The organism is Streptomyces sp. NPDC002817 (assembly GCF_053592055.1).
In genome coordinates this window covers 339,588-396,247 of sequence record NZ_JBSFUY010000001.1, presented here as the reverse complement: position 1 = coordinate 396,247, position 56,660 = coordinate 339,588, and the positions used below count along the sequence as shown (strand labels likewise).

The window sequence follows — 56,660 nt, the reverse complement described above, 5'->3', positions numbered from 1 at the left end:
AAGCAGGTCGCTCAGCCGGAGTCGGGCACGAGCAGCGACCGTGCCGTCACCGCCGCCCTCGTCGCGACCGTCCTCCTGTTCGCCCTGTGCAGGCAGTCCCAGACCCTCATCGAGCGCTACCTCGCCTCCACCCTCGACGTCGGCGCCATCTCGCACCTGAACTACGCGCAGAAGGTCGCCCAGATCCCGATGACCCTGTCGATGATGCTGTGCACGGTCACCTTCCCGGTGGTCGCGCGAGCCCTCGCCGACGGCGACATCGAGCGGGCCCGCACCCGTGTGGAACGGGACCTGGCGCTGGCCACCTGCATGGTGCTGCTCGGCGCCGCCACGGTGATCGCCTGCGCCCCGCAGATCATCGAACTCCTCTTCCAGCGAGGCGCGTTCACCGCCCGGGACACCGCGGCCACCGCGGACGTCATGCGCGTGTACGCCCTCGGTCTGCTCGGCCAGACCCTGACCGGCGTGCTCGTACGGTCGTACTTCTCCGCCGCCCGCCCCAGCTGGTACCCGGTCGCCGCGATGGCCGCGGGCATCGTCGCCACCTCCTGGATCGGCGCCTGGACGGTGGGCCCCTGGGGCGTCTGCGGCATCGCCGCCGCCAACGCCGTCGGCATCACCGTGACCGCCGTACTGCTGCTGGCCGGCATGGGTCCCAGAAGCGTCCCGATCCGCAAGCGGGGCGCGCTGCGCGAGCTGAGCAGGCCCGTACGCGCCGCGGTGGTCGCGACGATCGCCGGGACCTTCGTCGCCGAGCAGGTGCCGGCCGCCGTGCCCGGACTCGCCGCGGGCGGCGCGACCGTCGCCGCCGTCTTCGTCCTGCTCGCCTGGGCGCTGGACGCCCAGGGCGTCGTACCCGCACTGAGATCCCTACGCTCCGTCACACGAAGGCTCACGCATGGCCGCTGCCGTTGATTCCGCCCCCGTCCCGTGGATCGCGATGTACCACTCGGTCGGCGACTGCTCCGACGACCCGTACCGCATCACGGTCACACCCGACCGACTAGACCGCCAGCTGAACTGGCTCCGCCGCCGCGGCCTGCGGGGCGTGTCCATGGCCACGCTGCTGGCCGCCCCCGCCAGCAAGGACCTCGTCGGCCTCACCTTCGACGACGGGTACACCGACTTCCTCGACCACGCCCTGCCCGTACTGCGCAAGCACGACTTCGGGGCCACCCTCTTCGTCCTCCCCGGCCGTCTCGGCGGCGACAACGCCTGGGACCCGCTCGGCCCGCGCAAGCCGCTGCTCACCGCCGACGGCCTCCGCCGGGCCTGCGAGGCGGGCGTGGAGATCGGCTCGCACGGTCTCACCCACGTCGACCTGACCAAGGCCGACGACCTGCGGCTCAAGTCCGAGGTCGTCGAGAGCCGGACCGCGCTGGAGGAGCTGACCGGAGCGTCCGTGAAGGGCTTCTGCTACCCGTACGGGACGCTCGACGAGCGCGCGGTCGACGCCGTACGAGAAGCCGGATACGCGTACGCCTGCGCCATCGACCCCGGCCCCCTCACCGGCCCGTACGCGCTCCCCCGTCTGCACATCGGCCAGAACGACACCGCCGTACGCCTCTTCCTCAAGCACCGGCTGCACCGGCTGCGCCGCCGTCCCGTCGAGGGGATCTGAGATGAAGGCACTGCACGTCATCACCGGCCTCGGGGTCGGCGGCGCCGAGCAGCAACTGCGGCTGCTGTTGCGGCACCTGCCCGTCGACTGCGACGTCGTGACGCTCACCAACCCGGGCTCGGTCGCCGACGGGCTGATCGCCGACGGGGTGCGCGTCACCCATCTCGGGATGGCCGGCAACCGCGACCTGGCCGCCCTGCCCCGCCTGGTCCGCCAGATCAGGGCCGGCGGCTACGGCCTCGTGCACACCCACCTGTACCGCGCCTGCGTCTACGGCCGGCTCGCCGCGCGGCTCGCGGGCGTCCGCGCGGTCGTCGCCACCGAACACTCCCTCGGCGACTCGCAGATGGAGGGCCGCAGGCTCACCGCCGGGGTCCGCGGCCTCTACCTGGCCAGCGAACGCCTGGGCCGCGCCACGGTCGCCGTCTCCCCCACGGTCGCCGCCCGCCTGAAGCGCTGGGGCGTGCCCGCCCCCCGTATCGAGGTCGTCCCGAACGGCATCGACCTGCCCCGCTTCCGCTTCGACGCCCTCCGGCGTCTGCACACCCGCCGCCGCCTCGGCCTGCCCGAGGAGGCGTACGTCATCGGCGGCATCGGCCGGCTCACGGCAGGCAAACGCTTCGACACCGTCATCCGCGCGCTGGCCCAGCTGCCGGACAACTGCTGGCTGTTGCTGGTCGGCGGCGGCCCGGACGAGCACCGGCTGCGCCAGGTCGCGCGTGCGGCAGGGGTCGCCGACCGGGTCCTGTTCACCGGCGAACGCCCGTACGTGCCCGACGGCTCTCCCGGCCCCGATCTGCCGTCCCTCACCTCCGCGATGGACCTGCTCGTCTCCCCGTCGCCCGAGGAGGCCTTCGGGCTGGCGGTCGTCGAGGCGCTGGCGTCCGGGCTGCCGGTGCTCTACAGCTCCTGCCCGGCGGTCGAGGACCTGCCCTCACAGGCGGCCCCCGGCAGCCGCCAGGTCCTGGGCGGCCCCGACGAGTTCGCCCGCGCGATCGCGGCGGCCCGCACCGAGGGCCCCCGCCCGCGCACCGCCCCGGACGCCGCCCACCACTACTGCATCACCCGCAGCGCCGCACAGCTGATGGATGTCTACGCGGCCGCAGCCTCGTCGCCCACGTCACCCCAGGGAGTCAGTTCCTCATGACCGAGAACCCCACTGGACCGCGCCGCCCCGCCACGGTCCTCGCCCGCGCCAGGACGCTCCCGGCCTGGTCCCTGCTCGCGGCCGGTGCCGTCGCCGGCGGAATGCTGGGCGGGGCGTACAGCCTGGCCCAGGCACCGACGTACACGGCGACCAGCTATGTCGTCGCCGTCCCCACCGAGAAGTCCGACCCCGCCTCCGCACTCGGCTTCGCGCAGGCCTACGGCCGGGTCGCGACCCAGCTCGCGGTGCTCGGGGACGCGCAGGTGTGGGCGGGAGTCCCGGTCAGGACGCTGAAGTCGAGCGTGCAGACGGCGACCTCGCCGGACGCCCCGATGGTCGCGATCACGGCGACCTCCTCGCGCCCCGACCTCGCCGCCGACATGGCCAACGCGGTCGCCCGCGCCCTGACCCGGCACGCGGACACCGCCCAGAGCGCCACCAACGTCGAACTCCAGCAGTTCGCCCGCGCCACCAAGCCCACCGAGCCGTCCTCGGCCCCGCCCGCTCTGACGGGGCTGGTCGGGGCGAGCGCGGGCGGCCTCCTCGGCGGCCTGGTGCTGCTGGTGCGGCCGCGACGGACCGCCGGAGAGCCGGGGCGCCCGGCCCAGGTGCCCGGCCCGGCCGTCGCCGCCGACGCCCACGGCCACGGCCAGCTGTGACGTACACGACGGAACTCGTCACCGACGACACCGTCTTCGCCGCACTCGCCCCCGACTGGGCGCGCCTGTACGGCCGTTCCTCCAGCGCGACCCCGTTCCAGAGCCACGCCTGGCTGCACTCGTGGTGGCTGTCGTACGGCCGTCCCGGGCGACTCCGTGTTCTGGTGGTGCGCGACGGGGCCGACCTCGTCGCCGCCGCGCCCCTGATGCGCGTACTGCGTCCCGTGCCCTCCCTCGTGCCGCTCGGCGGGGCGATCTCCGACTACGGGGACGTCCTCCTCGACGACGAGCGGGGCGAGCAGCCGGTCGCCGCGCTCACCGAGGCGCTGGCCGCGGCGGCCCGCACCGCACTGGTCGACCTGCGTGAGGTGCGGCCGGGCGGAGCGGCGGAGCGGATCTACGACCACTGGCCCGGGCCGCGGCGCCGGGTCGGCGACTCGCTGTGCCTGGAGCTGCCCGCCGTGCCGATGGACGAGCTGGTGGCCCGGCTGCCGTCGGCCAAGGCCCAGCAGCGGGCGCGCGCCAAGCTGCGCAAGCTGTCCTCGCTCGGCATCGAACGGCATGTCGTGGAGCCCGAAGAGGTCGACAAGGCGCTGCGACGGCTGCTGGAGCTGCACCAACTCCAGTGGCAGGGGAGGAAGGTGACGGGCGAGCATCTGCGGCCGCGGTTCTGCGAGCACCTGGTGCGCTCGGTCGCTCCGATGGTGCGTTCCGGGGACGCGGTCGTCACCGAGTTCCGGCTGGACGACGACGTGGTGGCCGTCGATCTGACGCTGCTGTCGCGACGGCTCGCGGGCGGCTATCTGTACGGCGCCCATCCGTGTCTGCGTGAGCGCAAGGCGGATGTGGCGGTGATGCTGCTCGACGCGGTCGGCGACCACGCGCGGGGCACGCTGAGTCTGCTGCGCGGCAACGAGCCGTACAAGCACCACTGGAAGCCCGAACCGGTGGCCAACCAGCGGCTGCTGCTGGCCCGACGGCGCACCGCCCCGCTGCTGGCGGCGGCGCTGGGCGACGTCGCCGCCCGCAGCCGGGGCAAGGAGCTGGTGCGCAGGTGGAGGGAGCGTGGTGGCGGCGGGCCGTGACCGACCCGCCGCCACCCGGTCCTCACCGGCTGCGCGACCACCAGTCGAAGCGCATGCACAGCTTCCCGCCGATCCAGTACTCCACCCACTCGCCCAGGTCCAGCGGCGAGCAGTTGGGCGGGTTCGTCGGAGTGGGGTCGGGCGTGGGCTCGGGCGTCGGGTCGGGCGTGGGCTCGGTGGGCGCCGGTGTCGGTTCGTCGGTGCGTCCGAAGAGCACGGACCGGTAGATCTCCGACGCCTTCGGGTTGTCGTCGCACTGCCAGACGCCGTGCGGACAGTAGTCCGTGAGCGTGTTGTACAGCGGCTTGTGCTCGTCCATCCACGCGAGCATGCGCCGCATGTACTCGGCGTTGTCTCCGTTGCGGAAGAGTCCCCATTCAGGATAGGAAATTGCTTTGCCGTGGGATTTGGCGAATTCCACGTGTTCCTGAAGCCCGTACGGCTCTTTCACCTGCTGGTCGAATGAGATGCCTTCCGGCTGGTCGTACGAGTCCATGCCGATGATGTCCACGGTGTCGTCACCGGGATAGCACTTCGTCCAGCCGATGGCGTCCTGACCGCGGCTCGGCGTGAAATCGAAGCGGAATTTCTGGCCCGGCACCGAACGCATGGTGGTGACGATCCTGTTCCAGTACTTCTTCCAGGCCTCCGGGTCCGGCCCGCACCGATGGGTGTACGTGATGCCGTTCATCTCCCAGCCGAGCACGATGACCGTGTCCGGCACCTTCAGCGCGACCAGCCGTTCGGCGAGGCGGCGGAAGTGGTGATCGAAGTCGCCCCGCGCGCCCTGCTGGAGCAGCCGCCGGACCTCGTAGTCGGGGACACGGCCCTCGTTGCGCTCCAGCATCGGGACGTTGAGGACGAACATCCGGTCGTCGCGCTCGTTGCGCCAGTCGGCCCAGGAGTCGAGGAAGTTGGGGGCGCCCTCGATGTTGCTCCAGCGGTCGCCGGGCAGATAGGTGTGGCCGACGCGCAGCTCGGCGCCGCCCAGCCAGCGGCTGAGCTCCGAGATGCGGTTCACTCCGCGCGGGCCGTAGTCGAGGTAGGCGCCGAAGGCGGGGAGCTCCGGTACGGGCTTCGGCTCGGGCACGACCACCGGGTCGGCGGACGGGGTGGCCGCCGGCGGCTGAGCGGACGCGGACGGAACGGCCGGTACCGCGGGCACCGCCGGCGTGGGAGTGGGAGGGTCGCCGGCCCGTACCACCCCCGCTGCGAATCCGGGCCCCGAGGCCAGGGCGGCGGACGCGGCGACCGACGCCGCAATGAACGCCAGCCGTCTGGTCCGGGCCCGTCGCTGCTGTGAGTCCATGCCGGCTCCTTTCTCACTCTCGCGCTAATCCGATAACTGACACTCAGTCATGTGAAGACGAACTCCGCCACCGTGCTTGCGGCTTTCGAGTGGCCCTGTCGCCCGCACGGGTGAAACGACCGAAGGAATTGAGTCCGTGTCGCTGTTCGACACCCGCGTCCCCGCCGTACTGCTGCGGATCGACCGAAATCCCTTTCACCACGGAACGCTGGGCGCTGTGCGCTCGCTCGGCAGAGCCGGGGTGGAGGTGCATGTGATCGCGGATTCCGCCGGAAGTCCGGTGGCCCGGTCGCGTTTTGTACGTCGGATCCATCCCCCGCCGCCACCGCAGGCGTCGGCCCCCGACATCGCCGTGGCCCTGCGTCGTATCGCCGCCCGTGTCGCGCGCCCGGCGGTGCTGATCCCGATGGACGACGCGAGCGCGGTCGCCGTGGACCGGCTGCGCGAGGAGCTGGCGCCCGCCTATCTGCTGCCCGCGGCGCCGGGCCCGCTGGCCGAGCGCGTCGCCGACAAGGCGGAACTGGCCGCCCTGTGCGCCGCCGTGGACGTACCGCATCCGCTCACACTGATCCCGCAGAGCGCGGCCGAGGCCGCGGGCGCCGCCTGGCGGCTGGGCCTTCCGGTGATCGCGAAATGGAGCCGGCCCTGGCTGCTGCCGATGGAGAGCGGGCTGCGCAGCACGGTGGTGGTGCGGTCCCCGCAGGAGGCGCGGGAGCTGTATCTGCGCTCGGAGGAGGCGGGCAGCCGGCTGCTGCTCCAGGCGTGGCTGCCGCCCGGCACCGACCGCGACTGGTTCTTCCACGGGTACGTCGACCGCTCGGGTGCCGTGCGCGGCGGGGGCGTCGGCGTCAAGCTGCAGGCCTGGCCGCGCGGGGCGGGCCTGACGGCGGTGGGCCGCTGGACACCGGACCCGCGTGTGCAGGCGCTGGCCGAGCGGGTCACCGGCGAGCTGGGCTACCGCGGCATCCTCGACCTCGACTTCCGCTGCGACGCCGAGGGCCGCCACCACCTCCTCGACTTCAACCCGCGCCCCGGCGCCCAGTTCCGGCTCTTCAGCGACACCGCGGACCTGGACGTCGTACGCGCTCTGCACCTGGACCTGACGCACCGTCCGCTGCCGGACGGGACGCCGCGGGCAGGGCGGGAGTTCGTGGTGGAGAACTACTCCCCGCTGACCGCGTTGCGCCCGACGCGCGCCGGGCGCGAACGGGCCTGGGGTGCCCGGGACGACCGGGCGCCGGGCTGGGCGATGTGGTGGCTGTGGGGCCGGCATGTGTCCCGCCGCCTGCTGGAACGGTTGCGCAGGCTGTGCACCCCGGCCGACGACCGGGCCCGCGTGCGCCTGGTGCGCCAGGCGACCGCCTCGCCGCTGACGACCGACCTGACCGACCTGACCGACGACGAGAAAGCGAGCAGCCGCTGATGTACGACCTGCTGGTGGTGGGCGCGGGCCCGTACGGCCTGTCCATCGCGTCCCACGCCGCGGCCGCCGGACTGAACGTGCGCGTCTTCGGCCGGCCCATGGCGTCCTGGCGCGATCACATGCCGCGCGGGATGTTCCTCAAGTCGGAGCCGCGGGCCTCCAACCTCTCGGACCCGGAGCGTCGCTGGCGCCTCGACGTCTACTGCGAGGGGCAGGGTGTGGCGGCCCGTCACGGGGAGCCGATCCCGGTGCAGCTGTTCGCCGAGTACGGCCTGTGGTTCGCCCGCAACGCCGTTCGGAAGGTCGACGAGCGCACGGTGTCCCGGGTGGTGGCCCTGCGCCCCGGCGGCTTCGAGACGGTCACCGAGGACGGCGAGGTGCTGCCCTCCCGCACTGTCGCGCTGGCCGTGGGCGTGATGCCGTTCGTGGAGATCCCCTCGGCCTTCGACGGCCTCTCCCCCTCCCTCGTCTCGCACAGCAGCCACCACGGTGACCTCGACCGCTTCCGCGGCAAGGACGTCACGGTGATCGGCGGCGGCCAGGCGGCCCTGGAGACCGCGGCCCTCCTCGCGGAACAGGGCACCCGGGTCCGGGTCCTGGCGCGCGCCGACGAGCTGTGCTGGAACGATGTGCCGCCGCCGTGGCAGCGCCCCTGGTGGCAGTCGGCCCGCTCCCCGCACAGCGGCCTGGGCTGCGGCTGGCGCAACTGGTTCTACGCCGAGCGCGCCGGCCTCTTCCGCCGGCTCCCGGAGCCGACGCGGGCCCGGATCGCGGCGACGGCACTGGGTCCGGCGGGCGCCTGGTGGGTGCGGGACCGGGTGGAGCCGGCCGTGGAGGTGCTCCTCGCCCACGAGGTGGCGGCGGCCCGGGCGGTGCCGGGCGGGGTGCGGCTCGACGTGCTGGACCGGGCGGACGGGGCGGGGGTCCTGCGCACCCTGGAGACCGAACACGTCGTCGCGGCCACGGGATTCAGGGCGACCGGCGAGCGTCTCGGCCTGCTCTCCGACGGCCTGCGCTCGGCCCTGGCCACGGGCGCGGACGGCACCCCGGAGGCCGGCCGGGACTTCGAGTCCCCGTCGCATCCCGGCCTGTTCCTGGCGGGCCTGGTGACGGCCTCCGCCTTCGGTCCGGCGATGCGTTTCGTGCACGGCGCGACCTACACGGCGGGTGCGCTGGTACGAGGGGTGCGGCGCCGTCTGCACACCGGTCCGCGCGAGGGGGTCGTCCCGGCGCCGGGGCGGCACGACACGCCGGAGCGGGCACGGCGTTGAGGGGCGCGGGTGCCGGACCGAGGTGTCCGGCACCCGGCGCGCCTACTGGTGGGCCCCGGCCTGCCTACGGCCCCGCCGGTACAGCACGGCCCCGGCCGCGATCATCGCCGCACTGCCGACGGAAGCGGCCAGCATGGCCTCGTTGCTTCCGGTGTCGGGCAGCTGGGGCGGCGGACCGTGGGGGCCGGGGGGCGTGCTGTCTGTGTTGGTCGGCGGTGTGGGGGTGGGCGTCTCCTCACCGTGGCCGGGCGGCGTCGGCGTCGGAGTCGGCGTCTCCTCACCGTGACCGGGCGGCGACGGTGTCGGAGTGGGCGTCTCCTCACCGTGACCGGGCGGCGTCGGCGTCGGAGTGGGCGTCTCCTCACCGTGACCGGGCGGCGTCGGCGTCGGCGTGTCGCCGTACCCCGGGGTGTCCCCGTGGCCGCCGGAGCCGCAGTCGTCGCCGTATGCGGGGTTGAGCCCGCTGATGACGTCCGCCGTGTTCCCGCACGCGTTCACCGGTACCTCGACCGGCGCCTGCGTGTTGTTGCCCGACAGCACACCGGGCGAGCCCTCGGTGCGGCCGTGCGTCGCATGCCCGGAGGGGCCGTGGCCGCCCCCGCCGTAGCCGGACTCGTCGCCGTAGCCGGAGTCGTCGCCGTACGAGGCGCCGCCCCTGTGCGAACCCGATTCGTTCGCACAGGAGTTGCCGAACGCCGGGTTCAACAGGGCGATGACATCGACGGAGTTGCCGCAGGCGTTGACCGGTGCGTCGACCGGAACCTGGATGTCGTTGCCGGACAGGACGCCGGGCGAGCCCTTGGCGGCGCTGCTCGCGTCCGAGTCGGCGAGGGCGGGGCTGCTGCCGCACAGGGACAGGATGCTCGTCGCGGCGGCGGCCGCGACCATTCCCCTACTCAGGGTCTGTCGCAATCTCGTTGTCTTCCTGCTTGAAGAAGTGGGAAAAGCCGGCCTTGGAAGGCAACAGAGGCTGTTTCCAAGGCCGGCTCACACAGCCGGAGTGGCTGGGGACGTTACGGCGTCACTTGTTGATGCAGGTGTTGCCGAACGCCGGGTTCAGCAGCGCGATGACGTTGACGGTGTTGCCGCACACGTTGATCGGGATGTGGATGGGAACCTGGACCACGTTGCCGGAGAGGACGCCCGGCGAGTGGACAGCGGCAGCCTCGGCGCCCGCGTCGGCAAAAGCGGGGGCGGCCATGCCCAGGGCCATGATCGCGCCCGCGACGACAGCAGCGGTCTTCTTCATGAGCTTTCCCTTCTCTGCGGTCATGCCCCTATGACGTGACCTGCAGGCTGTAAACGAGGGATAGACAGACGAAGAAACTACGGAACGTGAGTCGCCCGGTAATTCACTCGAACGCCTTCACAGAATTGACACGAGAAGCCCAACCGAAGAGAAACGGTTCACCTGAGAGACGCAAAACGCTCGGACAGCCCGCGCGCATTCGCGGGCCGCCCGAGCGGATTCAAAACCGGCGGATCAGCCGTTGCCGTTGCCGTTGCCCGCGAGGGCGGAGACGTCGTTGAGAATGTGCGACAGCGGCTCGTCGCCCTTGGCCTGCGTCGAGTTGTCGGCGCACTGCTGGTTCTGCGCGGCCGACAGGACCGGAACGTCCTGGAGGACACCGACGGCGCCGACACCGGCGATACCCTGGGCGTTCGCCTTCACCGGCAGGCCGATGCACAGCTTGTTGGCCGTGCTCTGCACCAGGCTGGCCTGCGGGCTCATGTCGCCCTTGGTGACCGAGTTGCCGAACGCCGAGTGGGCACCGTTGCCGCTCGCGGACTTGGTGCCGTCGTCGTTCCCGATCGCCATGGCCGGCGACGCCGCACCTACGACGGAAGCGGCGACCGCCGCGGCGGCCATTGCCTTCTTCAGCATTTCTGTTCCTTTCCTGGGTGCATCTCCAAAGACGCACGCTCCTGCCCTCGCATCAACCAGCTCCACGGGGTTTGGTTTCGGCACTTCACCCGATCGGGCCGCGGCTGCCGCGAAATTCACGGAATCGACGGACTCCGGTATGCCCGGCGGTCGTTCCATTCACTGGGCCATCGGAGTGAAGAGGAGCAACCAAGCCGCCGCCGGGCAGTTGACCAGAACGCTCCGGTGGACGGGGTTTCTCCAGAAGGGACTAGCAAGTGATCAAGAAGGTTCTGGCTTCCGCCGCGGTCGCGGTTTCCGTTGTGGGTGCCGCCTCCCCCGCCATGGCGATCGGCAACGACGACGGCACCAAGTCCGCCAGCGGCAACGGTGCGCGCCAGTCGTTCGGCAACTCGGCCACCTACGGCAACATGAGCCCGCAGATGGCGCTCATCCAGGGCTCCCTCAACAAGCCCTGCATCGGCCTGCCCGCGAAGGCGAACCTGCAGGGAATCGTCGGCCTCGCCGCCGTCGGCGCCCTCCAGGACGTGCCGATCCTGTCGGCCCCGCAGAACCAGCAGTGTGTCGAGAACTCCACCCAGGCCAAGGGCGACGAGCCCCTGTCGCACATCCTGGACGACATCTCGGTCCTGGCGGGCAACGGCACGGGCAACCACTGAGCCACCCTCGGGGACTGAAGTCCCTGCGCCTTGGGGCTGCAATCTGAGCCCCCGTCAGCGGGCCGCCGGTTTCTCGGCGGCCCGCTGTCTTAGCGTTCGGCGCGTGACGATGAAGAGAACTCTTTCTTCCCTCGCGATCCCCGGACTCGTCCTCGCGACGACCGCGACACTCCTCGCCAGTTCCGCACTCCCCGAACGACAGGCGCCCAAGGCCCTGAACATCCTGCTCATGGGCACGGACGGCCGGGACACCATCACCGCCGCCGAGAAGCGCAAGTTCCACGCCGGCGGCCGCGCCTGCAACTGCACCGACGTCCTGATGCTCGTCCATGTCTCCGCGCGCCGGGACCGCGTCAGCGTGGTGAGCATGCCGCGGGACTCCTACGCGGACATCCCGCCGTACCGCGACGCATCGAGCGGCGAAGAACTCGCACCGCACCCCTCGAAGATCAACGGCGCCTACAACGAAGGCGGCCCCGCGCTCACCATCAGCACGGTCGAGTCGATGAGCGGAATGCGGATCGACCGGTATCTCCAGGTGGACTTCCGGCGTTTCATCGACGCCGTGAACGACGTCGGCGGGGTCGAGGTGTGCACCTCGCGGACCTTGAAGGACTCGGCCACCAAACTGAACCTCAAGCCCGGCAAGCATCGGCTGGACGGGGGTCCGTCGCTGCAGTACGTCCGCTCCCGGCATGTCGACACCAGCGCCGATCTCGGGCGGATCCAACGCCAGCACCGCTTCCTCGTGAACGCGCTGCGCGGGCTCCGGGCCGAGAAGGCGCTCACCGATCCGGTGGGCATGGCGCGCGTGACGGGCACGCTGCTCGGCAAGGGGCAGGTCGAGCAGGGCTTCGACGCCAAGGAAATGGTGCAGCTGGCTGCGGCGCTGCAGAAGGTGCCGACCAAGGCGATCGAGTTCACGACGGTGCCGATCGCCGGCTTCAACGAGACCCGGCCGGACATCGGTTCGACGCTGGCCTGGGACATGGAGCGGGCGGACGCGATGTTCGCCAAGCTGCGCGCGGACCGGCCGCTGCTGAAGGCCGACGCGAACCCCATGCCCAAGGACCCACCGGGCCTGAAGGGCTACGGACCGGTGCGGGGCAGCTCGCTGACCTGCAAATGAGCTCGTACGACCGGGGCGCCCGCGCGGTTCGCGAGTGCGCTGGGCCAATCGGGGCAAAGAACGCAACCCCGGACGGGGTGCGGCCGTTGTCGATCATGCAGCTCCTCACCGGAGTCCGCATTTCGAAAGGGAATGAACATGAAGAAGCTGTGGGCTACCGCGGCTATCGCCGCCTCCGTCGCCGGTGTCTCGGCTGCGGCCGCCCCCCAGGCTCTTGCTATCGGTGACGGCGACGGCACCAGCTCCGCCAGCGGCAACCACGCCTCGCAGGAGTTCGGCAACTCGGCCACGTTCGGCGACATGAGCCCGCAGCTCTCGCTGGTCCAGGGCTCGCTGAACAAGCCCTGTGTCGGCCTGCCGGCGAAGCTGAACCTCCAGGGAATCGTCGGCGCCGCCGCCGTCGGTGTCCTGCAGGACGTGCCGATCCTGTCGGCCCCGCAGAACCAGCAGTGTGTCGAGAACTCCACCCAGGCCAAGGGCGACGAGCCCCTGTCGCACATCCTGGACGACATCTCCGCCCTCTCCGGCAACGGCCAGGGCAACGGCTGATCCTCGGATCCCCGCCACGGCGGGCCACCGGTTCCCCCGGTGGCCCGCCGTTCGGCGTTTCACTTGCGGTAGATCGCCTCGATGTCCTGCGCGTACGCCGACAGCACCGCGTGCCGTTTGACCTTCAGGGACGGCGTGAGCATGCCGTTGTCCTCGGTGAACTCGCCCTCGACCAGGGTGAAGGAACGGATCGACTCGGCGCGGGAGACGGCCTCGTTGGCGTAGTCCACGGCCTTCTGTACGTCGGCGCGCAGCCTCGGGTCCTGGACGAGCTCGGACAGCGGGGTGTCGGCCGGCATTTTGCGGACCGACAGCCAGTGGGTGATCGCCTCGGGTTCGAGGGTGATGAGGGCGGCGACGAAGGGGCGGCTGTCGCCGACCACGAGGCACTGGCCGACCGGGGGGCGGCTGCGCAGCCGGTCCTCCAGGACGGCCGGGGAGACGTTCTTGCCGCCTGAGGTGACGATGATGTCCTTCTTGCGGCCGGTGATGGTGAGATAGCCGTCCTCGTCCAGGGAGCCGAGGTCGCCGGTGGCGAACCAGTCGTCGGTGAGTACGGCGTCGGTGGCGGCCGGGTTGTTCCAGTAGGCGCCGAAGACGATGCCGCCCTTGATGAGGACCTCCCCGTCGTCGGCGATGCGGACGGCGGTGCCGGGGACGGGCGGGCCGACCGTGCCGGGGCGGGGTTTCAGGGGCGGGACGATGGTGGCGGCGGCCGTGGTCTCGGTCAGTCCGTAGCCCTCGTAGACGATGATCCCGGCCGCGTAGAAGAACAGGTTGAGGTTCCGGTCGAGCGGGGAGCCGCCGCTGATGGCGTAGCGCATCCGGCCGCCGAGTTCCTTGCGGACCCGGCGGTAGACCAGCAGGTCGTACAGGGCCCAGGCGGCGTAGAGACCCGGGCCCGGGCCCTTGCCGCGGTCGAGGAACTTGTCCAGGTACTGCTCGCCGAAGCGGACCGCGATGCGGTCGGCGCGGTCGAAGGAGGCGCCGCGGCCGATCTTCTCGGCGGTGGCGCGCCCGGTGTCGTGGATCTTCTCGAAGAGGTACGGCACGCCGACGAGGAAGGTCGGGCGGAACTCCTTGAGCGCCGGGCGGAGTTCGTCGGGCTTGATGCTCGGACAGTGGCCGATCTCGATTCGGGCCATCAGACAGGCGATCTGGAGGGTGCGGCCGAGGATGTGGGCGAGGGGGAGGAAAAGGAGGGTGGAGGCGACCTGGCGGGTGACCTCCTTGAAGATCGGGTGGAGCAGCTCGACCGTGTTGGCGGCCTCGGCGTGGAGGTTGGCGTGGGTGAGGACGCAGCCCTTGGGTTTCCCGGTGGTGCCGGAGGTGTAGCAGATCGTCGCGACGGTGTCGGGGGTCAGGCTCGTGCGGCGCTTGGTGACCTCCTCGTCGGGGATGTCGGCGCCGAGGGTCTCGAGTTCGGTGAGCGCGTTCGCGTCCAACTGCCATATGCGCGGCCGGTCTTGGTGGCCGGCCGTGCCCGTCGTCACCGTGTCGGCGTTCTCCGCGGTCTCGGTGACGACGAAGCGGGCGCCGGAGTCCCGGATGATCCACTCCACCTGCTCGGCGGAGGAGGTGGCGTAGATCGGGACGGTCTGGCCGCCCGCCGCCCAGATAGCGAAGTCCAGGACCGTCCACTCGTAGCGGGTGCGGGACATCACCGCGACGCGGCCGCCCGGTTCGAGGCCTGCCGCGATCAACCCCTTGGCGGTGGCGGTCACTTCGCCGGCGAAGGCAGCGGCCGTGACGGGGTGCCAGGTCTCCCCCCGCCTGCGGCGCAGGACCACCGCGTCGGGGGCCTCGGCCGCGTTGCTGAAGGGCAGGTCCGCGGTGCTGCCGGTCGGTGGCAGGGGGGCGAGGGGTGCGGTGCGGGCCTCTCGCACCACGCCCTTCGCGTCCCTGGTGATCTCGACCTCGGTACGGCTTGCCAGGTCGGTGCGCTGCTTCGCCCGCTTCAAGTCCTTGCGTACGCCCATGACGGCCCCCAGTCTGCTCTGACTGAGGGGTCAACTTACTCGTGCGTAACAAAAGGTCAAGAGGGTCCGGCAGGAGCTCGTGTCAGCCGCCGTAGCGCCTCGCCTGGTCGATCGCCTCGGCGAGCTGTCGTACGTCCTCGTCCTCGGTGCTCTTGGCCAAGTCGTGGGCGCGCTCGCTCAGTTCACCGAGGGACGGGGTGCCGGGCAGGGGGCTGAACTCGGCGCCGTAGGAGCGCAGGGTGTCGGCGAAGTAGGCGGCGACGGCGGTGACCTGGAGGCGGGAGCCCGCTTCCCAGAGGTCGCCGTCGAGGTCCTCGCTCTCCAACTGGCCGGACTCCTCGTGCGGGGTGCGGGACTCGGGGTCGAGCCAGCGGACGCTCGCGGTGGCGAGGTGGCCGTCGGAGCCGGGCTTGTGGCGGACGGCGTAGAGGGCGGTGACGGTGTGGCCGGGGCCGATCTCGCCGCCGTCGACGCTGTCGTCGCGGAAGTCCTCGTCGTCGACCCGGCGGTTGTCGTAGCCGACGAGGCGGAACTCCAGGACCGTCTCGGGGTCGAAGGCGACCTGGGCCTTGGCGTCGCGGGCGGTCAGGTCGATGTTCCGCGGGAGTTGCTCGACGAAGACCTTGCGGGCGTCGTCCTCGTCGGAGACGTAGGCGGTGTGGCCGTCGCCCTTGTCGGCGAGCTGTTCCATCAGCTGGTCGCCGTAGTCGCTGCCGACTCCGACGCCGAAGAGGGTGATGCCGTGCTCGCGGCGTTCGCTCGCGATGCGTTCGAGGATGGTGTCGGCGTCGGTGTCGCCGGTGTTGGCGAGGGCGTCCGAGATGAGGACGACGCGGTTGGTGGCGCCTTCGCGCAGGCCGTCCTCGGCGGTCTCGTAGCCGGTGTCGACGCCGGCGCCGAGATTGGTGGAGTCGGTGGGTTCCAGGCCGTCGATCGCGTCGTGGACCTCGTCGCGGTTGCCGTCCAGGCGGGTCATCGGCAGGACCCGCTCGGCCTCGTCGCTGAAGGTGACGATGGCGACCGAGTCGTCGTCGCGGAGCTGGTCCGTCATCGTGCCCAGGGAGTCCTTGGCGAGGTCGAGGCGGCCCGGCTCGGCCATGGAGCCGGAGATGTCGATGACGAAGGTCAGGGCGGCCGGCGGGCGTTCCTCGCTGTCCTCGGCGGCGCGGGTGGCGAGGCCGACGCGGACCAGGGACCAGTCGTCCTCGTCGGTGCGGGCACCGTCGACGGTCACCGTGAAGCCGTTGCCGTCGGGACGGTCGTAGTCCTGGCGGAAGCTGTTGACGAACTCCTCCGGGCGGACCGTCGAGGGGTCGGGCATGCGGCCCTCGGCGAGGGTGCGGCGGGCGTAGCCGTAGGAGGCGGTGTCGACGTCGAGGGCGAAGGTGGAGAGGTAGTCGGGCTCGGGGGCGACGTCACGGGAGTCGCTGTCCGAGCTGTCCGGGCTGCTGCCCTGCTGCTCCCCCTCCGGCGCGGGTGCGTAGCCGCCGCCCTTGTTGCCACCGTCGTACGAGGATCCGTTCGCGCCGTCGCCGCTCGCGCTGCAGCCCGTCAGCAGCAGGCCGCCCGCCGCGGTGAGCGCGAGCAACGCGGCGCGCACACGTCGTATTCGATACTGCTCCATCTTCCGTGCCCCCTTGGTCCGTTGACGTCGACCTTTGTGACTGTGACGGGCCAGGGGGCCGGAACGTGCGCTACGGAGCGTTGCGGAAGCGTCTCGAAGAGGCCACGGAGCAGGGCCGTTGAGACCGGTAGGTGATCCTCCGGTGACCTAGGACACCACGTCCTTGCGGGCGAAACCGCGGAAGGCCAGCGCGAACAGCACGAGGGCGTACGTTATCGAGACCGCGGTGCCCTGGATCATGCCGGACCACTCGGGAGTGGGCTGTACGGCGTCCGCCCAGGCGAACTGCCAGTGCGCGGGCAGGAAGTGGCGCCAGTCGCCGAGCGCGGTCACGGCGTCCAGGACGTTGCCGACGATGGTCAGGCCGACGGCGCCGCCGACCGCGCCGAGGGGGGCGTCGGTCTTGGTCGAGAGCCAGAACGCGAGCCCCGCGGTGACCAGTTGGGAGACGAAGATGAATCCCACGACGACGACGAGCCTCTGTGCCGCCGTTCCCGGGTCGAGTGAACCTCCCGTGGGCAGTTCCAGCGAGCCCCAGCCGTAGGCCGCCGTGCCGACGGCCAGCGCGACGATGGGCAGCAGGATCATCGCGGCCAGGCTGAGGCCGAGGCCGACGACGAGCTTGGACCACAGAAGGCGGGCCCGGGGCACGGGGGCCGCGAGGAGATAGCGCAGGGAGGACCAGCCGGCCTCCGAGGCCACCGTGTCCCCGCAGAACAGGGCGACCGGGATGACCAGCAGGAAGCCCGCCGACACGAACAGGTTGACCGCGGCGAAGTTGGCGCCGGACGCGGTCGCCGTGTCCATCAGGGAGACCGTGTTGTTGCGGCCGCCCGGCTCGCCCCCGATGGCGAAGGCGACGAGCAGGACGAACGGCAGGGCGGCGAGGATGCCGCCCATGACGATCGTGCGGCGGCGCTTGAGCTGGCGGATCAGCTCCACGCGCAGGGGGAGCGTACGGCCCGCTTTGTAGCCGGAGGCCGTCTCGGTCAGCGTGCTCATGCGGCACCTCCGATCAGGGTGAGGAAGGCGTCCTCCAGGCGACGGTGCGGGCCCACCGACTGGACGGGCACCTCGAGCCGGACGAGTTCGGCGACCAGACGCTCGGCGCTGCCGTCGGCGTCGAGGCGGATCAGGATGCCCTCGTCGGTGCGGAGCGCCGAGACGATGCCGGGCAGCGCCGCCACCTTCTCGACGATCGGCTCCTCGACGGGCGAGGCCGTGCCGACCAGCAGGGTGTCGCCGGAGCCGACGATCTCGGCGACCGGGCCGGCCTGGACGAGGCGGCCGCGGTCCATGACCACCAGGTGGGTGCAGGTCTGCTCGACCTCCGCCAGCAGATGGCTGGAGACGATGACCGTGCGGCCGGCCGCCGCGTAGCGGATCATCACCTCGCGCATCTCGCGGATCTGTGGCGGGTCGAGGCCGTTGGTCGGCTCGTCGAGGATGAGCAGGTCCGGCAGGCCGAGCATGGCCTGGGCGATGGCCAGGCGCTGGCGCATGCCCTGGGAGTACGTGCGGACCGCGCGGGCCAGTGCGTCACCGAGGCCGGCGATCTCCAACGCCTCGTCCAGGTGGGAGTCCTCGGCCGGGCGGCCCGTCGCCCGCCAGTACAGCTCCAGGTTCTCGCGGCCCGAGAGGTGCGGCAGGAAGCCCGCGCCCTCGACGAACGAGCCGACCCGGGACAGGACCGGGGCGCCGGGGCGGATCGCGTGACCGAAGACCCGGATCTCGCCGCCGTCCGGCTTGATCAGGCCCATCAGCATGCGCAGGCTGGTCGTCTTGCCGGCGCCGTTGGGGCCGAGGAGGCCCAGCACCTGGCCCTTCTCGACGCGGAAGGACAGGTCACGGACGCTGTAGCGGTCGCCGCCCGCGTACTTCTTGCTCAAGTCGGTGATCTGGAGCGGGACTTCGGCCAGCTCCGGGTCCGGGGCGGGCATGGCCGTGCGGCGGCGGCCCGTCAGGAGCAGGAGCAGCGCGAGCACGGCGCCCGCGAGGGGCAGCCACCAGACCCAGGAGGGCAGCGGGGCGGCCGCGGTGGAGACGCCGGGGGCCGTCGGGACCTCGAGGTCGCCCTTCAGGGAGACGGTGTACGTCGCCGGGGCGGCCGGGGAGGCGTAGCCGAGGTCGGTGGAGGCGAGGACCAGGCGGAGGCGGTGGCCCGTGTCGATCTTGTGGTCGATCGCCGGGAGGGTGATCGTCACGTCCTTGCCGGACTTGGCGCCCTCGACGCGGACGGGTGAGACCAGCTGGGACGGCAGTACCTGCTGAGTGCCGTTCGGGCTCACGTCGTAGACCTTGGCGAAGAGGACGGCGTCGTCGGACGTGGACTTCACGTGGACGGTGGCCGTCGGGGCGCCGGTGATGCGGAGGTCGTCGGTGACCGGCTTCGAGTCGAACCGGGCGAACTGGCCCGGGAAGTCCAGGGAGACCCCGACGCCCAGCGAGGAGAGCTGGGAGAGGCCGGAGCCGCCGAGGCCCGGGAGGGCGGAGACGGCGGGCGGGTTGGCGCCGGCCGGGTTGTCGAAGTCCTGCTCGCGGCCGGTCAGGGCGATGGACTTCCGACCGCTCTCCAGGCCGGGGTAGGTGTCGTCACTGGCGCCCCGGAGCTGCGCCGCGCCGTCGGTGGAGTCGACGCCGCCGGTGCGGGTGACGCGGAAGGCCGGCCCGGTGTCGGTGGTCTTCTCGTCCTTGAGATAGCGGTCGAACCAGGACTGCACGCGGGACTGGACGCGGCTCGTCTCCATGTCTCCGCCGTCATGGCCGCCGGCGATCCAGTCGACGTCCACGGGGGCGCCGTTGGCCTTGATCGCCTTCTCGGCGGCGTCGGCCTGGTCCAGCGGGAAGAGGGAGTCGGTCTGGCCCTGGATGAGCAGGGTCGGGACCTTGATCCTGTCGCCGACCGCGGAGGGCGAGCGCTCCTCCAGCATCTTCTCGGCCGCGGCGTCCGGGGTGCCGGACTCGGCGACGCGCTGGTACATCTCGCAGATCTGCGGTTCGAACTTGTCGCAGCCGCCCCCGGTGTTGACGAAGATGCCGGCCCAGAGCTTCTTGAAGACGCCGTTCGGGAAGAGGGCGTCCGAGAGGTTCCAGTAGGTGATCGCCGGGGCGATGGCGTCGACACGGTCGTCGTGGCCGGCGGTGAGGAGGGCGATCGCGCCGCCGTACGAGCCGCCCGCCATGCCTACGCGGGGGTCGCCCTTCTTGTCGAGCTGGACCGTCGGCTGCTCGGCGAGCCAGTCGATCAGTTTCTCGACGTCGGCCACCTCGGCGTTCGGGGCGTTGAGGCCGACCTTGCCCGTCGACTTGCCGAAACCGCGGGCGGACCAGGTGAGGACCGCGTAGCCGTCCCGGGCGAGGGCTTCGGCCTGCTCGCGTACGTCGTTCTTGCTGCCGCCGAAGCCGTGGCCGAGGAGGACGGCGGGGTGCCTGCCGGCGGCTTCGGGGGTGAAGTACGAGGTGTCTATGCGTACGCCGTTCACCGCCATGACCCGGTCGGCCTGGTGCACCGGGGGCGCGTCGTCGGCGGCGACGGCCGTCCATGTACCGGCACCGGCGAGTACGACGACGGAGGCCGCGGCGGCGATCCACCGTCGCGGCCTCCGAAGGCGCCCTCGCAGTCCGGGGGGTCGAAGATCCATGGTTCAACGGTACGGGGTGAAACTGTCGGGGAGTTATCGACCGAGGGCTGAACCTTCGACATCCCGTAGGGGTACGGGAGCGTTGTCGTGTACCGCGTTCGCTGTATGGCCAAGAGCTCGGTCCGGTCTGGAATTTGCCGGGTGCGGGTTGTTCGTGGCTGGTCGCGCCCACGCGGCGGAGCCGCGAATCGATACAGCCCCCCGCCCCTTTTCGCCCCTGCGGGGCGATCGGGGTGTCAGTCCTCCGTCGGGATCGAGACCAGCCACCTCGTGCCCCTCCGCGGGCGGAGGTACATCGCCCAGTACAGGGTCGCCGCCGCCGTGATGCCGCCCGTCCAGAGCAGGTACGTCGTCTCCTGTCGGCTCAGGATGTACGTCAGTACGGCTATCAGCAGCACCGGGATCGCCGGCCACAGGGGCATGCGCCAGGCCGGGGTGTGTTTGTGGGGGCCCTTGCGGGAGAGCAGTGCCGCCACCGCCACCAGCAGGTACATGGCGGTCACCGAGACGCCGGTGATGCCGTACAGGGTGTCCAGGTTCACGAAGCAGAGGATCGCGCCGGGGACGCCGACCGCGAGGGTGGCGACCCACGGGGAGCCGAAGCGGCCCAGTCTGGCGAAGACGTTGTTGACCGGGGTGGGCCAGGCCTTGTCGCGGGCCGAGGCGAAGAGGACGCGGGAGTTCTGGATGACCATGACGATGCCCGCGTTGATGATCGCGAGGGCCACGCAGAGGCTGACGAAGGTGCCGACGGCGGAGTTGGACCAGGTGGTGACCATCGTGCCGATGTCGCCGCCCGTGAGCGCGGAGAGGTCCTTGGCGCCCATCGTGATCGCGATCACCGGGACCAGGATGATCACGGAGGAGATCGCGAGGGTGGCGAGGACCGTGCGGGCCACGTTGCGGCGCGGGTTCTCCATCTCCTCGGAGAGGTAGACGGCGGTGGAGAAGCCCTGGGTGATGAAGAGGGCGATGGCCAGGCCGGACACGATCAGCATCGCCGTCACCGTGTCCGCGTGGCCGTCCGCGCCTGCCACCTGGAAGGACACCAGGCTGTCCGCGCCTCGCTCGCCGTGCGCGAAGCCCAGGACCGCGACCACGGCCGCCGCGATCACCTCGAGGACCAGGAAGACACCGGTGATCCACGCGTTGGCACGCAGGTCGAGCAGGCCGGCGAGGGTCGCCAGGAGCATGACGCCGGCGCCCGCCGTCGACGGGTCGAGGTGGACGATCGGGGCCAGGTAGTCCGCCGTGCCCATCGCGATCACCGGCGGGACGATCATCACGACCAGGAGGGACAGCACGAAGACGAGCCAGCCCGCCAGCCGGCCCGCCATCGTCGAGACCATCGCGTACTCGCCGCCCGCGCTGGGAATGAGCGTGCCCAGCTCGGAGTAGCAGAACGCCACGGCGATACAGAGGAGGGAGCCGATGGCGATGGTCAGGGCGGTCGCGGTGCCGAGCGAGCCGAACAGGTCCGGGACCACCACGAAGAGCGTGGACGCGGGGGTCACACAGGAGAGGGTGAGGAGGGTGCCGCCGACGACTCCGATGGAGCGCTTGAGCTTCTGGGGGCTGTCGGGCGCCTCGGGGAGAGCGGCCTCGGCAGGGCGGAGCGTGTCGGTCATACGACGGTTCCGATCGACTCGTGCAGCAGATGGCGCTGATGGAACCCCGACGAAAACCATTGCGTCAATGGCTTGCTTGCTACGGAATCAGTAGATCAACTGCCCTTTCACATTCGTATACGGCAGTCAAACGCTGTCCCCTCCCCGCCCTTGAGGTGTGCGGGAACCGCAGCGTCGGCGGCGAAAAAATCCCGTCGCGGGGATGTCGGTGCGGCCCGCTAAAGTCATTTCTCGCAGAACTCACATACGAATCACAGCTACGGGTGGGGAACATGAAGCTGAGGCACACCGCTGCCTGGGTGGGGTTCACGGCGGCGGCGCTCGTCGCGACGTCAGCGTGCAGCGCGGAGTCCGTGAAGCAGACGGCCGACGCGGTCGACAAGACGGACACGATCATGGCGGCGCTCACGCGGGCCACCGACCGCACCGAACAGACCGGCTCGGCCGAGATCAAGATGACGACCGACCTGGGCACCGGCACGCCGATAGCCATGGACGGCACGTACTCGTGGGGCGACGGCATCGCCTACGACGTCCAGATGGACACCGCGGCCGCGCAGATGCAGACCGTGCAGGACGACCCGACGATCCACTGTCTGCTCGTCGACGGCGTGTACTACTACGACGTCGACCCGCAGGCCTCGGGCCCGCTCAAGGGCAAGGAGTGGATGAAGGTCGACGCCTCCGCGGTGTTCGGCGAGAACGGCGCCGCGGCGATGAGCGGGGGCGGCGGTGGCAACCCGACGGCCTCGATGAAGGGCCTCAAGTACGCCGATGACGTCGAGGACCTCGGTTCGGAGACCGTCGACGGGCAGAAGACGACCCACTACCGGGCCGTGATCGACCAGTCGAAGATGGGCAAGTTCAAGGACGCCTACACCGACAAGGACAACCTGCTGGGCTCGGTGACCGGCGGCGCGGACTCCATCACCATGGAGATCTGGGTGAACGACAAGGACCTGCCCGTCCGTCTGAAGCAGGTGATGGGCAAGGTCACGGCCACCATGGACTTCTCCGAGTTCGGTGCCGCGGCCGAGGTCAAGGCTCCGCCGGCCGCGGAGACCGCCGACATGACCCAGGCGCTCAAGGACGCGCAGGGGCAGTAGGCACGACTGAGCCCGAACACCTGGGGGGGTGCCCGGGCTCAGAGGTCACTCAGTGGTTGCGCGGGAACCCGAGGTCGACGCCCGAGGGGCCGTCGGCCGGGTCGGGCCAGCGGGTGGTGACGACCTTGCCGCGGGTGTAGAAGTGCGTGCCGTCGTTGCCGTAGATGTGGTGGTCGCCGAAGAGCGAGTCCTTCCAGCCACCGAAGCTGTGATAGCCGACGGGGACCGGGATCGGGACGTTCACGCCGACCATGCCGGCCTCGACCTCCAGCTGGAAGCGGCGGGCGGCGCCGCCGTCCCGGGTGAAGATCGCGGTGCCGTTGCCGAACGGGGAGGCGTTGATCAGGGCGATGCCGTCGTCGTAGGTGTCGACGCGCAGCACGGTCAGCACCGGGCCGAAGATCTCGTCCTGGTACGCCTTCGCCGTGGTCGGCACCTTGTCGAGGAGCGAGATGCCGATCCAGTGGCCGTCCTCGAAGCCCTCGACCGTGTAGCCGGAGCCGTCCAGGACGACCTCGCAGCCCTCGGCCGCCGCGCCCGTGACGTACGACGCCACCTTGTCGCGGTGGACCTTCGTGATGAGCGGGCCCATCTCGGAGGCCGGGTCGTTGCCGGGACCGATCTTGATCTTCTCGGCGCGCTCGCGGATCTTCTCCACCAGCTCGTCGCCGATCGCACCGACCGCGACCACGGCCGAGATGGCCATGCAGCGCTCGCCCGCCGAACCGTAGGCGGCCGACACAGCCGCGTCCGCCGCCGCGTCGAGGTCGGCGTCCGGGAGGACCAGCATGTGGTTCTTGGCGCCGCCCAGGGCCTGGACGCGCTTGCCGTTGGCGGAGGCCGTGGTGTGGATGTAGCGGGCGATCGGGGTCGAGCCGACGAAGGAGACGGCCTTGACGTCCGGGTGCTCCAGGAGACGGTCCACGGCCACCTTGTCGCCGTGCACGACGTTGAAGACACCGTCGGGCAGTCCGGCCTCGGCCAGCAGCTCGGCGATCTTCAGGGAGGCCGACGGGTCCTTCTCCGACGGCTTCAGCACGAAGGTGTTGCCGGTCGCGATGGCGATCGGGAACATCCACATCGGGACCATCGCCGGGAAGTTGAACGGCGTGATGCCGGCCACGACACCCAGCGGCTGCCGGATCGAGGCCACGTCCACGCGGCTGGCGACCTCGGTCGACAGCTCACCCTTCAGCTGCACGGTGATCCCGCACGCCAGGTCCACGATCTCCAGACCGCGCGCGACCTCGCCCAGCGCGTCGCTGTGCACCTTGCCGTGCTCGGCGGTGATCAGCTCCGCGATCGCGTCCCGGTTCGCCTCGAGCAGCGCCCGGAACCTGAACAGGATGGTCGTCCGCTTGGCCAGCGACGACGTGCCCCAGGTCTGGAACGCGTCCTTGGCGGCGGCGACGGCGGAGTCCACCTCCTCCACGGAGGCGAACGCGACCTTGGTGGTGACCGCGCCGGTCGCAGGGTCGGTGACCGGCCCGTAGTTGCCCGACGCGCCTTCGACGGTCTTGCCGCCGATCCAGTGGTTGACGATCTTCGTCATGCCCAGTTGCTCCTTCACAGATGGCGGCGTCGGGTAGAGACGTGCCGGTCGTACAGCTCTCGTGCCTTGACCGCCGACGGTCGGGTCGCGGTCTCGGCCACAGGTACATCCCACCAGGCTTGCGCCGGAGGCGCGCCCGACACTGTGTCTGCCGTTTCGGTCTCGACGTAGACACATGTGGGAGTGTCCGCCGCACGTGCCTGAGCGAGGGCCTCGCGCAGGTCACCCACGGTCTTCGCGCGCAGCACGCGCATGCCCAGGCTGGCCGCGTTGGCGGCCAGATCCACCGGGAGCGGCGCCCCGGTGTAGGTACCGTCCTCGGACCGGTACCGGTACGCGGTGCCGAACCGCTCACCGCCCACCGACTCGGAGAGCCCGCCGATCGAGGCGTACCCGTGGTTCTGGATGAGCAGCATCTTGATCGCGACGCCCTCCTGGACGGCGGTCACGATCTCGGTCGGCATCATCAGGTACGTGCCGTCGCCGACCAGCGCCCAGACGTTGCGCTCGGGGTCGGCCATCTTCACGCCGATCGCCGCCGGGATCTCGTAGCCCATGCAGGAATAGCCGTACTCCAGGTGGTACTGGTCCCGGGAGCGTGCCCGCCACAGCTTGTGCAGATCGCCGGGGAGCGAGCCGGCCGCGTTGATGATCACGTCCGACTCGTCGACGATCGCGTCCAGCGCGCCGAGGACCTGCGGCTGGGTCGGGCGTACGTCCGGTTCGTCGGCCTCGTAGGCGGCGTCGACGCGGTACTCCCAGCGGTCCTTGTCGAGCGTGTACTCGCCGACGTACGACTCCGTGACCCGGTGGTCGTGCGTCCGCAGGGCCGCGGTCAGTTCGGCCAGGCCGCTGCTCGCGTCCGCGACGAGCGGCTGCCCGGCGAGCTTGTGGCCGTCGAACGGGGCGATGTTGAGGTTGAGGAAGCGCACCCCGTCACCCGAGAACAGGGTGTGGGAGGCCGTCGTGAAGTCGGTGTAGCGGGTGCCGACGCCTATCACCAGGTCGGCCTGGCGGGCGAGTTCGTTGGCGGTGGCGGTGCCGGTGTGGCCGATGCCGCCGACGTCCTGGGGGTGGTCCCAGCGCAGGGAGCCCTTGCCGGCCTGGGTGGAGGCGACGGGGATGCCCGTGGTCTCCGCGAACTCGGCGAGGGCCTCCTCCGCGCGGCTGTGGTGGACGCCGCCGCCGGCGACGATCAGCGGGCGCTGGGCCGCGCGGATCGCCCGTACCGCCTCGGCGAGTTCGGTCGGGTCCGCGCCCGGCCGTCGTACGACCCAGGTGCGCTCGGCGAAGAAGTCGTCGGGCCAGTCGTAGGCCTCGGCCTGGACGTCCTGCGGGAGCGCGAGGGTCACCGCGCCCGTCTCCACCGGGTCGGTGAGGACGCGCATCGCCTGGAGGGCCGCCGGGATCAGGGCCTCCGGCCGCGTGACGCGGTCGAAGTACCTCGACACCGGGCGCAGGCTGTCGTTGACGCTGATGTCTCCCGCGTAGGGGACTTCGAGCTGCTGGAGGACCGGGTCCGCGACGCGGGTGGCGAAGATGTCGCCGGGGAGGAGCAGGACCGGGAGGCGGTTGATCGTGGCGAGCGCGGCGCCGGTGACCAGGTTGGTCGCGCCGGGGCCGATCGACGTCGTCACGGCGTGCGTGGACAGGCGGTTGGACTGGCGGGCGTAGCCGATGGCCGCGTGGACCATCGACTGCTCGTTGCGGCCCTGGTGGTACGGCATGTCGTCGCCGAACTCGATGAGCGCCTGGCCGAGTCCGGCCACGTTGCCGTGGCCGAAGATGCCCCAGGTGGCGCCGATCAGCCGCTGCCGTACGCCGTCGCGCTCCGTGTACTGGGCGGCGAGGAAGCGTACGAGTGCCTGCGCGACCGTGAGCCTCGTCGTTGAGGTCATCGGTAACCCTCCGTGTGGTCCGGGTGGAAGCAGATCCGCCACTCCCGCGTCTGACCCGGTCCCGCCATGACGTTCAGGTAGTACATGTCGTGGTCGGGCTGGGCGATGGACGGGCCGTGCCATCCGTCGGGGACGAGGACGGCGTCGCCGGAGCGGACCTCCGTGAGGACGTCCGATCCGCCCTCACGGGAGGGAGATACGCGCTGATAGCCGAAACCGTTCGGGCCGTCGATCTCGAAGTAGTAGATCTCCTCCAGCTCCGCTTCCTCGCCGGGCCGGTTCTCGTCGTGCTTGTGGGGCGGGTACGAGGACCAGTTGCCGCCGGGGGTGATGACCTCGACGGCGATGAGCTTGTCGCAGTCGAAGGCGTCGGCGGAGGCGAAGTTGCGGACGTGGCGCAGGCGGTTGCCGCTGCCGCGTTCTTCGGTGGGGACCTCCGGCGCGGGGCCGTAGCGGGCGGGGAGTCGTCGCTCGCACTTCGCTCCTGCCAGGGCGAAGCGGCCTCCCGCGCCGGAGGCGATCGTTGCCCGGGCGTCGCGGGGAACGTACGCGAAGTCGGAGACCGACGCGAACACGCTTTCCCTGCCCAGGAGTTGGAACTCGTTCTCTTCTGTTTGTACGGTACATCCGCCTTCCAGCGGAAGGACGATCCACTCGCTGTCGCCGGTGGTGAAGGTGTGCGTGCCACCCGGTTCCAGCGTGACGATCCGCAGACTGCAGTAGGTCCAGCCGGCCCGCTTGGGGTCGATGTCCACGGTGTACAGGGCGTTGGTCGAGGATCCCTCGGGAACGTACAACTCGTTGCTCATGCGGCCCTCACAGCAGTCCTACGGCGGTGTCCACGGCGGCGGCCACGTCCCCGTCCGCCGGGTAGAGCAGCGAACGGCCGACCACCAGTCCCCGGACGGTGGGGAGTTGCAGCGCCCCGCGCCACTTCTCGTACGCGCCGTCCTGGTCGTCGCCCACCTCGCCGCCCAGGAGGACGGCGGGCAGCGTGGAGGTGGCCATGACCTCGGCCATGTCGTCGGGGTTGTCGGTGACGGGGACCTTCAGCCAGGTGTAGGCCGAACTGCCGCCCAGGCCCGAGGCGATGGCGATGGACTTGGTGACGGCCTCGGCGGAGAGGTCGTTCCTGACCTTGCCCTCGTCCGTGCGGCTGCTGATGAACGGCTCGACGAAGACCGGGAGTTGCCGTGCGGCCATGTCGTCGATCGCGCGGGCGGTGGACTCCATGGTGGTGAGGGAGCCCGCGTCGGCGTAGTCGATCCGCAGGAGCAGCTTGCCGGCGTCGAAGCCGAGCCGCTGTATGTCCTCGGCGCGGTGGCCGGTGAAGCGGTCGTCGAGTTCGAAGCTGGCGCCCTGGAGGCCGCCGCGGTTCATCGAGCCCATGACGACCTTGCCGTCGAGGGCACCGAGGAGGAGCAGGTCGTCGAGGATGTCGGCGGTGGCGAGGACGCCGTCGACGCCGGGGCGGGACAGCGCCAGGACCAGGCGTTCGAGCAGGTCGGCGCGGTTGGCCATGGCGAACTTGCGGTCGCCGACGCCGAGGGCGCCGCGGGCCGGGTGGTCGGCGGCGACGATCATCAGGCGGTCGTTCGAGCCGAGCAGCGGCCTGCGGACCCGGCGGGCGGCGGCCTCCGCGATCGCCTCGGGGTGGCGGGTGCGCAGACGGACGAGTTCGGAGACGTCGACGGTCACTTGACGGCCCCCGCGCTGATCGCGGCCTCGACCTCGTCCGGTGTGGGCATCGCCGAGCTGCACTCCAGGCGGGAGGCGACGATGGCGCCGGCCGCGTTGGCGTGCCGCATGATCTTCTCCAGGTTCCAGCCTTCGAGGAGGCCGTGGCAGAGGGAGCCGCCGAAGGCGTCGCCGGCGCCGAGTCCGTTGAGGACGGTGACGGGCAGGGGCGGGACCTCGGCGGTGTTTCCGTTTCGGTCGACCGCCAGGACACCCTTGGGGCCCTGCTTGACCACGGCGATCTCGACACCGGCGTCCAGCAGTGCCTGGGCCGCCGCGCGGGGTTCGCGGACGCCTGTCGCGACCTCCACCTCGTCGAGATTGCCGACCGCGACGGTGGTGTGGCGCAGGGCCTCCTCGTAGAAGGGGCGGGCCTGCGCGGGGTCCTTCCAGAACATCGGGCGCCAGTCGAGGTCGAAGACCGTGAGTCCCGCCTTGGCCCGGTGGGCGAGGGCCGCCAGCGTCGCCGTACGGCTGGGCTCCTCGCTCAGGCCGGTGCCGGTGACCCAGAAGATGCGGGCGTCACGGATGGCGTCGAGGTCGAGCTCGTGGGCGTCGATCTCCAGGTCCGGGGCCTTGGGCTCCCGGTAGAAGTAGAGCGGGAAGTCGTCCGGCGGGAAGATCTCGCAGAAGACGACCGGGGTGGGCAGGCCCGGGACCGGGGTGACCCAGCGGTCGTCGACGCCGAAGTCCTTCAGCGCCTGGTGGAGATAGGCGCCGAAAGGGTCGTCGCCGGTGCGTGTGATCACCGCGGCGCGGCGTCCCAGGCGGGCGGCGGCGACCGCTACGTTGGTGGCCGAGCCGCCGAGGAACTTGCCGAAGGTCTCCACCTCCGGCAGTGGGACGCCCGTCTGCAGCGGATAGATGTCTACTCCGATCCGCCCCATGGTGATCAGGTCGTACGCCATCGAGTTCCCTTCGTATCGACTCTCCCCCGGATTTCTAGTCCCGGATCCCGAGCCCTGTCAATGTTTTGTCCAGACATTCGGACGAGACCTTGACAGCGCTTACCGTCCGAACGGAAGCTGGCCGGCATGACGTCGTTGTCACCTCAGCCCTCACTGTCGCGCATCCGGATCGGGTCGGCTCCCGACTCCTGGGGTGTGTGGTTCCCCGACGACCCCCAGCAGGTCCCCTGGCAGCGCTTCCTCGACGAGGTCGCCGGCTCCGGTTACGAGTGGATCGAGCTGGGCCCGTACGGGTATCTGCCGACCGATCCCGCGGTCCTCACCGAGGAGGTGGACCGTCGGGGCCTGAAGGTGTCCGCCGGCACCGTCTTCACCGGCCTGCATCATGGCGAGGCCGTGTGGGAGAAGACCTGGGCGCATGTCGCGGACAACGCGGTGCTGGCGCAGGCGATGGGAGCGAAGCACCTCGTGGTCATTCCGTCCTTCTGGCGGGACGACAAAACCGGTGAGGTGCTGGAGTCCGACACCCTGACGCCGGAGCAGTGGCGGAATCTCACCTCGCTGACCGAGCGGCTGGGGCAGCGGGTGCGGGAGGAGTACGGGCTCCGGATCGTCGTCCATCCGCATGCCGACACCCACATCGACAGTGAGTCGAATGTCGTCCGGTTCCTGGACGGGACCGACTCCTCGCTCGTGTCGTTGTGCCTGGACACCGGGCACTACGCGTACTGCGGCGGGGACAGCGTCAAGCTGATCGAGACGTACGGGTCGCGGATCGGGTATCTGCACCTCAAGCAGGTGGACCCGGAGATCCTCGCGGACGTGCGGGCCAAGGGCACGCCGTTCGGGCCCGCGGTGGCGCAGGGTGTGATGTGTGAGCCGCCGACGGGTGTGCCCGCGCTCGGGCCGGTGCTGGAGGCTGCGGGGAAGCTGGATGTGGATCTGTTCGCGATTGTCGAACAGGACATGTACCCCTGTGAGCCGGACAAGCCGTTGCCCATTGCTCAGCGGACTCGTGCGTTTCTTCGGAGTTGCGGGGCGTGACGGGCGCCTGAAGGGGTGCCGGGTGCTGTGCGTGGGCGAGTGCAGATGATTCGTGGCCTGTCGCGCAGTTCCCCGCGCCCCTGAGGGTGTTGCAGCATGGGGCGATGAGTCGTGCCGTGCGCGTCCTGAACGGATATGGGCCCTCGGGGGCCTGGGAGTTCGCCGTTGCCGCGCCTCATCCCCGGGTGCGGCCCGCGATCATCAGCTATCGCGGGGTCCGGGTCGCCATGAATGGGCCCCGGCGACGGCTGGAGGCCCCCATCGGGGCGGCCACGCTGCTCCTCGGGTTCGAGGAGCCCGTACGGATCTCCCGGGCGGGACGCGCCCCTGACACCCTCGTGTCCGTGTTCTGCGGGCCCACGACGACCCCTGCCGTCGGAGAGCACAAGGGACGGCTCTCCGGCATCGAGGTGCTGTTGACGCCCTGGGCGGCCTTCACTCTCTTCGGGACGCCGCAGTACGAGCTCGCCAATCGGACCGTCGACCCGGACGAGTTGCCGCACGCTTTGCCCCAGCGGGTCGGGGAACTCGCCTCCGCGTTGGCCGCGTTGCCGTCCTGGGAAAGCCGGTTCGGGCTGCTGGACGAGGTGTTCGCGCGGTGGTCCGCGGCCGGTACGCCCTGCTCGGACCGCGTCGTGCGGGCGTGGGCGGAGTTGGTGCGGAGCGGGGGTGCGATGCCGGTGCCGCGGCTCGCCGAGGAGGTCGGGTGGAGTGTGCGACAGCTGGAGAGCCGGTTCCGGGAGCAGATCGGGCTCGGGCCCAAGGCGGCGGCTCGGGTGCTGCGGTTGCAGCGGGCTCGGCGGCTGCTGGCGGCGGGGCGGGGGCAGGCGGAGACCGCGGCGGTGTGCGGGTACTACGACCAGGCCCATCTCAGCGGCGAGTTCAAGGCGATGACCGGGTGCACACCGCGGGAGTTCACGCTGGCGCGGCGCGGGCCGGGCGGGGTGCCCGACGGTGACCGGATGACGGGCGAGGCGACGAGTCTGGTGCTCATGCCGGGTGGCGGTGCGGATTTTTCCAAGACCGGCGGTGTTGGCTGAATGCAGTCTGTGACCTCCGGTGTTGAGCCGCTCCGGCCACGGGGGACGGGGGAGCCGGCGGGCCGGGCCCGGCGCAGCGGGTCCGGCCCGCCCTGGGCGCCCGCCTCCGGCCGCACGCCGTGAAGGGCGTTCCGCGTGCCGATGTCAACGCGCCCCGCCCATAGGCCCGCGTACGCCTTTGCTGCACTCACGTCACAAACGCCCCCTTCGTGTCACACATGTCGCGTGTACGCGGGTCTTGCGTCACACGCGGTACACAGCCCCTGACTTGCAGTCACTCAGCGTCGTTCACGGGGCACAGGCTTTGTGATCGCCAGCGCAGCGCCCGGTACCCCCGACGGCCGTTCCCGGCCGCCGCCGCGGTGCGCGCGAGGAGGTGCCACTCATGACCGACCGAAGGCTCTGGTCGTACAAGGAGATCGCGGCGCACATCCGGGTGCAGCCGGACACCGTGCGGTCGTACCGCAAGCACGGGCTGCTGCCGCCGCCCGACCATGTCGAGGGCGGCAAGCCGTTCTGGTACGCGGACACCGTCCGGAAGTGGGTCGCCGCGCGCCCGGGCAACCGCGGGCGCAGAGAGGACTGACACCTCCCGTCGTGTCGAAGGGTGCCTGCGTACGACTCGCAGGCACCCCTTTTTCGTGGCGTCGGCGGCCTCGAAAATCGCGGGCCGGAAGAAGGTCGCCTCTGGCACAGTCGCCCCATGAGCGACTTGTCTGTCAAACCTGTCCTCACCGGCGAGAAGACCGTGCTGCGTCCGTTCACGGAGGCGGACGCGGAGGGCATGTGGGAGATCATCGGCGACGCGGAGGTCGCCCACTTCACGGGCGATCCGCCCGACGAAGTCACCCCGGAGCGGCTGCGGGACTGGTACGGCTCCCGCAGTGCCCAGCCCGACCGCCTCGACCTCGCCGTCACCGACCCCGCCACCGGTGAACTCGTCGGCGAGGTCGTGCTCTACGAGTGGGACCCCGCGGCCCGCAGCTGCACCTTCCGCACGCTGATCGGCCCGCGGGGACGCGGCCGGGGCATCGGCACGGAGGCGACCCGGCTCATCGTCGGGTACGGCTTCGGGCGACTCGGGCTGCACCGGATCCAGTTGGAGGCATACGCCTTCAACCACCGGGCCCTGCGCGTGTACGAGAAGGCCGGATTCGTACGGGAGGGTCTCCGGCGGGAGACCGAGTTCAAGCACGGCGCATGGGTCGACGAAGTCGTCATGGGCATCCTCGACCGCGACTGGGCCGCCCTCACCGCCACGGCTCGATGACCGTCACCCCCGCCCCCGGTGCCGTGCCCATCGCGGCCAGCGCGGCGGGTGTCGCGTCCAGGTCGATCGAGGACGTCACCAGCAGATCGGGCCGCAGCACGCCCGCCCGGACCAGCTCCAGCATCGGCGGGTAGGTGTGCGCGGCCATGCCGTGGCTGCCGAGGAGTTCGAGCTCCAGGGCGATCGCGCGGGCCATCGGAACCGGGGTCGTGCCGGTGGGTGAGGGGAGCAGGCCTACCTGGACGTGCCGGCCCCGGCGGCGCAGCGAGTCGACCGAGGCCGCGCAGGTGACGGGCGAGCCGAGGGCGTCCAGCGACAGATGGGCGCCGCCGCCGGTCAGCTCGCGGATCGCCGCCCCGGTGTCCCCGGCCTTCGACGCGTCCACGCACTCCGCCGCGCCGAACTTCCGTGCCAGGTCGAGCGCCGGCGGGGACACGTCCACCGCCACGACCCTCGCCCCGGACGCCGCCGCGATCATCACCGCCGACAGGCCCACCCCGCCACAGCCGTGCACCGCGACCCACTCCCCCGCGGCGACCCTTCCCTGTTGCACGACCGCGCGGAACGCCGTGGCGAAACGGCAGCCGAGCGCCGCGGCGGTGGCGTAGGAGAGGTCGTCGGGGATCGCCACGAGGTTCACGTCGGCGTGGTCCAGGGCTACGTACTGGGCGAACGAACCCCAGTGGGTGAAGCCGGGCTGGGTCTGGTGCGGGCAGATCTGGTGGTCGCCGGCGGCGCAGGTCGCGCAGGTGCCGCAGGCGCAGACGAAGGGGACGGTCACTCTGTCGCCGGGGCGCCAGGCGGTGACCCCGGTGCCGACCGCTTCCACGACGCCGGCGAGTTCGTGGCCGGGTACGTGGGGGAGGGTGATGTCCGGGTCGTGGCCCTGCCAGCCGTGCCAGTCGCTTCTGCAGAGGCCGGTGGCTTCTACGCGTACGACGACGCCGTGGGGTGCTGGTCGGGGGTCGGGCAGATCCCGTACCTCGGCGGATTCACCGTATTGCTCGAATACCACCGCTCGCATCTGCCATCCCATCGCCGTTTTCGTCTGCGGGTACATCGTGGCTGGTCGCGCAGTTCCCCGCGCCCCTAGGTGGGTTCTCGCCCCCTTCGCTCAAGCCGAACCGTTCGTGGAACCTCCGCAGCGGTCCTGGCGCCCACCATGTCGCCCGTCCCGTCAGCCTCATCACCGCCGGTACCAGCAGGCTCCGTACGATCATCGCGTCCATCACGACCGCCAGGGCGATGCCCAGGCCCAGCATCTTGGTGTTCGTCACCCGTGACGTGCCGATCGCCACCATGACCACCGCCAGGATCACCGCCGCCGCCGTGATCAGACCGCCCGTGCGCTGGAGGCCGTGGCGGACCGCCTCGTTGTGGTCGCCTGTCGTGTCGTACTCCTCCTTGATGCGGGAGAGGAGGAAGACGCCGTAGTCCATGGAGAGGCCGAAGGCCACGCAGAACATCAGGACCGGGAGGGTCGTCTCGATCGAGCCGGGGCTGGTGAAGCCCAGTGGGCCGGAGAGGTGGCCGTCCTGGAAGACCCAGACCACCGCGCCGAACATGGCCGTCAGGCTGAGCGCGTTGAGCACCACCGCCTGGATCGGTATCAGCACGCTGCCGGTCAGGAGGAAGACCAGGAGCAGGGTGACGATCACTATGAAGGCGGCCGCCCAGGGCAGTTGCCCGGCGATCGCGTCCTTGGAGTCGACCAGGACGGCCGCGGTACCGGTCACGCCGGTGGCGAAGGGGGCGTCCATGGAGCGCAGTTCGCCCACGAGACGCTGAGCCGCGTCGTCGACCGCCTCGCCCTTCGGCTGCACCGTGAAGTACGCCGCCTCGCCCTTCACCAGGGGGCCGTCGACCCTCAGTACGTCGGGGAGTTCGGCGATCCGCTCCTTGTACGCGGCGTACTGGGCTTGGCTCGCCCGGCCCTCCGCCAGGACTTCCAGGCCGCCGCCGGGGCTGCCCGGGAAGCCGTCCCTGATGTGCTGCTGCACGACATGGGACTCGGCGGTCGAGGGCAGCTGGCGGTCGTCGGCGGTGCCGAACTTCACGCCCAGGAAAGGGAGTCCGAGCAGGACGAGGACCGCGGTGGTGCCGAGGGCGAAGAAGGGGGCCCGGCGCATCACGAGCGTCGCCGCGCGGGCCCAGGCCGCGCCTTCCCGGGCGGGCCGCTCGCGGCGGAACAGGCGCCGCAGATCCCAGGAGTCGACCCGCTCTCCCAGCAGGACCAGCGCCGCCGGGAGCAGGATCAGCGCGGCCGCCGCGGCCAGCAGGACGACCGCGATGCCGGCGTAGGCGAAGGAGCGCAGGAAGTACTGCGGGAAGAGCAGCATCGCCGCCAGGGAGACCGCGACCGTGAGGGCCGAGAAGAGGACCGTGCGGCCGGCCGTGCGCAGGGTGGTGCCGACCGCGGTCAACGGGTCGGCGCCGACGGACAGTTCCTCGCGGAAGCGGCGGACGATGAACAGGGCGTAGTCGATGGCCAGGCCCAGGCCGAGGGCCGTGGTGAGGTTCATCGCGAAGACCGAGACGTCGGTGAACCCGGTCAGGCCGCGCAGCACCGCGTTGGTCCCCAGGATCGCCACGATGCCGATGCCGAGGGGCAGCAGGGCGGCGACCGCGCTGCCGAAGACCATCACCAGCAGGACGAGCGTCACCGGCAGGGCGATCAGCTCGGCCCGGGTGAGGTCCTCCTGGATGATCGTCTGCATCTCGTGCCGCACGGCGACCGGGCCGCCGATCGTCACCTCCACCGGGCCGTGCGCACCCCGGAACGAGGGGGCGAGGCGGTCCAGGGTCTCCCCCATCGCCTTCTCGTCGCCCGTGATGCGGGCGGCGATCAGCGCCTCGTGCCCGTCCTCCGCGCGCAGGGCCGGGGCGCCGGTGGCCCAGTAGGAGCCGACGCCTGTCACGCCCTGCTCGCCCGTCAGCCGCTCCGTCAGGCGCTCGGCCTCGGCCGCGACCGCCGGGGCGTCCACCGAGGCGCTTCCCGCGTCGACCAGGAGCAGGAGGTTGGGCTGGGAGTCCGGGAACTCGCGCTCCAGCGCCTTGGTCGCGTACGTGGACTCGGCGTCCGGGTCCTCCCAGCCGCCGGCGCCCATACGATCGGCGACCCCGCTGCCTGCCAGCACGGCGAGCACGGTGAGCACGAGGGCCGCGAGCAGGGCCAGCCTCGGACGGGCGGTCACCAGGCGGGTCCAGCCTCCGACGGACGGTGGCTCGTTGACTTCGGTCATCGTGCGGTGTCCCCTTCACCGGGCAGCATGGATCTGCCATTGCCTTGCCATAGACTGGCAAACACGAGACATCGCTCGCGTTTCTCCAGAATGCGAGCGACCGCTCGTGTTGTCAATCCTGTTCGGAGAGTTGGGGATAACGCGTGCCCGCGAACGAGGAGAAGGACCAGCCGCGCCGCCGCCAGGCCCGCGGCGAACGCCGTATCGCACAGCTGCTCGAAGCTGCGGCCTCCGTCTTCTGCACGACCGGCTACACGGCTGCCAGCACCAATGCCATCGCCCGCGAGGCAGGCGTCTCACCGGGCACGCTCTACCAGTTCTTCCCGAACAAGGAAGCGATCGCAGTCGAGCTCGGCGGCCGGCTCATGCACGAGATGCAGGAGACCTACGGCGAGGCGCTCGCGCCCGTCGACCCGGCGACCCCGCTCGAGCAGGCGGTCGGAACCATCGTCGACCGGTTCATCGACTTCAACTGCCAGCACCCGGTGTTCTTCGCGCTGATGCACGGCCCCGACATCCCCGGCCGGATCGCCGAGCAGCACGACGCCCTGCACACGACCCTCGTCGCCCGCGTCGAGAACCTGCTCCGCTCGCTCATGCCCGAGGCACCCCAGGCCGCGATCACCCGCGTCGCGCACATGGGGCTGGGGATGTACATGGCCGGCCTGGAGCTCGTCCTCGCCCACGAGGGCGCCGAACGCGACGCATACATCCAGGAGTTGAAGAACGCCCTGGTCCGCTACCTCGACCCGCTCGTGGGAGCCGGGCTCGGCCTGCCGGAAGGACTCACCACGACTCCGACCCCCTGACCGCCTCCTCCGACCCCACCCTTCCCCCCTCTCGACCGCGCTCGATCGGGGGGACCCCCATCCCCCGCAACCGCAGCCCCGCCAGCGGGAACAGCAGCACCGACAGCATGCCCGCACCCACCAGCGCCGCCGCCTCCTCCGACTTCAGGACCTTGTCCTCGACGCCGATCGTGGTGATGGCGACGACCAGCGGCAGCGCGGTGGAGGCGAAGAGGGTGAGAGCGCGCCGGTCGCGTCGCAGAAGATCGCGCGGCGCCAGGACGTACACCGGAAGACCGCGGACGGCGACGAACAGCAGCAGGAAGACCGGCAGGAGCAGCAGCGCGCGGCCGCCGGAGAGCAGGGCGGCCAGGTCGAACTCGATGCCGGTGACCACGAAGAACACCGGCACCAGGAATCCGAACCCCATCGCCTCGACCTTCTCCAGCACGGGCCCGGCGCTCTCCGGCGCCGCCCCGTGCAGCACCAGGCGCGTGATCAACCCGGCGGCGAAGGCGCCGAGCAGGGTGTCGAGACCGAGGGCCTGGGAGATGCCGAGCATCACCATGAGCAGCAGGACGACCAGGCGTACGGCGAACTGGCCGCTGCTGTGCAGGGTCCTGGCGACGACCCGGGAGAACCACGGCGGACGCGGCCGCAGCGCCCACCACACCGCGCCGGCCGTCAGCAGCGCGAACACCGCGAGCACCGCCGCCGACTCCCCCGGCGACCGCCCGCTCAGCAGCAGCGCCATGGCGATGACCGGCCCGAACTCCCCCACCGCGCCGACCGCCATCATCACCGAACCGAACCGCGAGTGCAGATCGCCGGCGTCGCGCAGGACCGGCAGGATCGTGCCGAGGGCGGTGCTGGTGAGGGCCGTACCGATGTAGACGCCCTTCGACCAGCCGGACAGTGCCGAGGCCACGCCGAGCCCGACCGCGAGCGAGATCCCCCACGCCCACAGTGAGCGTTTGAGAGTGTCCCCGCGGACCTTGTCGAACTCGATCTCGTACCCGGCAAGGAAGATCAGCATCGTCAGCCCGAGGTTGGACAGGGTGTCGATGACCTCTCCGTCCCCCGCCCAGCCCAGTACGTCGGGGCCGACCAGGATGCCCAGCACGATCTCGAAGATGACGAGCGGTACCGGGAGCCACCGGCTGATCCCGTACGCCAGCAGGGGCGCGAGCACCGCGATGGACATGATCAGCACGAGCGTCCCGGCCTGCGACATAGGGCGTACTTACCATAAAGTTCGGACAAATCCGTCCAGTCAGAGGGATTTGCCGTGACCTACTCCCCGCCGCCCGGCGCACCCCAGGCCCGCATCCCCGGCCCGCAGCAGCCCCCGCCGACGTACCCCCAGATCCGGCCGGGCCTGTGGAGCCGCTGCCTGTGGGGCGGGCTCGCACTGTGGACGCTGACCGCGCTCGCCACGTACGCCACCAAGAACACGACCCTGTTGCCGACGCTGATCCTGCTCGGCAGCTTTCTGGTGCCGGTGACCTTCGTGCTGTGGGCGTACGAGCGGCACGGCCGGGACCTCGGCGTCAGCGTGATCCTCGGCTGCTTCCTGACGGGCGGCACGCTGGGGGTGCTCGGCGCGTCGCTGATGGAGTACTACCTGCTGCACCCGTCCCTGTGGATGTTCGTCGGCGTCGGCCTCATCGAGGAGGCGGTGAAGCTGGGCGCGCTGATGTTCGTATTGCGGCGACAGCCACGGCTGCGCGGCATACGGGCGGGACTCGTCCTCGGCGCGACCGTCGGATTCGGCTTCGCGGCCCTGGAGAGCGCGGGATACGCCTTCAACGCCGCGGTCTCCACGAAGGGGATCGACCTCCGGGCGCTGTTGCAGACCGAGATCCTGCGCGGGGTGCTCGCCCCCTTCGGGCACGGGCTGTGGACGGCGATCGCCGGCGGCGTGCTGCTGTCGTACCGCCGGCCGAACGGGCGCTTCCACTTCGCCGGGCCCGCGATCGGCACGTTCGTCGGCGTCTCGCTGCTGCACGCCCTGTGGGACTCGACACACGGCATCGCGCTGTGGTTGGTGGCGCGGCTGGCGAGCACTCGTCCGGACGGGGACCTGTTCGCCCAGGGATATCTGCCGCACCCCACCGACCAGCAACAACATCTGTTCACGGTGCTCTCGGTCGGGCTCATGGTGCTGGTGTCGCTTTTCGGCGTCGCGTGGGTGCGGGCGCTGGCGCGGCGGGATCCTTCTTGGAGAAATACCCCCTAGGGGTATAGTGTGGGTAACGGACCACATCCCTCGACGAGGAGAACGACATGAGCGCCCAGACCGACACCCAGGGTTCCGTCACCACCGTCTACAAGGTGAGCGGGATGAGCTGTGGACACTGCGAGGGCTCCGTGTCCGGCGAGATCTCCGAGCTCGCGGGGGTGACCTCGGTGAAGGCCGTCGCGTCGACCGGTGAGGTCACGGTCGTGTCGGAGGCCTCGCTCGACGAGGAGGCGGTGCGCGCGGCCGTGGACGAGGCCGGGTTCGAGCTCGTCGGCAAGGCCTGACCCCACCCCCCTCACCACGGGCCGTGCCGACCGGTCGAGACTGGTCCCGCACGGCCCGGCCCGTTTCCTGGAGTACGGCATGACCGCCACCGAGACCCCGATAACGCCGACCGGCTCCGAAGTCGAGCTCCTCATCGGCGGGATGACCTGTGCCTCCTGCGCGGCTCGCGTGGAGAAGAAGCTCAACCGGATGGACGGGGTCACCGCCACGGTGAACTACGCCACCGAGAAGGCGAAGGTCACCTTCGCCGAGGGCGTCGGGGTCGCCGATCTGATCGCCACGGTGGTGAAGACCGGGTACACGGCGGAGGAGCCGGCGCCACCCCGGGAGGAAGCGGCGGACGAGGACCCGGAGTTGACTTCGCTACGGCAGCGTCTCGTCGTCACCGCCGTGCTCGCCGTCCCCGTAGTCCTGCTCTCGATGGTCCCGGCCCTGCAGTTCGACAATTGGCAGTGGCTCGCGCTCACCCTCGCCTCCCCCGTCGTCGTCTGGGGCGGGCTGCCCTTCCACAAGGCCGCCTGGACCAACGCGCGGCACGCCGCGGCCACCATGGACACACTGGTCTCGCTGGGCACGCTCGCCGCGTTCGGCTGGTCGCTGTGGGCGCTGTTCTTCGGGGACGCGGGCATGGCGGGCATGAAGGACGAGTTCGCGTTCACCGTCTCCCGCGCGCAGGGCGCCTCGACCATCTATCTCGAAGTGGCCGCCGGGGTCACCGTGTTCATCCTGCTCGGGCGCTATCTGGAGGCCCGTTCCAAGCGGCGCGCGGGGGCGGCGCTGCGGGCGCTGATGGAGCTGGGCGCCAAGGACGTGGCCGTGCTGCGGGACGGGCGCGAGGTGCGGATTCCGGTGGGCCGGCTGGCGGTCGGGGACCGGTTCGTCGTACGACCCGGGGAGAAGATCGCCACCGACGGCACCGTCGTCGAGGGGGCTTCCGCGGTGGACGCGTCGATGCTGACCGGGGAGTCGGTGCCGGTGGACGCGGCGGTGGGGTCCGCCGTCGCGGGCGCGACCGTGAACGTCGGCGGGCGGCTCGTCGTGGCGGCCACGCGCGTGGGCGCCGACACCCAGCTCGCGCGGATGGCGAAGCTCGTCGAGGACGCGCAGAACGGCAAGGCCGAGGTGCAGCGGCTCGCCGACCGGATCTCCGCCGTGTTCGTACCGGCCGTCATCCTGATCGCCGTCGCCACCTTCGGGGCCTGGCTGGGCCTCACCGGGGACACCGTCGCCGCGTTCACCGCGGCCGTCGCCGTGCTGATCATCGCCTGTCCGTGCGCACTGGGACTGGCCACGCCGACCGCGCTGATGGTCGGGACCGGGCGCGGGGCACAGCTGGGCATCCTCATCAAGGGACCCGAGGTGCTGGAGTCCACGCGCCGGGTCGACACCGTCGTACTCGACAAGACCGGCACGGTGACCACCGGACGCATGACCTTCCAGGAGGTCCACGCCGTCGAGGGCACCGACGAGAAGCAGGTGCTGCGGCTCGCGGGCGCCCTGGAGCACGCCTCCGAGCACCCCGTCGCCCGGGCGGTCGCGGCCGGTGCCGAGGAGCGGGTCGGGCCGCTGCCGGAGGTCGAGGGGTTCGAGAACGTGCCCGGGCGGGGCGTGCGTGGGCGCGTGGAGGGCCGTGACGTGGCCGTGGGGCGCCTCCACGACGTCCTGCCGCAGGAGTTGGCCCGGATCAAGGAAGCGGCCGAGAGCGGCGGGCGTACGGCCGTGGTGGTCGGTTGGGACGGGGCGGCACGGGGTGTCGTGGCCGTCGCGGACGCGGTGAAGGAGACCAGCGCCGAGGCGGTGCGGGAGCTGCGCGCGCTGGGGCTGACGCCGGTGCTGCTGACCGGGGACAACCGGACGGTGGCGGAGGCGGTGGCCGGGCAGGTCGGGATCGAGCGGGTCGTCGCCGAGGTGCTGCCCGAGGACAAGGTCGACGTCGTACGGCGGTTGCAGGCCGAGGGACGGGTCGTGGCCATGGTCGGGGACGGGGTCAACGACGCGGCCGCGCTCGCCACCGCGGACCTGGGGCTCGCCATGGGGACGGGGACCGACGCGGCGATCGAGGCGAGCGATCTGACGCTGGTGCGCGGGGATCTTCGGGTGGCCGTCGACGCGATCAGGCTGTCGCGGCGGACGCTGGCCACGATCAAGGGCAATCTCGTGTGGGCGTTCGGCTACAACGTGGCGGCGCTGCCGCTGGCCGCCGCGGGGCTTCTGAACCCGATGATCGCGGGTGCCGCCATGGCGTTCTCCTCGGTCTTCGTGGTGACGAACAGCCTGCGTCTGCGCGCATTCCGTTGAGGGACCCCTCTGGAGTCCGGCGCGTCACTCACATAAGCTCTTCACAAGGCTCGCGCATCATCCTTACGCTTGGGCCTCGATCGACGTATCAGCCCTCTTGCGTACCTAACGGACATATGCAAGAGACGCAGATCACAGTGATGTGAAGGTAACCATCGAAGGGGTTCGAAGGTCTAAGTTGACGATGTCAGGCCGCGTCTTGGGGGGCGCATCCTGGCATCTGAGGATGTCTTGGGGGACTTCCTCAGAGATGCGTTGCCGGGGCACGCACTTCGGGAAGCTTTGAGCGGCCCTCCCGACCGTGCGCTGTCCCGGCAGATCGCACACAGGAGTAGTACGGCGAGTTTTGCTCGTTCTGCTCAACGGCAGTACCTGGCAATACCGAAAGACAGCGAATTCAGGCGCTGGTCTCTCAGACGCCCGGCCGGATCCCGTGGGGGGAATCCGCACCGGGACATGGGAAGGCGCCCTGGTCGTCGGCCCGTGGGGGGACTGGCGCTGGGGCGCCTTCTCCTATGTGCGCTCATGTACGGACACCGGACACACGAAGGCCCCGCACACCCTCAGGTGTACGGGGCCCTGCGACGTCACGTCTCAGCACAGCGGGGCACCACCGGCTCGTGACCGCAGACCGACGGACACGCCTCCACCGACGGAGGCCCCCACGACGGAGGCCCTCACCGAAGCGGCGCCCCCACCGGCAGGTGTCAGCGCTCCTCGATCAAGACGAAGTCGCGCTCGACGACGCCCGCGGCAGCGTCTGCCCGGGGGCAATCCCCGGCCGCACCCGCCGGGCCCTGTATGTCAACGGGCCCAGACGCGTGAGCGCAAACCGACGGAGGCACCCACCGAAGCGGTGCCCCCCGCCGGCAGGTGTCAGCGCTCCTCGACCGGGACGAAGTCGCGCTCGACGACGCCCGTGTAGATCTGGCGGGGGCGGCCGATGCGGGAGCCGGGCTCCTTGATCATTTCGTGCCACTGGGCGATCCAGCCGGGGAGGCGGCCGAGGGCGAAGAGGACCGTGAACATCTCGGTCGGGAAGCCCATGGCGCGGTAGATGAGGCCGGTGTAGAAGTCGACGTTCGGGTAGAGGCTGCGCGAGACGAAGTAGTCGTCGGAGAGCGCGTGCTCCTCCAGCTTCAGGGCGATGTCCAGCAGCTCGTCGGACTTGCCCAGCGCCGAGAGAACGTCGTGGGCCGCGGCCTTGATGATCTTGGCGCGCGGGTCGAAGTTCTTGTACACCCGGTGGCCGAAGCCCATCAGGCGGACGCCGTCCTCCTTGTTCTTCACCTTGCGGATGAAGGAGTCGACATCGCCGCCGGAGGCCTGGATACCCTCGAGCATCTCCAGGACGGACTGGTTGGCGCCGCCGTGCAGCGGGCCCCAGAGCGCGGAGATGCCGGCGGAGATCGAGGCGAACATGTTCGCCTGCGAGGAACCGACCAGGCGGACCGTCGACGTCGAACAGTTCTGCTCGTGGTCCGCGTGCAGGATGAGCAGCTTGTCCAGGGCGGCGACCACGACCGGGTCCAGGTCGTACTCCTGCGCGGGGACCGAGAAGGTCATGCGAAGGAAGTTCTCGACGTAACCGAGGTCGTTGCGCGGGTAGACGAACGGGTGGCCGATCGACTTCTTGTACGCGTACGCCGCGATCGTCGGAAGCTTGGCGAGGAGGCGGATCGTCGAGAGGTTGCGCTGGTTCTCGTCGAAGGGGTTGTGGCTGTCCTGGTAGAAGGTGGACAGCGCGGAGACGACCGAGGACAGCATCGCCATCGGGTGGGCGTCGCGCGGGAAGCCACGGTAGAAGTTCTTGACGTCCTCGTGCAGCAGGGTGTGCTGCGTGATCTCGTTCTTGAACGAGGTGAGTTCGTCGACGGTCGGCAGCTCGCCGTTGATCAGCAGGTAGGCGACCTCCAGGAAGGTGGAGCGCTCGGCCAGCTGTTCGATCGGGTAGCCGCGGTAGCGGAGGATGCCCGCCTCGCCGTCGAGGTAGGTGACGGCGGATTTATAGGCCGCGGTGTTCCCGTAGCCGCTGTCCAGTGTCACCAGACCGGTCTGGGCGCGGAGCTTGCCGATGTCGAAGCCCTTGTCGCCGACGGTGCTGTCGATCACCGGGTAGGTGTACTCGCCGTCGCCGTACCGCAGTACTACAGAGTTGTCGCTCACGTCTTCCCTCACCCGACGTTGTGCCTCATCTTCGAGGTTGCCCTGACTGTCTCTACCATCCCCCATTTGGCGCAGGAGAGTGCACTCGGGGTCGGCCATTGGGCTAATTGGCGGCACTCAGTGCCGCCAGCTTGCCCATCCTGCCCCTCCTCGCCCGGTTCCGGAAGGGCTCTGTGACCTTCATGACTCATTTGATCGATCATTTTTCGCGATGCGTGACCCGGCGTCCCACCTCACTCCCGGAGGGGGCCCGGTGAGAGGCGGAAGTCGAGGGCCGTACAGCGCCGCCCCGCCGACACCGTGCGCACCGCCTGACCGATCGCCTTGCGCGAACCGACGAGGACGACCAGCTTCTTGGCCCGGGTGACCGCCGTGTAGAGCAGATTCCGTTGAAGCATCATCCATGCTCCTGTGGTGACGGGGATCACCACGGCGGGATATTCACTGCCCTGGGAACGGTGAATGGTCACCGCGTAGGCATGGGCCAGTTCGTCCAGTTCATCGAATTCGTACGGAATCTCCTCATCCTCGTCCGTCAGCACCGTGAGGCGCTGCTCGACCGGGTCGAGCGAGGTGACGACGCCCACGGTGCCGTTGAAGACACCGTTCTTGCCCTTCTCGTAGTTGTTGCGAATCTGGGTGACCTTGTCGCCGACGCGGAAGACCCTCCCGCCGAACCGCTTCTCCGGCACGTCAGGTCGGCCTGGCGTGATGGCCTGCTGCAACAGGCCGTTGAGGTTTCCGGCGCCGGCGGGGCCCCGGTGCATGGGGGCGAGGACCTGGACGTCGCGGCGCGGGTCGAGTCCGAACTTGGCCGGAATTCGCCGGGCCGCGACGTCGACCGTGAGCCGGCCCGCCTCCTCCGTGTCGTCCTCGACGAAGAGGAAGAAGTCCTTCATGCCGTCGGTGACGGGGTGCTGCCCGGAGTTGATCCGGTGGGCGTTGGTGACCACACCGGACTGCTGGGCCTGCCTGAACACGCGCGTGAGGCGTACGGCGGGGATGGGGCTGCCGTCGGCGAGCAGGTCGCGCAGGACCTCCCCCGCTCCGACGCTGGGGAGTTGGTCGACGTCCCCGACGAAGAGCAGGTGCGCGCCCGGGGGTACCGCCTTCACCAGCTTGTTGGCGAGGAGCAGGTCCAGCATCGACGCCTCGTCCACCACCACCAGGTCCGCCTGGAGGGGACGGTCCTTGTCGTACGCCGCGTCCCCGCCCGGCTTCAGCTCCAGGAGGCGGTGGACGGTGGAGGCCTCGGCGCCGGTGAGTTCGGCGAGGCGCTTGGCGGCACGCCCCGTGGGGGCGGCGAGGACGACCCTGGCCTTCCTGGCGCGGGCCAGCTCCACGATCGAACGGACCGTGAAGGACTTGCCGCAGCCGGGGCCGCCGGTGAGGACGGCGACCTTCTTGGTGAGCGCGAGCTTGACGGCGGCCTCCTGCTCGGGGGCGAGGTCGGCGCCCGTACGGCCCTTCAGCCAGCCGAGCGCCTTGTCCCAGGCCACGTCGTGGAAGCCCGGCATGCGGTCCTCGGCCGTGCGCAGGAGGCGCAAGAGCTGGGCGGAGAGGGAGAGTTCGGCTCGGTGGAAGGGGACCAGGTAGATCGCGGTGACCGGCTCGCCGTGTTCGCCGGGCACCTTCTCCCGTACGACACCGGGGTCCTCGCCTTCCTCGGAAGGCTCGGCCAGTTCGGCGAGGCACTCGATGACGAGACCGGTGTCGACCTGGAGGAGCTTGACCGCGTCGGCGATCAGCTTCTCCTCGGGGAGGTAGCAGTTGCCCTGGTCCGTGGCCTGCGAAAGGGCGTACTGCAGGCCCGCCTTGACGCGCTCCGGGCTGTCGTGCGGGATGCCGACGGACTGGGCGATCTTGTCGGCGGTGAGGAAGCCGATGCCCCAGACGTCGGAGGCGAGGCGGTAGGGCTGGTTCTTGACGACGGAGATGGAGGCGTCGCCGTACTTTTTGTAGATCCGCACGGCGATGGACGTGGAGACTTCCACGGTCTGGAGGAAGAGCATCACCTCCTTGATCGCCTTCTGCTCCTCCCAGGCGTCGGCGATCTTCTTGGTCCGCTTCGGGCCGAGCCCGGGGACCTCGATGAGCCGCTTGGGCTCCTCCTCGATGATCTGCAGGGTGTCCAGGCCGAAGTGCTGGGTGATGCGGTCGGCGAAGACAGGCCCGATGCCCTTGACGAGGCCCGAGCCCAGGTAGCGGCGGATGCCCTGGACGGTGGCCGGCAGGACGGTCGTGTAGTTCTCCACGGTGAACTGCTTGCCGTACTGGGGGTGCGAGCCCCAACGCCCCTCCATCCGGAGGGACTCACCGACCTGGGCGCCGAGCAGCGCGCCGACGACGGTGAGGAGGTCGCCGCCGCCCCTGCCGGTGTCGACACGGGCGACCGTGTAGCCGTTCTCCTCGTTGGCGTACGTGATCCGTTCCAGTACGCCTTCGAGTACGGCGAGCCCCTGAGCCATGATCCGACGGTACCGGGGGCCTGTGACAGTGGGGCGTGCGTCAGCGGTCAGGCCGACTGGGACTTCACGTGGGTGAGCACCGTCTCGAAGTCCTCCGTCGGGGAGAACTCCACGAAGTCGCAGTCCTCCAGCGCCTCCGGGACATGGCCGGGCGCCCAGTAGTACGCCTGGCCCGCCTCGTAGGTCTCCGAGCCCGTGGCCGTGCGCATCCGGAGTTTGCCCTTGAGGAGGTAGCCCCAGTGGGGGCACTGGCAGGCGTCGTCGGTCAGACCCTTGAAGGCGGGGCCCATGTCCGTGCCCTGGGGAAGGTGGATGTAGCCGACGGACATGCCGCCGCCGATGGGCATCGTGCGCAGTTCGACCCCGTTGCCCTCCATGGCCACAGGGACGTCGTTGCGTGTCGCCGACGTCATGACTCCTCCGTCTCCGGCCCTCGCGAGGGCCTCGGTGAGATCACTCCGTACCTCCAGCGTGACACCACCGCGGCCGGCACAACATCTGAGCGCCGATCATCACGATCGGATCTCGGGATGCCCGCAGGGTCTTGATTAACCCGCGTGTAATCGATTCCAATCCTCTGCATACGTCGATGTAATCGATTCCACGAGGAGGTGGAGCGGCGATGGCGAGCATCAAGGACGTCGCTGCCGAGGCGGGGGTCTCCGTCGCCACGGTGTCGCGCGTCCTGAACGACCATCCGTCGGTCAGCGAGGACGCACGCACCCGTGTGCTGGCCGCTGTCGAGGCGCTGGGCTACCGCCCGAACGCCGTCGCCCGTTCGCTGCGCACCGACCAGACCCGCACCCTCGGCCTGGTCATCAGCGACGTGATGAACCCGTACTTCACCGAGCTGGCCCGCTCCGTCGAGGAAGCGGCCCGCGCGCTGGGGTACAGCGTCATCATCGGCAACGCCGACGAGCGGCCCGACCTCCAGGATCACCACGTACGGACCCTGCTGGACCGCCGTATCGACGGCCTCCTCGTCTCCCCCACCGACGGCGGCTCCCCGCTGATGCTGGACACCGCGCGCGGGGGGACACCGATGGTCTTCGTGGACCGGTGGATCCCCGGCCTCGATGTGCCCGTCGTCCGCTCCGACGGGCGGGACGCCGTGCGCGATCTCGTCGCGCATCTGCACGCGCTCGGGCACCGACGGCTCGCCATCATCGCGGGGCCCGCCGCCACCACCACCGGTCGCGAACGTGTGGAGGCCTTCAGAGAGGCGCTCCAGGCCCACGGTCTCGAACTCCCCGGCGCCTACATAGGGCAGGGCGACTTCCAGGCCGAGAGCGGGCGCCGGGTCACCGAGGGCTTCCTCGATCTGCCCGAGCCGCCCGAGGTCGTGTTCGCGGCCGACAACCTGATGGCGCTGGGCGCCCTGGACGCCGTACGCGCGCGTGGGCTGCGGGTTCCGCAGGACATGGCGCTCGCCGCGTTCGACGACATCCCCTGGTTCGTGCACACCGATCCGCCGATCACCGCGGTCGCCCAGCCCACGGGCGAGCTGGGCCGCGCCGCCGTGCGCGCACTCGTCGACCGCATCGAGGGACGGCCCCCGCAGTCCGTCACCCTTCCCGCCCGTCTCGTCGTACGCCGCTCGTGCGGCGAGCAGCCGGCTTCCCCCGAGTCGGCACCCGCACAGAACAGGAGCCAGTCGTGAGCAACCAGGACGAGTTGCTGCGCATCGAGGGCATCAGGAAGACCTTCCCCGGCGTGGTCGCGCTGGACGGCGTCGACTTCGATCTGCGCCGCGGCGAGGTGCACGTCCTCCTCGGTGAGAACGGCGCGGGCAAGAGCACCCTCATCAAGATGCTCTCCGGCGCCTACACCCCCGATGGCGGTCGGATCCTGGCCGGTGGCAAGGAGGTGCGCATCCATGGTGCGCAGGACTCCGAGCGCCTCGGGATCGCCACCATCTACCAGGAGTTCAACCTCGTGCCCGACCTCACGGTCGCCGAGAACATCTTCCTGGGCCGCCAGCCGCGCCGCCTCGGCATGATCGACCGGAAGAGGATGGAGGCCGACGCCGAGGTCCTCCTCGCGCGCGTGGGCGTCAATGTCTCGCCACGCGCACGTGTGCGTGAACTCGGCATCGCCCGCCTCCAGATGGTCGAGATCGCCAAGGCGCTGAGTCTGGACACGCGCGTGCTGATCATGGACGAGCCGACCGCCGTGCTCACCTCCGAGGAGGTCGAGAAGCTCTTCGCCATCGTGCGGAAGCTGCGCGAGGACGGCGTGGGCATCGTGTTCATCACCCACCATCTCGAGGAGATCGCCGCCCTCGGCGACCGTGTCACCGTCATCCGCGACGGCAGGTCCGTCGGGCAGGTCCCCGCCTCCACCCCCGAGGACGAGCTCGTACGCCTCATGGTGGGGCGCTCGATCGAGCAGCAGTACCCGCGCGAACAGCCGCAGAAGGGCGCCGCGCTGCTCACCGTCGAGGGGCTCACCCGCGACGGGGCCTTCCGCGACGTCACCTTCGAGGTGCACGCCGGTGAGGTCGTCGGCATCGCCGGGCTCGTCGGCGCCGGTCGTACCGAGGTCGTGCGGGCCGTGTTCGGCGCGGACCCGTACGACAAGGGCACCGTGAAGGTCTCCGGAGCGCCCCTGAAGGGGCACGACGTCAACTCCGCCATGGCGGCCGGCATCGGGCTGATCCCCGAGGACCGCAAGGGCCAGGGGCTCGTCCTGGACGCGTCCGTGGAGGAGAACCTCGGGCTGGTGACGCTGCGTTCGGCCACACGCGCGGGGCTCGTCGATCTCAAGGGCCAACGGGCGGCCGCCGCCCGGATCGCCGAGCAGCTGGGCGTCCGGATGGCCGGACTCCAGCAGCATGTGCGCACGCTCTCCGGCGGCAACCAGCAGAAGGTCGTCATCGGCAAGTGGCTGCTCGCCGACACCAAGGTGCTGATCCTCGACGAGCCGACGCGCGGGATCGACGTCGGCGCCAAGGTCGAGATCTACCAGCTCATCAACGAACTGACGGCCGCGGGTGCCGCCGTCCTCATGATCTCCAGCGATCTGCCCGAGGTGCTCGGCATGAGCGACCGGGTCCTGGTCATGGCCCAGGGCCGGATCGCGGGCGAACTCTCCGCCGACGAGGCCTCGCAGGACGCCGTGATGGCCCTCGCCGTCAGCAACCCCACGAACGAGAAGACCGAAACGGAGGCCACCCGTGGCCACTGACACGCTCAAGAGCACGACGGGCGCGGGTGGCGCCTCGGGGCTTCGCCGCCTGCTCCTCGACAACGGCGCGCTCACCGCGCTGATCGTCCTCGTCATCGCGATGTCGGCGCTGTCCGGCGACTTCCTGACGACGGACAACCTGCTCAACGTCGGCGTCCAGGCGGCCGTGACCGCCATCCTCGCCTTCGGTGTGACCTTCGTGATCGTCTCGGCGGGCATCGACCTGTCGGTCGGCTCGGTCGCCGCCCTCTCCGCCACCGTCCTCGCCTGGAGCGCGACGTCGGAGGGCGTGCCGGTCTTCCTGGCGGTGCTGCTCGCCGTCGCGACCGGCATAGCGTGCGGCCTGGTCAACGGCTTCCTCATCTCGTACGGGAAGCTGCCGCCGTTCATCGCGACGCTCGCCATGCTGTCGGTGGCCCGCGGTCTGTCCCTGGTGATCTCGCAGGGCTCCCCCATCGCCTTCCCCGACTCGGTCTCGCACCTCGGTGACACGCTCGGCGGCTGGCTGCCGGTGCCGGTGCTCGTGATGATCCTGATGGGGCTCATCACCGCGTTCGTGCTGGGCCGGACGTACATCGGCCGCTCGATGTACGCGATCGGCGGCAACGAGGAGGCGGCCCGGCTCTCCGGTCTGCGGGTGAAGAAGCAGAAGCTCGCCATCTACGCCTTCTCCGGTCTGTTCGCCGCCGCCGCGGGCATCGTGCTCGCCTCCCGGCTCTCCTCCGCGCAGCCGCAGGCCGCACAGGGCTACGAGCTCGACGCGATCGCCGCGGTCGTCATCGGCGGTGCCTCACTCGCCGGTGGTACGGGCAAGGCGTCCGGCACGCTGATCGGTGCGCTGATCCTGGCGGTGCTGCGCAACGGGCTCAACCTGCTGTCCGTCTCGGCGTTCTGGCAGCAGGTCGTCATCGGTGTCGTGATCGCGCTCGCCGTGCTCCTCGACACCGTGCGCCGCAAGGCCGGGGCGACCCCGGTGACGGCGAGCGGGGCCGGCAGCAAGGGCAGGCAGGCGGCGACCTACCTGCTCGCCGCCGTGGTCGCGGCGGCGATCGTCGGTGCCACGTCCTTCCTGCACAGCGGCTCCTCGGACGCGGGGAAGTCGCAGAGGATCGGGCTCTCCCTCTCGACGCTCAACAACCCGTTCTTCGTGTCGATCCGTGCCGGTGCGCAGGCCGAGGCCAAGAAGCTGGGCGTGGACCTGACCGTCACGGACGCGCAGAACGACGCCTCGCAGCAGGCCAACCAGCTGGAGAACTTCACCAGTTCGGGGCTCGGCACGATCATCGTCAACCCGGTGGACTCGGACGCGGTGACCCCGGCGGCGAAGGCCGTGAACAAGGCGGACATCCCGCTGGTGGCCGTCGACCGCGCGGTCAACAACGCGACCACCGCCGCGCTCGTCGCCTCCGACAACACCACCGGCGGCAAGCTCGCCGCCAAGTCGCTCGCCGAGAAGCTGGGCGGCAAGGGAAAGATCGTGATCCTCCAGGGCCAGGCCGGCACCTCCGCCAGCCGGGAGCGCGGCGCCGGTTTCGCCGAGGGGCTGAAGGCCTACCCGGGTATCGAGGTCGTCGCCAAGCAGCCGGCCGACTGGGACCGCACCAAGGGCCTGGACGTCATGACCAACCTGCTGCAGGCCAACCCGGACGTCTCCGGTGTCTTCGCGGAGAACGACGAGATGGCGCTCGGCGCGATCAAGGCACTGGGTTCCAAGGCAGGAAAGTCCGTCCAGGTCATCGGCTTCGACGGAACCGACGACGGTCTCAAGGCCGTCAAGGCAGGCACGCTGTACGCATCCGTGGCGCAGCAGCCGTCCGAACTCGGCAGGATCGCCGTGCAGAACGCGGTGAAGGCCGCCGAGGGTGAGAAGGTCGCGAAGTCGGTGATGGTGCCGGTGAAGGTGGTCACGAAGGAGAACGTGGCCGGGTTCACGGGCTGAGACCACAGGGCGGGCGGTTCTCCTACGGGACCGCTCGCCCGAAGTCACTTACCAGGGGAGCAATTTCATGTACGACTACGACCTCCTGGTCGTAGGGTCGGCCAACGCCGACCTGGTGATCGGGGTCGAGCGCCGGCCGGGCGCCGGTGAGACCGTGCTCGGCTCCGACCTGGCCGTCCATCCGGGCGGCAAGGGCGCGAACCAGGCGGTCGCGGCCGCCCGTCTCGGCGCCCGTACGGCCCTGCTGGCCCGGGTCGGCGACGACGCGTACGGCCGGCTGCTGCTGGACTCGCAGCGTTCGTCCGGGGTCGACACGGTGGGTGTCCTGGTCGGCGGTGCGCCGACCGGGGTCGCGCTCATCACGGTGGACCCGTCGGGGGACAACAGCATCGTGGTCTCGCCGGGTGCCAACGGGCGGCTGACGCCTCAGGACGTACGGGCCGCGGGCAGCCTCTTCCACGCCTCGCGGGTGATCTCCGTGCAGTTGGAGATCCCGCTGGAGACGGTCGTGGAGGTGGTACGGAATCTGGCGCCGGACAGCCGTTTCGTGCTGAACCCGTCGCCGCCGCGGCCGCTGCCGACGGAGGTGCTGGCCGCCTGCGATCCGCTGATCGTCAACGAGCACGAGGCGAAGGTCATCCTCGGTGACTCCCGGGTCGGGGAGGAGCCGGAGGACTGGGCGCGGATCCTGCTGGCGAAGGGGCCGCGGTCGGTGGTGGTGACGCTGGGGTCGCAGGGTGCGCTGGTGGCCTCCAGGGAAGGGGTGACCCGGGTGGCGCCGGTCAAGGTGGACGCGGTGGACACGACCGGTGCGGGCGACGCGTTCACGGCGGCGCTGGCGTACCGGCTCGGTGCCGGTGCCTCCCTGGCCGAGGCCGCGGCGTACGCGGCGCGGGTCGGAGCGGCCGCCGTCACGAAGGAAGGCGCTCAGGCATCCTTCCCGACCGCGGCGGAGGTCGACGCCCTGTGAAGAAGGCGGGAATCCTGAACCGTCATCTCTCCGGCGCGCTCGCCGAGCTGGGGCACGGTGACGGGGTGCTGGTCTGTGATGCCGGTATGCCGATACCGGACGGCCCCCGAGTCGTCGACCTCGCCTTCCGGGCCGGGGTGCCGTCGTTCGCCGAGGTGGTGGACGGGCTGCTGGCCGAGCTGGTGGTGGAGGTGGCCACGGTGGCGACGGAGGTGCGGGACGCGAATCCGGCGGCGGCGAAGCTGCTGGACGGGCACTTCGGCGAAGGTGGTCTGGAGTTCGTCTCGCACGAGCGGCTGAAGGAGCTGTCGGCGGGTGCCCGGCTGGTCGTGCGGACCGGCGAAGCACGGCCGTACGCGAACGTGCTGCTGCGCTGCGGGGTGTTCTTCTAGCCGTACGAGCTTCGTTGCAGCCGTACAAACTTCGAGGGGGCCTGGTCCGTCGACCAGGCCCCCTCGGGTTTTCCCCTCCGTATCAGAACCCCCGCGATCCCCCCAGATCCCCTCCCCAGAAGTCCTGATGCCAAGTACGACCCGCGAGGTGGGGGAAGGGTTGCACGGCATCTGAAGTTTTTTTCCGGCGCATCTCGCGGAGGGGTCAAGACGCCGCAGGGCCGCGTTTCAGGTAGCGCACCAGGACGTCCGGCTGCTCCCGGTCCTCATCGCGGGTACCGGCTGTCTGACGGGCCAGTGGCTGTGGATGGACACCGAGGCCGGAAACGGGTTCTACGGCTATCTGACCGCCGGACTGCTCGAGTGGGGCTCTACGGCAGCGCCGGCGGCGTAGGCCGTCCCGAAAGCCGCGGGCACGTGTACCGGACCGTCGTCGCCATCACCTTCGGGGTGGGCCTCAAGGCGGCGATCATCGCAGGGGGCTCTGGCTGGCCTTGTCCCTGAGCCAGCAGAACGGCATCACGGCTGTCACTCTCGCGCTGCTCCTGGAACCCGCTCTACCGGAGGCGGTCGCCATCGTCGCCCCGGCGATCCTCGTCGTGAACCTGTCTGCATCTGGGGTCCAACGCGGTGCCGGCCCGAATCCGGCTGTTGCGCGTGGGCGGACCCGCGGGCAGACAGGACAGGCACCGCCAGACCGGAGACCTCGGGCGGGCACACACCAGGGGCCCTGGGCGCAGGCAAGGAACCACCCACGCCCAGGGCCTCCTGAGCAAACCGCGGCCGTCAGGCCGTGTGCGCCACGAACCGCTCCGCCGTCTCCGCCAGCACCTCGCGTCCGTCCCGCGCCCACAGCCCGTCGTTGAAGAGCTCCACCTCGATGGCACCGGTGTAGCCGGCCGCCTCGACGTAGCCCTGCCACTCGCGCATGTCGATCGCGCCGTCGCCGATCTGGCCGCGGCCGTTGAGGACACCCTCGGGCAGCGGGGTGGTCCAGTCGGCGAGCTGGAAGGTGTGGATACGGCCGGAGGCGCCCGCGCGGGCGATCTGCGCGGGAGCGTTGTCGTCCCACCAGATGTGGTACGTGTCGACCGTGACGCCGACCTGGTGCGCGGGGAAGCGTTCCGCGAGGTCCAGCGCCTGCGTGAGCGTGGAGACCACGCAGCGGTCGGAGGCGTACATCGGGTGGAGCGGCTCGATGGCCAGCTTCACGCCGCGCTCCTCCGCGTACGGGCCCAGGACCGCGAGGGCGTCCGCGATGCGTTCACGGGCGCCGTGCAGGTCCTTGGAGCCGGCCGGCAGGCCGCCGGAGACCAGGACCAGGGTGTCCGTGCCGAGCGTCGCCGCCTCGTCGACGGCACGGCGGTTGTCGTCCAGGGCCGCGGCGCGCTCCCCCGCGTCGATGGCCGTGAAGAAGCCGCCACGGCACAGCGTGGTGACGGTCAGACCCGCGTCGCGGACCAGCTTGGCCGTCGCCTCCAGGCCGTACGTCTGGACGGGCTCCCGCCACAGACCGACGTTGACGATGCCCAACCGGCCGCAGGCGTCGGCCAGTTCCGGCATCGACAGCTGCTTGACCGTCATCTGGTTGATGGAGAAGCGGGAGAGGTCGCCGGTCACTGGTTCACTCCGTACAGGGACAGCAGGTTCTTCATCCGCTCCTCCGCCAGCTTCGGGTCCGGGAACAGGCCCAGTCCGTCGGCGAGTTCGTAGGCGCGGGCGAAGTGCGGCAGCGAGCGGGCCGACTGGAGGCCGCCGACCATGGTGAAGTGGCTCTGGTGGCCCGCGAGCCAGGCCAGGAACACCACGCCCGTCTTGTAGAAGCGGGTCGGCGTCTGGAAGAGGTGGCGGGACAACTCGACGGTGGGGTCGAGGAGTTCGCGGAAGCCTGCCGCGTTGCCCGTGTCCAGGACGCGTACCGCCTCGGCCGCCAGCGGGCCCAGCGGGTCGAAGATGCCGAGCAGGGCGTGACTGAAGCCCTTCTCGTCGCCCGCGATCAGCTCGGGGTAGTTGAAGTCGTCGCCGGTGTAGCAGCGGACGCCCTGCGGCAGGCGCCGGCGGATGTCGATCTCGCGCTGGGCGTCGAGGAGCGAGACCTTGATGCCGTCGACCTTGTCCGGGTGGGCCGCGATGACCTCCAGGAAGGTGTCGGTCGCCGCGTCCAGGTCGGACGAGCCCCAGTAGCCCTCGAGGGCCGGGTCGAACATCGGGCCCAGCCAGTGCAGGACGACCGGCTCGGAGGCCTGGCGGAGCAGATGGCCGTAGACCTCGAGGTAGTCCTCGGGACCCTGGGCCGCGGCGGCGAGGGCGCGGGAGGCCATCAGGATCGACTGCGCGCCGGACGCCTCGACGAGGGCGAGCTGCTCCTCGTAGGCCGCACGGACCTCGGCCAGTGAACCGGCCGCGATCTGGTCGGTGCCGACGCCGCACGCGATCCGGCCGCCGACCGTCTTGGCCTCGGCGGCGCTGCGGCGGATCAGCTCGGCCGCGCCCGCCCAGTCCAGGCCCATCCCGCGCTGGGCGGTGTCCATCGCCTCGGCGACGCCGAGCCCGTGGGACCACAGGTGGCGGCGGAAGGCGAGGGTGGCGTCCCAGTCGATCGCGGCGGGCGAGTCGGGGGTGGTGTCGGCGAACGGGTCGGCGACGACATGGGCCGCCGAGAACACCGTACGAGAGGTGAGGGGGGAACCCGTGGTGAGGGCGAGTGGCTCCTGGCGGGGCTCGTACGCCCTCAAGTTCCCACTGGTGTCGGGGAGTCGGATGGTCACAGCGCGATCTCCGGGACATCGAGGCGGCGGCCCTCGGCCGAGGACTTCAGACCCAGCTCGGCGAGCTGGACGCCACGGGCGCCGGCGAGGAGGTCCCAGTGGTAGGGGGCGTCGGCGTAGACGTGCCGGAGGAACAGCTCCCACTGGGCCTTGAAGCCGTTGTCGAACTCGGCGTTGTCCGGGACCTCCTGCCACTGGTCGCGGAAGACCTCGGTGGCGGGGATGTCCGGGTTCCAGACCGGCTTCGGGGTGGCCGAGCGGTGCTGGGCGCGGCAGTTGCGCAGACCGGCGACGGCCGAGCCCTCGGTGCCGTCCACCTGGAACTCCACGAGCTCGTCGCGGTTGACGCGGACGGTCCAGGAGGAGTTGATCTGGGCGATCGCGCCGCCGTCGAGCTCGAAGATGCCGTAGGCGGCGTCGTCGGCCGTCGCGTCGTACGGCTTGTCGTTCTCGTCCCAGCGCTGCGGGATGTGGGTGGCGGTGAGGGCCTGGACGGACTTCACCCGGCCGAACAGCTCGTGGAGGACATACTCCCAGTGCGGGAACATGTCGACAACGATGCCACCGCCGTCCTCGGCGCGGTAGTTCCACGAGGGGCGCTGGGCGGCCTGCCAGTCGCCCTCGAAGACCCAGTAGCCGAACTCGCCGCGGATCGAGAGGATCCGGCCGAAGAAGCCGCCGTCGATGAGGCGCTTCAGCTTGAGCAGGCCCGGGAGGAAGAGCTTGTCCTGGACGACGCCGTGCTTGATGCCGGCGGCGTTGGCGAGCCTGGCCAGCTCCAGGGCGCCGTCCAGGCCGGTGGCGGTCGGCTTCTCGGTGTAGATGTGCTTGCCCGCCGCGATCGCCTTCTTGAGCGCCTCCTCGCGGGCCGAGGTCACCTGGGCGTCGAAGTAGATGTCCACGGTCTCGTCGGCGAGGACCTCGTCGACGTCCGTGGCCCAGTGCTCCAGGCCGTGCTGCTCGGCCATCGCCTTCAGCGCGTGCTCGCGGCGGCCGACCAGGATCGGCTCCGGCCACAGCACGGTGCCGTCGCCGAGGTCGAGGCCACCCTGCTCGCGGAGCGCGAGGATGGAGCGGACCAGGTGCTGGCGGTAGCCCATGCGCCCGGTCACACCGTTCATGGCGATACGCACCGTCTTGCGTGTCACGTCGATCCCTTCGTAGGCGTCGTGCGCAGCATTCCCTGCGCATTCCGTACGCGGTTGTGCGCGCCGCGTACGCCTCCACTGATGAGCGTCACAGCAAGCGCTTTCTATCTGATGAGAAGCTAGCCTCTGAGCAGCGGTTCGGACAAGACCGTGACCGCTTCGAGTTGTTCGAGGGGACGAACAACGGGGCGTGGGGGCCTTAGGGTCTGCTCGGAACCATGACTGACTGTGCGGCGTCTGTGCAGCCGCACAGTCCTGCGTGGCTGACTGTGCGGGGACGGGCGCGGAGCCCGAGTACGACGAGGTACGACGATGCGCGACCGGAGGACGACGAGATGACGGTGACCCTGGCGGACGTGGCGGCGCGCGCGCAGGTCTCGCCCGCGACGGTGTCGCGCGTGCTGAACGGGAACTATCCCGTGGCCGCGACCACCCGTGAGCGGGTGCTGCGGGCCGTGGACGAACTGGACTACGTACTGAACGGGCCCGCGAGTGCGCTGGCCGCGGCGACGTCCGACCTCGTCGGGATTCTCGTCAACGACATCGCGGACCCCTTCTTCGGGATCATGGCGAGCGCGATCCAGTCCGAGATCGGCGGTCCGGG

General features: G+C 70.5%; 48 protein-coding genes (2 of these 48 cut by a window edge). 25 read left to right on the top strand and 23 right to left on the bottom strand.

Features of this window, described 5'->3' with window-relative positions; genetic code table 11:
* The 5 genes in view from murJ to ACWD3I_RS01745 are tightly spaced (at most 1 nt apart) and all read left to right on the top strand, a layout consistent with a single transcriptional unit that may run on beyond the window.
* Nucleotides 1–915: the final stretch of a murein biosynthesis integral membrane protein MurJ gene (gene murJ, locus ACWD3I_RS01765; protein WP_451084008.1), read on the top strand. 1,167 nt of this gene lie to the left of the window's left edge; the window shows 915 of its 2,082 coding nt (coding positions 1,168–2,082); its start codon lies off the left edge, out of view; its stop codon occupies nucleotides 913–915.
* Complete coding sequence (locus ACWD3I_RS01760) at nucleotides 899–1,621, top strand: polysaccharide deacetylase family protein (protein ID WP_365394294.1); 723 nt, start codon at nucleotides 899–901, stop codon at nucleotides 1,619–1,621. The genes murJ and ACWD3I_RS01760 overlap by 17 nt, the downstream gene beginning before the upstream one ends.
* 1 nt (nucleotide 1,622) lies before the next feature.
* Nucleotides 1,623–2,768, top strand: coding sequence for a glycosyltransferase (locus ACWD3I_RS01755; protein WP_365394293.1), 1,146 nt, complete (start codon nucleotides 1,623–1,625; stop codon nucleotides 2,766–2,768).
* On the top strand, nucleotides 2,765–3,427 hold the full coding sequence (locus ACWD3I_RS01750; RefSeq protein ID WP_365394292.1) for a YveK family protein: 663 nt from the start codon (nucleotides 2,765–2,767) through the stop codon (nucleotides 3,425–3,427). Before ACWD3I_RS01755 ends, ACWD3I_RS01750 begins: the two co-directional genes overlap by 4 nt.
* Nucleotides 3,424–4,512: a GNAT family N-acetyltransferase gene (locus ACWD3I_RS01745; protein WP_365394291.1), complete on the top strand. Its 1,089-nt coding sequence runs from the start codon at nucleotides 3,424–3,426 to the stop codon at nucleotides 4,510–4,512. Before ACWD3I_RS01750 ends, ACWD3I_RS01745 begins: the two co-directional genes overlap by 4 nt.
* 22 nt (nucleotides 4,513–4,534) lie before the next feature.
* On the opposite strand, the gene ACWD3I_RS01740 is transcribed toward ACWD3I_RS01745, so the two are convergent.
* Nucleotides 4,535–5,821 carry a glycoside hydrolase family 26 protein gene (locus tag ACWD3I_RS01740; protein WP_365394290.1) on the bottom strand — a complete coding sequence of 429 codons (1,287 nt, stop codon included), beginning with the start codon at nucleotides 5,819–5,821 and terminating at the stop codon, nucleotides 4,535–4,537.
* A gap of 136 nt (nucleotides 5,822–5,957) precedes the next feature.
* On the opposite strand from ACWD3I_RS01740, the gene ACWD3I_RS01735 reads away from it, so the two are divergent.
* Together ACWD3I_RS01735 and ACWD3I_RS01730 are read left to right on the top strand one after the other, a co-directional pair.
* Nucleotides 5,958–7,244: a carboxylate--amine ligase gene (locus ACWD3I_RS01735; protein ID WP_365394289.1), complete on the top strand. Its 1,287-nt coding sequence runs from the start codon at nucleotides 5,958–5,960 to the stop codon at nucleotides 7,242–7,244.
* Nucleotides 7,244–8,515 (top strand): NAD(P)-binding domain-containing protein, encoded by a 1,272-nt coding sequence (locus tag ACWD3I_RS01730; RefSeq protein ID WP_365394288.1) that lies wholly within the window; start codon nucleotides 7,244–7,246, stop codon nucleotides 8,513–8,515. Before ACWD3I_RS01735 ends, ACWD3I_RS01730 begins: the two co-directional genes overlap by 1 nt.
* A gap of 42 nt (nucleotides 8,516–8,557) precedes the next feature.
* Here ACWD3I_RS01730 and ACWD3I_RS01725 read toward each other — a convergent pair whose 3' ends face one another.
* The 3 genes from ACWD3I_RS01725 to ACWD3I_RS01715 form a co-directional block, all read right to left on the bottom strand.
* Entirely contained in the window at nucleotides 8,558–9,427 is an 870-nt protein-coding gene (locus ACWD3I_RS01725) for a chaplin (protein ID WP_365394287.1), read from the bottom strand.
* 109 nt (nucleotides 9,428–9,536) lie between these two features.
* Entirely contained in the window at nucleotides 9,537–9,764 is a 228-nt protein-coding gene (locus ACWD3I_RS01720) for a chaplin (RefSeq protein ID WP_365394397.1), read from the bottom strand.
* Nucleotides 9,765–9,998: 234 nt separating this feature from the next.
* A complete protein-coding gene (locus ACWD3I_RS01715) occupies nucleotides 9,999–10,400 on the bottom strand; it encodes a rodlin (protein WP_365394286.1) in 402 nt (133 codons plus the stop codon).
* A gap of 257 nt (nucleotides 10,401–10,657) precedes the next feature.
* On the opposite strand from ACWD3I_RS01715, the gene ACWD3I_RS01710 reads away from it, so the two are divergent.
* From ACWD3I_RS01710 to ACWD3I_RS01700, 3 genes are all read left to right on the top strand, one after another.
* Complete coding sequence (locus ACWD3I_RS01710) at nucleotides 10,658–11,059, top strand: rodlin (protein ID WP_365394285.1); 402 nt, start codon at nucleotides 10,658–10,660, stop codon at nucleotides 11,057–11,059.
* Between the two features lie 109 nt (nucleotides 11,060–11,168).
* Nucleotides 11,169–12,188, top strand: coding sequence for an LCP family protein (locus tag ACWD3I_RS01705; RefSeq protein ID WP_365394396.1), 1,020 nt, complete (start codon nucleotides 11,169–11,171; stop codon nucleotides 12,186–12,188).
* Between the two features lie 138 nt (nucleotides 12,189–12,326).
* Nucleotides 12,327–12,737: a rodlin gene (locus ACWD3I_RS01700; protein WP_365394284.1), complete on the top strand. Its 411-nt coding sequence runs from the start codon at nucleotides 12,327–12,329 to the stop codon at nucleotides 12,735–12,737.
* A 59-nt stretch (nucleotides 12,738–12,796) separates the two neighbouring features.
* Here the strand turns inward: ACWD3I_RS01700 and ACWD3I_RS01695 are convergent, their stop codons facing one another.
* The 5 genes from ACWD3I_RS01695 to ACWD3I_RS01675 form a co-directional block, all read right to left on the bottom strand.
* Nucleotides 12,797–14,716 carry an AMP-dependent synthetase/ligase gene (locus ACWD3I_RS01695; protein WP_365394283.1) on the bottom strand — a complete coding sequence of 640 codons (1,920 nt, stop codon included), beginning with the start codon at nucleotides 14,714–14,716 and terminating at the stop codon, nucleotides 12,797–12,799.
* Nucleotides 14,717–14,798: 82 nt separating this feature from the next.
* Nucleotides 14,799–16,340 carry a vWA domain-containing protein gene (locus ACWD3I_RS01690; RefSeq protein ID WP_365394282.1) on the bottom strand — a complete coding sequence of 514 codons (1,542 nt, stop codon included), beginning with the start codon at nucleotides 16,338–16,340 and terminating at the stop codon, nucleotides 14,799–14,801.
* A 147-nt stretch (nucleotides 16,341–16,487) separates the two neighbouring features.
* On the bottom strand, nucleotides 16,488–17,342 hold the full coding sequence (locus ACWD3I_RS01685) for an ABC transporter permease (RefSeq protein WP_365394281.1): 855 nt from the start codon (nucleotides 17,340–17,342) through the stop codon (nucleotides 16,488–16,490).
* A complete protein-coding gene (locus ACWD3I_RS01680) occupies nucleotides 17,339–19,981 on the bottom strand; it encodes a CocE/NonD family hydrolase (RefSeq protein ID WP_365394280.1) in 2,643 nt (880 codons plus the stop codon). The genes ACWD3I_RS01685 and ACWD3I_RS01680 overlap by 4 nt, the downstream gene beginning before the upstream one ends.
* 236 nt (nucleotides 19,982–20,217) lie before the next feature.
* Nucleotides 20,218–21,609 (bottom strand): APC family permease, encoded by a 1,392-nt coding sequence (locus ACWD3I_RS01675; RefSeq protein WP_365394279.1) that lies wholly within the window; start codon nucleotides 21,607–21,609, stop codon nucleotides 20,218–20,220.
* Between the two features lie 272 nt (nucleotides 21,610–21,881).
* Here ACWD3I_RS01675 and ACWD3I_RS01670 point away from each other — a divergent pair, with 272 nt between their 5' ends.
* Nucleotides 21,882–22,715 (top strand): hypothetical protein, encoded by an 834-nt coding sequence (locus ACWD3I_RS01670; protein ID WP_365394278.1) that lies wholly within the window; start codon nucleotides 21,882–21,884, stop codon nucleotides 22,713–22,715.
* A gap of 49 nt (nucleotides 22,716–22,764) precedes the next feature.
* Here ACWD3I_RS01670 and mmsA read toward each other — a convergent pair whose 3' ends face one another.
* From mmsA to iolC, 5 genes are read right to left on the bottom strand one after another with little or no spacing between them, the layout of a single operon-like run.
* Nucleotides 22,765–24,267 carry a CoA-acylating methylmalonate-semialdehyde dehydrogenase gene (gene mmsA / locus ACWD3I_RS01665; protein WP_266892173.1) on the bottom strand — a complete coding sequence of 501 codons (1,503 nt, stop codon included), beginning with the start codon at nucleotides 24,265–24,267 and terminating at the stop codon, nucleotides 22,765–22,767.
* A 14-nt stretch (nucleotides 24,268–24,281) separates the two neighbouring features.
* On the bottom strand, nucleotides 24,282–26,165 hold the full coding sequence (gene iolD, locus ACWD3I_RS01660) for a 3D-(3,5/4)-trihydroxycyclohexane-1,2-dione acylhydrolase (decyclizing) (protein ID WP_365394277.1): 1,884 nt from the start codon (nucleotides 26,163–26,165) through the stop codon (nucleotides 24,282–24,284).
* Nucleotides 26,162–26,974, bottom strand: coding sequence for a 5-deoxy-glucuronate isomerase (gene iolB / locus ACWD3I_RS01655; RefSeq protein ID WP_266892169.1), 813 nt, complete (start codon nucleotides 26,972–26,974; stop codon nucleotides 26,162–26,164). Before iolB ends, iolD begins: the two co-directional genes overlap by 4 nt.
* 7 nt (nucleotides 26,975–26,981) lie before the next feature.
* Complete coding sequence (locus ACWD3I_RS01650) at nucleotides 26,982–27,863, bottom strand: Cgl0159 family (beta/alpha)8-fold protein (RefSeq protein ID WP_365394276.1); 882 nt, start codon at nucleotides 27,861–27,863, stop codon at nucleotides 26,982–26,984.
* On the bottom strand, nucleotides 27,860–28,810 hold the full coding sequence (iolC, locus tag ACWD3I_RS01645; protein ID WP_365394275.1) for a 5-dehydro-2-deoxygluconokinase: 951 nt from the start codon (nucleotides 28,808–28,810) through the stop codon (nucleotides 27,860–27,862). The genes ACWD3I_RS01650 and iolC overlap by 4 nt, the downstream gene beginning before the upstream one ends.
* 126 nt (nucleotides 28,811–28,936) lie before the next feature.
* Between iolC and ACWD3I_RS01640 the strand changes: the two genes are divergently transcribed.
* The 4 genes from ACWD3I_RS01640 (at nucleotide 28,937) to ACWD3I_RS01625 (ending at nucleotide 32,164) form a co-directional block, all read left to right on the top strand.
* A complete protein-coding gene (locus ACWD3I_RS01640) occupies nucleotides 28,937–29,854 on the top strand; it encodes a sugar phosphate isomerase/epimerase family protein (RefSeq protein WP_365394274.1) in 918 nt (305 codons plus the stop codon).
* Between the two features lie 104 nt (nucleotides 29,855–29,958).
* The gene (locus ACWD3I_RS01635; RefSeq protein WP_451084007.1) at nucleotides 29,959–30,894 is read left to right on the top strand and encodes a helix-turn-helix domain-containing protein; all 936 of its coding nucleotides are present in this window, start codon (nucleotides 29,959–29,961) and stop codon (nucleotides 30,892–30,894) included.
* Nucleotides 30,895–31,279: 385 nt separating this feature from the next.
* The gene (locus tag ACWD3I_RS01630) at nucleotides 31,280–31,480 is read left to right on the top strand and encodes a helix-turn-helix transcriptional regulator (RefSeq protein WP_046262470.1); all 201 of its coding nucleotides are present in this window, start codon (nucleotides 31,280–31,282) and stop codon (nucleotides 31,478–31,480) included.
* Between the two features lie 117 nt (nucleotides 31,481–31,597).
* Nucleotides 31,598–32,164: a GNAT family N-acetyltransferase gene (locus tag ACWD3I_RS01625; protein ID WP_365394273.1), complete on the top strand. Its 567-nt coding sequence runs from the start codon at nucleotides 31,598–31,600 to the stop codon at nucleotides 32,162–32,164.
* Here the strand turns inward: ACWD3I_RS01625 and ACWD3I_RS01620 are convergent.
* The gene (locus tag ACWD3I_RS01620; protein ID WP_365394272.1) at nucleotides 32,145–33,188 is read right to left on the bottom strand and encodes a zinc-dependent alcohol dehydrogenase family protein; all 1,044 of its coding nucleotides are present in this window, start codon (nucleotides 33,186–33,188) and stop codon (nucleotides 32,145–32,147) included. The genes ACWD3I_RS01625 and ACWD3I_RS01620 overlap by 20 nt on opposite strands.
* Nucleotides 33,157–35,406 (bottom strand): MMPL family transporter, encoded by a 2,250-nt coding sequence (locus ACWD3I_RS01615; RefSeq protein WP_365394271.1) that lies wholly within the window; start codon nucleotides 35,404–35,406, stop codon nucleotides 33,157–33,159. Before ACWD3I_RS01615 ends, ACWD3I_RS01620 begins: the two co-directional genes overlap by 32 nt.
* 143 nt (nucleotides 35,407–35,549) lie before the next feature.
* Between ACWD3I_RS01615 and ACWD3I_RS01610 the strand changes: the two genes are divergently transcribed.
* On the top strand, nucleotides 35,550–36,215 hold the full coding sequence (locus ACWD3I_RS01610) for a TetR/AcrR family transcriptional regulator (protein WP_365394270.1): 666 nt from the start codon (nucleotides 35,550–35,552) through the stop codon (nucleotides 36,213–36,215).
* Here the strand turns inward: ACWD3I_RS01610 and ACWD3I_RS01605 are convergent.
* Nucleotides 36,193–37,428: a cation:proton antiporter gene (locus tag ACWD3I_RS01605; RefSeq protein ID WP_365394269.1), complete on the bottom strand. Its 1,236-nt coding sequence runs from the start codon at nucleotides 37,426–37,428 to the stop codon at nucleotides 36,193–36,195. The genes ACWD3I_RS01610 and ACWD3I_RS01605 overlap by 23 nt on opposite strands.
* 54 nt (nucleotides 37,429–37,482) lie before the next feature.
* Between ACWD3I_RS01605 and ACWD3I_RS01600 the strand changes: the two genes are divergently transcribed.
* From ACWD3I_RS01600 to ACWD3I_RS01590, 3 genes are all read left to right on the top strand, one after another.
* Nucleotides 37,483–38,433: a PrsW family intramembrane metalloprotease gene (locus ACWD3I_RS01600; RefSeq protein ID WP_365394268.1), complete on the top strand. Its 951-nt coding sequence runs from the start codon at nucleotides 37,483–37,485 to the stop codon at nucleotides 38,431–38,433.
* A 47-nt stretch (nucleotides 38,434–38,480) separates the two neighbouring features.
* Nucleotides 38,481–38,720, top strand: a complete 240-nt coding sequence (locus ACWD3I_RS01595) for a heavy-metal-associated domain-containing protein (RefSeq protein WP_365394267.1) — start codon at nucleotides 38,481–38,483, stop codon at nucleotides 38,718–38,720.
* A gap of 79 nt (nucleotides 38,721–38,799) precedes the next feature.
* Nucleotides 38,800–41,019, top strand: coding sequence for a heavy metal translocating P-type ATPase (locus ACWD3I_RS01590; RefSeq protein ID WP_365394266.1), 2,220 nt, complete (start codon nucleotides 38,800–38,802; stop codon nucleotides 41,017–41,019).
* Nucleotides 41,020–41,895: 876 nt separating this feature from the next.
* On the opposite strand, the gene ACWD3I_RS01585 is transcribed toward ACWD3I_RS01590, so the two are convergent.
* From ACWD3I_RS01585 to ACWD3I_RS01575, 3 genes are all read right to left on the bottom strand, one after another.
* Nucleotides 41,896–43,185, bottom strand: coding sequence for a citrate synthase (locus ACWD3I_RS01585; protein WP_365394265.1), 1,290 nt, complete (start codon nucleotides 43,183–43,185; stop codon nucleotides 41,896–41,898).
* Between the two features lie 233 nt (nucleotides 43,186–43,418).
* Nucleotides 43,419–45,653: an SF1B family DNA helicase RecD2 gene (gene recD2, locus ACWD3I_RS01580; protein WP_365394264.1), complete on the bottom strand. Its 2,235-nt coding sequence runs from the start codon at nucleotides 45,651–45,653 to the stop codon at nucleotides 43,419–43,421.
* A gap of 47 nt (nucleotides 45,654–45,700) precedes the next feature.
* Complete coding sequence (locus ACWD3I_RS01575) at nucleotides 45,701–46,066, bottom strand: cupin domain-containing protein (RefSeq protein WP_365394263.1); 366 nt, start codon at nucleotides 46,064–46,066, stop codon at nucleotides 45,701–45,703.
* A 209-nt stretch (nucleotides 46,067–46,275) separates the two neighbouring features.
* Between ACWD3I_RS01575 and ACWD3I_RS01570 the strand changes: the two genes are divergently transcribed.
* The 5 genes from ACWD3I_RS01570 to rbsD all read left to right on the top strand — a co-directional run bounded on the left by ACWD3I_RS01570 (nucleotide 46,276) and on the right by rbsD (nucleotide 52,140).
* A complete protein-coding gene (locus tag ACWD3I_RS01570) occupies nucleotides 46,276–47,313 on the top strand; it encodes a LacI family DNA-binding transcriptional regulator (protein ID WP_365394262.1) in 1,038 nt (345 codons plus the stop codon).
* Nucleotides 47,310–48,839 (top strand): sugar ABC transporter ATP-binding protein, encoded by a 1,530-nt coding sequence (locus tag ACWD3I_RS01565; RefSeq protein WP_365394261.1) that lies wholly within the window; start codon nucleotides 47,310–47,312, stop codon nucleotides 48,837–48,839. The genes ACWD3I_RS01570 and ACWD3I_RS01565 overlap by 4 nt, the downstream gene beginning before the upstream one ends.
* A complete protein-coding gene (locus tag ACWD3I_RS01560; protein ID WP_365394260.1) occupies nucleotides 48,829–50,778 on the top strand; it encodes an ABC transporter permease/substrate-binding protein in 1,950 nt (649 codons plus the stop codon). The genes ACWD3I_RS01565 and ACWD3I_RS01560 overlap by 11 nt, the downstream gene beginning before the upstream one ends.
* Before the next feature lie 67 nt (nucleotides 50,779–50,845).
* Nucleotides 50,846–51,748 carry a ribokinase gene (locus ACWD3I_RS01555; protein WP_365394259.1) on the top strand — a complete coding sequence of 301 codons (903 nt, stop codon included), beginning with the start codon at nucleotides 50,846–50,848 and terminating at the stop codon, nucleotides 51,746–51,748.
* On the top strand, nucleotides 51,745–52,140 hold the full coding sequence (gene rbsD, locus ACWD3I_RS01550) for a D-ribose pyranase (RefSeq protein ID WP_365394258.1): 396 nt from the start codon (nucleotides 51,745–51,747) through the stop codon (nucleotides 52,138–52,140). Before ACWD3I_RS01555 ends, rbsD begins: the two co-directional genes overlap by 4 nt.
* 786 nt (nucleotides 52,141–52,926) lie before the next feature.
* Here rbsD and ACWD3I_RS01545 read toward each other — a convergent pair.
* Genes ACWD3I_RS01545 through ACWD3I_RS01535 form a run of 3 tightly spaced genes read right to left on the bottom strand, consistent with a single transcriptional unit; the run spans nucleotide 52,927 to nucleotide 56,056 of the window.
* Nucleotides 52,927–53,724 (bottom strand): sugar phosphate isomerase/epimerase family protein, encoded by a 798-nt coding sequence (locus ACWD3I_RS01545; RefSeq protein ID WP_365394394.1) that lies wholly within the window; start codon nucleotides 53,722–53,724, stop codon nucleotides 52,927–52,929.
* A gap of 32 nt (nucleotides 53,725–53,756) precedes the next feature.
* Complete coding sequence (locus tag ACWD3I_RS01540; RefSeq protein ID WP_365394257.1) at nucleotides 53,757–54,908, bottom strand: dihydrodipicolinate synthase family protein; 1,152 nt, start codon at nucleotides 54,906–54,908, stop codon at nucleotides 53,757–53,759.
* Entirely contained in the window at nucleotides 54,905–56,056 is a 1,152-nt protein-coding gene (locus ACWD3I_RS01535) for a Gfo/Idh/MocA family protein (RefSeq protein WP_365394256.1), read from the bottom strand. Before ACWD3I_RS01535 ends, ACWD3I_RS01540 begins: the two co-directional genes overlap by 4 nt.
* Nucleotides 56,057–56,391: 335 nt before the next feature.
* Here ACWD3I_RS01535 and ACWD3I_RS01530 point away from each other — a divergent pair, with 335 nt between their 5' ends.
* Nucleotides 56,392–56,660: the beginning of a LacI family DNA-binding transcriptional regulator gene (locus ACWD3I_RS01530; protein ID WP_365394255.1), read on the top strand. Its footprint extends 778 nt past the window's final position; the window shows 269 of its 1,047 coding nt (coding positions 1–269); its start codon is at nucleotides 56,392–56,394; its stop codon lies off the right edge, out of view.

Excerpts from the sequence above, each read along its gene's own strand:
- ACWD3I_RS01635 (WP_451084007.1), top strand. The coding sequence starts at position 29,959 with ATGAGTCGTGCCGTGCGCGTCCTGAACGGATATGGGCCCTCGGGGGCC.
- ACWD3I_RS01570 (WP_365394262.1), top strand. The coding sequence starts at position 46,276 with ATGGCGAGCATCAAGGACGTCGCTGCCGAGGCGGGGGTCTCCGTCGCC.
- ACWD3I_RS01750 (WP_365394292.1), top strand. The coding sequence starts at position 2,765 with ATGACCGAGAACCCCACTGGACCGCGCCGCCCCGCCACGGTCCTCGCC.
- mmsA (WP_266892173.1), bottom strand. The coding sequence starts at position 24,267 with ATGACGAAGATCGTCAACCACTGGATCGGCGGCAAGACCGTCGAAGGC.
- ACWD3I_RS01615 (WP_365394271.1), bottom strand. The coding sequence starts at position 35,406 with ATGACCGAAGTCAACGAGCCACCGTCCGTCGGAGGCTGGACCCGCCTG.
- ACWD3I_RS01685 (WP_365394281.1), bottom strand. The coding sequence starts at position 17,342 with ATGAGCACGCTGACCGAGACGGCCTCCGGCTACAAAGCGGGCCGTACG.
- ACWD3I_RS01755 (WP_365394293.1), top strand. The coding sequence starts at position 1,623 with ATGAAGGCACTGCACGTCATCACCGGCCTCGGGGTCGGCGGCGCCGAG.
- ACWD3I_RS01670 (WP_365394278.1), top strand. The coding sequence starts at position 21,882 with ATGAAGCTGAGGCACACCGCTGCCTGGGTGGGGTTCACGGCGGCGGCG.
- ACWD3I_RS01695 (WP_365394283.1), bottom strand. The coding sequence starts at position 14,716 with ATGGGCGTACGCAAGGACTTGAAGCGGGCGAAGCAGCGCACCGACCTG.
- ACWD3I_RS01595 (WP_365394267.1), top strand. The coding sequence starts at position 38,481 with ATGAGCGCCCAGACCGACACCCAGGGTTCCGTCACCACCGTCTACAAG.
- ACWD3I_RS01605 (WP_365394269.1), bottom strand. The coding sequence starts at position 37,428 with ATGTCGCAGGCCGGGACGCTCGTGCTGATCATGTCCATCGCGGTGCTC.
- ACWD3I_RS01590 (WP_365394266.1), top strand. The coding sequence starts at position 38,800 with ATGACCGCCACCGAGACCCCGATAACGCCGACCGGCTCCGAAGTCGAG.
- ACWD3I_RS01630 (WP_046262470.1), top strand. The coding sequence starts at position 31,280 with ATGACCGACCGAAGGCTCTGGTCGTACAAGGAGATCGCGGCGCACATC.
- ACWD3I_RS01555 (WP_365394259.1), top strand. The coding sequence starts at position 50,846 with ATGTACGACTACGACCTCCTGGTCGTAGGGTCGGCCAACGCCGACCTG.
- ACWD3I_RS01740 (WP_365394290.1), bottom strand. The coding sequence starts at position 5,821 with ATGGACTCACAGCAGCGACGGGCCCGGACCAGACGGCTGGCGTTCATT.
- ACWD3I_RS01730 (WP_365394288.1), top strand. The coding sequence starts at position 7,244 with ATGTACGACCTGCTGGTGGTGGGCGCGGGCCCGTACGGCCTGTCCATC.
- ACWD3I_RS01715 (WP_365394286.1), bottom strand. The coding sequence starts at position 10,400 with ATGCTGAAGAAGGCAATGGCCGCCGCGGCGGTCGCCGCTTCCGTCGTA.
- ACWD3I_RS01680 (WP_365394280.1), bottom strand. The coding sequence starts at position 19,981 with ATGGATCTTCGACCCCCCGGACTGCGAGGGCGCCTTCGGAGGCCGCGA.
- ACWD3I_RS01620 (WP_365394272.1), bottom strand. The coding sequence starts at position 33,188 with ATGCGAGCGGTGGTATTCGAGCAATACGGTGAATCCGCCGAGGTACGG.
- ACWD3I_RS01760 (WP_365394294.1), top strand. The coding sequence starts at position 899 with ATGGCCGCTGCCGTTGATTCCGCCCCCGTCCCGTGGATCGCGATGTAC.
- iolC (WP_365394275.1), bottom strand. The coding sequence starts at position 28,810 with ATGGCGTACGACCTGATCACCATGGGGCGGATCGGAGTAGACATCTAT.
- recD2 (WP_365394264.1), bottom strand. The coding sequence starts at position 45,653 with ATGGCTCAGGGGCTCGCCGTACTCGAAGGCGTACTGGAACGGATCACG.
- ACWD3I_RS01720 (WP_365394397.1), bottom strand. The coding sequence starts at position 9,764 with ATGAAGAAGACCGCTGCTGTCGTCGCGGGCGCGATCATGGCCCTGGGC.
- ACWD3I_RS01545 (WP_365394394.1), bottom strand. The coding sequence starts at position 53,724 with ATGACGGTCAAGCAGCTGTCGATGCCGGAACTGGCCGACGCCTGCGGC.
- ACWD3I_RS01705 (WP_365394396.1), top strand. The coding sequence starts at position 11,169 with ATGAAGAGAACTCTTTCTTCCCTCGCGATCCCCGGACTCGTCCTCGCG.
- ACWD3I_RS01625 (WP_365394273.1), top strand. The coding sequence starts at position 31,598 with ATGAGCGACTTGTCTGTCAAACCTGTCCTCACCGGCGAGAAGACCGTG.
- iolD (WP_365394277.1), bottom strand. The coding sequence starts at position 26,165 with ATGACCTCAACGACGAGGCTCACGGTCGCGCAGGCACTCGTACGCTTC.
- ACWD3I_RS01640 (WP_365394274.1), top strand. The coding sequence starts at position 28,937 with ATGACGTCGTTGTCACCTCAGCCCTCACTGTCGCGCATCCGGATCGGG.
- ACWD3I_RS01690 (WP_365394282.1), bottom strand. The coding sequence starts at position 16,340 with ATGGAGCAGTATCGAATACGACGTGTGCGCGCCGCGTTGCTCGCGCTC.
- ACWD3I_RS01575 (WP_365394263.1), bottom strand. The coding sequence starts at position 46,066 with ATGACGTCGGCGACACGCAACGACGTCCCTGTGGCCATGGAGGGCAAC.
- ACWD3I_RS01700 (WP_365394284.1), top strand. The coding sequence starts at position 12,327 with ATGAAGAAGCTGTGGGCTACCGCGGCTATCGCCGCCTCCGTCGCCGGT.
- iolB (WP_266892169.1), bottom strand. The coding sequence starts at position 26,974 with ATGAGCAACGAGTTGTACGTTCCCGAGGGATCCTCGACCAACGCCCTG.
- ACWD3I_RS01675 (WP_365394279.1), bottom strand. The coding sequence starts at position 21,609 with ATGACCGACACGCTCCGCCCTGCCGAGGCCGCTCTCCCCGAGGCGCCC.